At 67.9% G+C, this 57,368-nt stretch carries 54 protein-coding genes and 1 pseudogene (1 of these 55 running past the window's edge); 23 read left to right on the top strand and 32 right to left on the bottom strand.

Annotated features, from left to right (window positions below):
- The 6 genes from cobN to A5695_RS02960 form a co-directional block, all read right to left on the bottom strand.
- Positions 1-1,193: the start of a cobaltochelatase subunit CobN gene (gene cobN / locus A5695_RS02985; RefSeq protein ID WP_068077903.1), read on the bottom strand. It extends 2,383 nt beyond the left edge of the window; 1,193 of the gene's 3,576 nt are visible here — the first part of the coding sequence; its start codon is at positions 1,191-1,193; the stop codon falls past the left edge of the window.
- Between the two features lie 3 nt (positions 1,194-1,196).
- Complete coding sequence (locus A5695_RS02980) at positions 1,197-1,865, bottom strand: alpha/beta hydrolase (RefSeq protein ID WP_197515341.1); 669 nt, start codon at positions 1,863-1,865, stop codon at positions 1,197-1,199.
- Positions 1,866-2,118: 253 nt separating this feature from the next.
- On the bottom strand, positions 2,119-3,210 hold the full coding sequence (locus tag A5695_RS02975) for an LLM class flavin-dependent oxidoreductase (protein WP_068077899.1): 1,092 nt from the start codon (positions 3,208-3,210) through the stop codon (positions 2,119-2,121).
- A 13-nt stretch (positions 3,211-3,223) separates the two neighbouring features.
- The gene (locus tag A5695_RS02970) at positions 3,224-4,240 is read right to left on the bottom strand and encodes an ABC transporter substrate-binding protein (protein WP_068077896.1); all 1,017 of its coding nucleotides are present in this window, start codon (positions 4,238-4,240) and stop codon (positions 3,224-3,226) included.
- The gene (locus tag A5695_RS02965; protein ID WP_082945815.1) at positions 4,237-4,992 is read right to left on the bottom strand and encodes an ABC transporter ATP-binding protein; all 756 of its coding nucleotides are present in this window, start codon (positions 4,990-4,992) and stop codon (positions 4,237-4,239) included. Before A5695_RS02965 ends, A5695_RS02970 begins: the two co-directional genes overlap by 4 nt.
- Before the next feature lie 10 nt (positions 4,993-5,002).
- On the bottom strand, positions 5,003-5,830 hold the full coding sequence (locus A5695_RS02960; protein WP_082945814.1) for an ABC transporter permease: 828 nt from the start codon (positions 5,828-5,830) through the stop codon (positions 5,003-5,005).
- Positions 5,831-5,933: 103 nt separating this feature from the next.
- On the opposite strand from A5695_RS02960, the gene cobG reads away from it, so the two are divergent.
- From cobG to A5695_RS02945, 3 genes are read left to right on the top strand one after another with little or no spacing between them, the layout of a single operon-like run.
- The gene (gene cobG, locus A5695_RS02955) at positions 5,934-7,094 is read left to right on the top strand and encodes a precorrin-3B synthase (protein WP_068077891.1); all 1,161 of its coding nucleotides are present in this window, start codon (positions 5,934-5,936) and stop codon (positions 7,092-7,094) included.
- 9 nt (positions 7,095-7,103) lie between these two features.
- The gene (locus A5695_RS02950; RefSeq protein WP_068077889.1) at positions 7,104-7,730 is read left to right on the top strand and encodes a precorrin-8X methylmutase; all 627 of its coding nucleotides are present in this window, start codon (positions 7,104-7,106) and stop codon (positions 7,728-7,730) included.
- Positions 7,727-9,208, top strand: a complete 1,482-nt coding sequence (locus A5695_RS02945; RefSeq protein WP_068077887.1) for a precorrin-2 C(20)-methyltransferase — start codon at positions 7,727-7,729, stop codon at positions 9,206-9,208. Before A5695_RS02950 ends, A5695_RS02945 begins: the two co-directional genes overlap by 4 nt.
- On the opposite strand, the gene A5695_RS02940 is transcribed toward A5695_RS02945, so the two are convergent.
- Complete coding sequence (locus A5695_RS02940; RefSeq protein WP_068077882.1) at positions 9,205-10,791, bottom strand: PPE family protein; 1,587 nt, start codon at positions 10,789-10,791, stop codon at positions 9,205-9,207. The two genes, A5695_RS02945 and A5695_RS02940, sit on opposite strands and share 4 nt — an antisense overlap.
- 43 nt (positions 10,792-10,834) lie before the next feature.
- Between A5695_RS02940 and A5695_RS29995 the strand changes: the two are divergent.
- Together A5695_RS29995 and sigC are read left to right on the top strand one after the other, a co-directional pair.
- Positions 10,835-11,560 (top strand): annotated as a pseudogene (locus A5695_RS29995) (DUF2275 domain-containing protein); the annotation flags it as partial.
- A 180-nt stretch (positions 11,561-11,740) separates the two neighbouring features.
- Entirely contained in the window at positions 11,741-12,298 is a 558-nt protein-coding gene (gene sigC, locus A5695_RS29380; RefSeq protein ID WP_231974698.1) for an RNA polymerase sigma factor SigC, read from the top strand.
- A gap of 1 nt (position 12,299) precedes the next feature.
- On the opposite strand, the gene A5695_RS02930 is transcribed toward sigC, so the two are convergent.
- From A5695_RS02930 to A5695_RS02915, 4 genes are read right to left on the bottom strand one after another with little or no spacing between them, the layout of a single operon-like run.
- A complete protein-coding gene (locus A5695_RS02930) occupies positions 12,300-13,028 on the bottom strand; it encodes a cobalt-precorrin-6A reductase (RefSeq protein ID WP_156749432.1) in 729 nt (242 codons plus the stop codon).
- The gene (cobM, locus tag A5695_RS02925; RefSeq protein WP_068077878.1) at positions 13,025-13,780 is read right to left on the bottom strand and encodes a precorrin-4 C(11)-methyltransferase; all 756 of its coding nucleotides are present in this window, start codon (positions 13,778-13,780) and stop codon (positions 13,025-13,027) included. The genes A5695_RS02930 and cobM overlap by 4 nt, the downstream gene beginning before the upstream one ends.
- A complete protein-coding gene (locus A5695_RS02920) occupies positions 13,777-14,949 on the bottom strand; it encodes a bifunctional cobalt-precorrin-7 (C(5))-methyltransferase/cobalt-precorrin-6B (C(15))-methyltransferase (protein WP_068078139.1) in 1,173 nt (390 codons plus the stop codon). The genes cobM and A5695_RS02920 overlap by 4 nt, the downstream gene beginning before the upstream one ends.
- The gene (locus tag A5695_RS02915) at positions 14,946-15,695 is read right to left on the bottom strand and encodes an SDR family NAD(P)-dependent oxidoreductase (RefSeq protein WP_068077875.1); all 750 of its coding nucleotides are present in this window, start codon (positions 15,693-15,695) and stop codon (positions 14,946-14,948) included. Before A5695_RS02915 ends, A5695_RS02920 begins: the two co-directional genes overlap by 4 nt.
- 35 nt (positions 15,696-15,730) lie before the next feature.
- On the opposite strand from A5695_RS02915, the gene A5695_RS02910 reads away from it, so the two are divergent.
- Positions 15,731-16,144 (top strand): F420-dependent biliverdin reductase, encoded by a 414-nt coding sequence (locus A5695_RS02910; RefSeq protein ID WP_068077873.1) that lies wholly within the window; start codon positions 15,731-15,733, stop codon positions 16,142-16,144.
- A gap of 73 nt (positions 16,145-16,217) precedes the next feature.
- On the opposite strand, the gene A5695_RS27145 is transcribed toward A5695_RS02910, so the two are convergent.
- The 3 genes from A5695_RS27145 to A5695_RS02895 form a co-directional block, all read right to left on the bottom strand.
- Positions 16,218-16,436, bottom strand: coding sequence for a hypothetical protein (locus A5695_RS27145; protein ID WP_082945813.1), 219 nt, complete (start codon positions 16,434-16,436; stop codon positions 16,218-16,220).
- Between the two features lie 44 nt (positions 16,437-16,480).
- Positions 16,481-19,444, bottom strand: coding sequence for an ADP-ribosyltransferase (locus A5695_RS29375; RefSeq protein ID WP_082945812.1), 2,964 nt, complete (start codon positions 19,442-19,444; stop codon positions 16,481-16,483).
- Between the two features lie 184 nt (positions 19,445-19,628).
- The gene (locus A5695_RS02895; RefSeq protein ID WP_068077863.1) at positions 19,629-20,756 is read right to left on the bottom strand and encodes a Xaa-Pro peptidase family protein; all 1,128 of its coding nucleotides are present in this window, start codon (positions 20,754-20,756) and stop codon (positions 19,629-19,631) included.
- A gap of 101 nt (positions 20,757-20,857) precedes the next feature.
- Here A5695_RS02895 and A5695_RS02890 point away from each other — a divergent pair, with 101 nt between their 5' ends.
- Positions 20,858-21,868 carry a 5'-3' exonuclease gene (locus tag A5695_RS02890; protein WP_082945811.1) on the top strand — a complete coding sequence of 337 codons (1,011 nt, stop codon included), beginning with the start codon at positions 20,858-20,860 and terminating at the stop codon, positions 21,866-21,868.
- Positions 21,869-21,875: 7 nt separating this feature from the next.
- Here A5695_RS02890 and A5695_RS02885 read toward each other — a convergent pair whose 3' ends face one another.
- The 11 genes from A5695_RS02885 to dop form a co-directional block, all read right to left on the bottom strand.
- Complete coding sequence (locus A5695_RS02885; RefSeq protein WP_068077859.1) at positions 21,876-22,616, bottom strand: DUF4333 domain-containing protein; 741 nt, start codon at positions 22,614-22,616, stop codon at positions 21,876-21,878.
- Positions 22,617-22,696: 80 nt separating this feature from the next.
- Positions 22,697-25,498: an RNA helicase gene (locus A5695_RS02880; RefSeq protein WP_068078136.1), complete on the bottom strand. Its 2,802-nt coding sequence runs from the start codon at positions 25,496-25,498 to the stop codon at positions 22,697-22,699.
- Positions 25,488-26,456 (bottom strand): twin-arginine translocase subunit TatC, encoded by a 969-nt coding sequence (tatC, locus tag A5695_RS02875; RefSeq protein ID WP_156749431.1) that lies wholly within the window; start codon positions 26,454-26,456, stop codon positions 25,488-25,490. Before tatC ends, A5695_RS02880 begins: the two co-directional genes overlap by 11 nt.
- 45 nt (positions 26,457-26,501) lie before the next feature.
- Positions 26,502-26,777 carry a Sec-independent protein translocase subunit TatA gene (tatA, locus tag A5695_RS02870; RefSeq protein WP_068077856.1) on the bottom strand — a complete coding sequence of 92 codons (276 nt, stop codon included), beginning with the start codon at positions 26,775-26,777 and terminating at the stop codon, positions 26,502-26,504.
- A gap of 72 nt (positions 26,778-26,849) precedes the next feature.
- Complete coding sequence (locus A5695_RS02865) at positions 26,850-27,821, bottom strand: YafY family protein (protein WP_068077851.1); 972 nt, start codon at positions 27,819-27,821, stop codon at positions 26,850-26,852.
- Entirely contained in the window at positions 27,818-28,822 is a 1,005-nt protein-coding gene (locus tag A5695_RS02860; protein ID WP_068077847.1) for a YafY family protein, read from the bottom strand. Before A5695_RS02860 ends, A5695_RS02865 begins: the two co-directional genes overlap by 4 nt.
- Positions 28,823-28,998: 176 nt before the next feature.
- Complete coding sequence (gene pafA / locus A5695_RS02855) at positions 28,999-30,357, bottom strand: Pup--protein ligase (RefSeq protein ID WP_139272919.1); 1,359 nt, start codon at positions 30,355-30,357, stop codon at positions 28,999-29,001.
- A gap of 201 nt (positions 30,358-30,558) precedes the next feature.
- Positions 30,559-31,332, bottom strand: coding sequence for a proteasome subunit alpha (gene prcA / locus A5695_RS02850; RefSeq protein WP_068077838.1), 774 nt, complete (start codon positions 31,330-31,332; stop codon positions 30,559-30,561).
- Entirely contained in the window at positions 31,329-32,207 is an 879-nt protein-coding gene (gene prcB, locus A5695_RS02845; RefSeq protein WP_068077835.1) for a proteasome subunit beta, read from the bottom strand. The genes prcA and prcB overlap by 4 nt, the downstream gene beginning before the upstream one ends.
- Positions 32,204-32,398 carry a ubiquitin-like protein Pup gene (locus tag A5695_RS02840; protein ID WP_068077832.1) on the bottom strand — a complete coding sequence of 65 codons (195 nt, stop codon included), beginning with the start codon at positions 32,396-32,398 and terminating at the stop codon, positions 32,204-32,206. The genes prcB and A5695_RS02840 overlap by 4 nt, the downstream gene beginning before the upstream one ends.
- Before the next feature lie 115 nt (positions 32,399-32,513).
- Positions 32,514-34,022, bottom strand: a complete 1,509-nt coding sequence (dop, locus tag A5695_RS02835) for a pup deamidase/depupylase (protein ID WP_068077829.1) — start codon at positions 34,020-34,022, stop codon at positions 32,514-32,516.
- Positions 34,023-34,110: 88 nt separating this feature from the next.
- Here dop and A5695_RS02830 point away from each other — a divergent pair, with 88 nt between their 5' ends.
- Positions 34,111-35,295: a hypothetical protein gene (locus tag A5695_RS02830; protein WP_068077826.1), complete on the top strand. Its 1,185-nt coding sequence runs from the start codon at positions 34,111-34,113 to the stop codon at positions 35,293-35,295.
- Positions 35,296-35,304: 9 nt separating this feature from the next.
- Positions 35,305-35,949, top strand: coding sequence for a hypothetical protein (locus tag A5695_RS02825; protein WP_068077821.1), 645 nt, complete (start codon positions 35,305-35,307; stop codon positions 35,947-35,949).
- A gap of 73 nt (positions 35,950-36,022) precedes the next feature.
- Here A5695_RS02825 and arc read toward each other — a convergent pair whose 3' ends face one another.
- Positions 36,023-37,852: a proteasome ATPase gene (gene arc / locus A5695_RS02820; RefSeq protein WP_068078129.1), complete on the bottom strand. Its 1,830-nt coding sequence runs from the start codon at positions 37,850-37,852 to the stop codon at positions 36,023-36,025.
- 310 nt (positions 37,853-38,162) lie between these two features.
- Here arc and A5695_RS02815 point away from each other — a divergent pair, with 310 nt between their 5' ends.
- Entirely contained in the window at positions 38,163-38,759 is a 597-nt protein-coding gene (locus tag A5695_RS02815; protein WP_068077816.1) for a hypothetical protein, read from the top strand.
- An 8-nt stretch (positions 38,760-38,767) separates the two neighbouring features.
- Positions 38,768-39,061 carry a DUF503 domain-containing protein gene (locus A5695_RS02810; RefSeq protein ID WP_068077813.1) on the top strand — a complete coding sequence of 98 codons (294 nt, stop codon included), beginning with the start codon at positions 38,768-38,770 and terminating at the stop codon, positions 39,059-39,061.
- 129 nt (positions 39,062-39,190) lie between these two features.
- On the opposite strand, the gene trmI is transcribed toward A5695_RS02810, so the two are convergent.
- Entirely contained in the window at positions 39,191-40,033 is an 843-nt protein-coding gene (trmI, locus tag A5695_RS02805) for a tRNA (adenine(58)-N(1))-methyltransferase TrmI (protein ID WP_068077809.1), read from the bottom strand.
- A 73-nt stretch (positions 40,034-40,106) separates the two neighbouring features.
- Here trmI and A5695_RS02800 point away from each other — a divergent pair, with 73 nt between their 5' ends.
- The gene (locus A5695_RS02800) at positions 40,107-40,997 is read left to right on the top strand and encodes a RecB family exonuclease (RefSeq protein ID WP_068078126.1); all 891 of its coding nucleotides are present in this window, start codon (positions 40,107-40,109) and stop codon (positions 40,995-40,997) included.
- 268 nt (positions 40,998-41,265) lie between these two features.
- Positions 41,266-42,534, top strand: coding sequence for a DEAD/DEAH box helicase (locus A5695_RS02795; protein WP_068077807.1), 1,269 nt, complete (start codon positions 41,266-41,268; stop codon positions 42,532-42,534).
- A gap of 23 nt (positions 42,535-42,557) precedes the next feature.
- Here the strand turns inward: A5695_RS02795 and A5695_RS02790 are convergent, their stop codons facing one another.
- From A5695_RS02790 to A5695_RS02770, 5 genes are all read right to left on the bottom strand, one after another.
- Positions 42,558-43,940 (bottom strand): FAD-containing oxidoreductase, encoded by a 1,383-nt coding sequence (locus tag A5695_RS02790; protein ID WP_068077806.1) that lies wholly within the window; start codon positions 43,938-43,940, stop codon positions 42,558-42,560.
- Positions 43,937-44,446: a DUF4126 domain-containing protein gene (locus tag A5695_RS02785; protein WP_068077805.1), complete on the bottom strand. Its 510-nt coding sequence runs from the start codon at positions 44,444-44,446 to the stop codon at positions 43,937-43,939. The genes A5695_RS02790 and A5695_RS02785 overlap by 4 nt, the downstream gene beginning before the upstream one ends.
- Before the next feature lie 182 nt (positions 44,447-44,628).
- Positions 44,629-45,486 carry an ATP phosphoribosyltransferase gene (hisG, locus tag A5695_RS02780; protein ID WP_068077803.1) on the bottom strand — a complete coding sequence of 286 codons (858 nt, stop codon included), beginning with the start codon at positions 45,484-45,486 and terminating at the stop codon, positions 44,629-44,631.
- 2 nt (positions 45,487-45,488) lie between these two features.
- Entirely contained in the window at positions 45,489-45,770 is a 282-nt protein-coding gene (locus A5695_RS02775; RefSeq protein WP_046183102.1) for a phosphoribosyl-ATP diphosphatase, read from the bottom strand.
- Between the two features lie 126 nt (positions 45,771-45,896).
- Complete coding sequence (locus A5695_RS02770; protein WP_068077801.1) at positions 45,897-46,496, bottom strand: TetR family transcriptional regulator; 600 nt, start codon at positions 46,494-46,496, stop codon at positions 45,897-45,899.
- A gap of 269 nt (positions 46,497-46,765) precedes the next feature.
- On the opposite strand from A5695_RS02770, the gene A5695_RS02765 reads away from it, so the two are divergent.
- The 10 genes from A5695_RS02765 (at position 46,766) to A5695_RS02720 (ending at position 57,202) form a co-directional block, all read left to right on the top strand.
- The gene (locus tag A5695_RS02765; protein ID WP_068077797.1) at positions 46,766-47,605 is read left to right on the top strand and encodes an ABC transporter permease; all 840 of its coding nucleotides are present in this window, start codon (positions 46,766-46,768) and stop codon (positions 47,603-47,605) included.
- A gap of 1 nt (position 47,606) precedes the next feature.
- Entirely contained in the window at positions 47,607-48,470 is an 864-nt protein-coding gene (locus A5695_RS02760) for an ABC transporter permease (protein WP_068077795.1), read from the top strand.
- An 11-nt stretch (positions 48,471-48,481) separates the two neighbouring features.
- Positions 48,482-50,050 carry an MlaD family protein gene (locus A5695_RS02755; protein ID WP_068077793.1) on the top strand — a complete coding sequence of 523 codons (1,569 nt, stop codon included), beginning with the start codon at positions 48,482-48,484 and terminating at the stop codon, positions 50,048-50,050.
- On the top strand, positions 50,047-51,105 hold the full coding sequence (locus tag A5695_RS02750; RefSeq protein WP_068077791.1) for an MlaD family protein: 1,059 nt from the start codon (positions 50,047-50,049) through the stop codon (positions 51,103-51,105). The genes A5695_RS02755 and A5695_RS02750 overlap by 4 nt, the downstream gene beginning before the upstream one ends.
- Entirely contained in the window at positions 51,098-52,144 is a 1,047-nt protein-coding gene (locus tag A5695_RS02745) for an MCE family protein (protein WP_068077790.1), read from the top strand. Before A5695_RS02750 ends, A5695_RS02745 begins: the two co-directional genes overlap by 8 nt.
- A complete protein-coding gene (locus A5695_RS02740) occupies positions 52,141-53,256 on the top strand; it encodes an MCE family protein (protein ID WP_068077789.1) in 1,116 nt (371 codons plus the stop codon). The genes A5695_RS02745 and A5695_RS02740 overlap by 4 nt, the downstream gene beginning before the upstream one ends.
- The gene (locus A5695_RS02735) at positions 53,253-54,467 is read left to right on the top strand and encodes an MlaD family protein (protein WP_068077788.1); all 1,215 of its coding nucleotides are present in this window, start codon (positions 53,253-53,255) and stop codon (positions 54,465-54,467) included. The genes A5695_RS02740 and A5695_RS02735 overlap by 4 nt, the downstream gene beginning before the upstream one ends.
- Positions 54,464-55,723 (top strand): MlaD family protein, encoded by a 1,260-nt coding sequence (locus A5695_RS02730; RefSeq protein ID WP_068077785.1) that lies wholly within the window; start codon positions 54,464-54,466, stop codon positions 55,721-55,723. The genes A5695_RS02735 and A5695_RS02730 overlap by 4 nt, the downstream gene beginning before the upstream one ends.
- 96 nt (positions 55,724-55,819) lie before the next feature.
- The gene (locus A5695_RS02725; RefSeq protein ID WP_369830151.1) at positions 55,820-56,416 is read left to right on the top strand and encodes a tetratricopeptide repeat protein; all 597 of its coding nucleotides are present in this window, start codon (positions 55,820-55,822) and stop codon (positions 56,414-56,416) included.
- An 18-nt stretch (positions 56,417-56,434) separates the two neighbouring features.
- Positions 56,435-57,202, top strand: coding sequence for a mannan-binding family protein (locus tag A5695_RS02720; protein ID WP_068077781.1), 768 nt, complete (start codon positions 56,435-56,437; stop codon positions 57,200-57,202).
- Positions 57,203-57,368 lie beyond the last annotated feature (166 nt).

The following is a 57,368-nucleotide window of genomic DNA, read 5'->3' as shown; positions in this document are numbered from 1 at the left end:
TGACCGCCGCGTTCGATCAAGGCGTGGATCAGGGCGTCACCGTCGTTGGCGTCCAGCCCGGGGATGTCGCCCACCTGGTACCCGCGCTCGCGCATCGCGCGAAGCAGGGCGACGGCGCTGGCCGGTGTGTCCAGGCCCACCGCGTTGCCGATCCGGGCGTGCTTGGTCGGATAGGCCGAAAACACCAGGGCCACCCTCTTGTCGGGCGGGTTGACCTGGCGCAGCCGCGCGTGCCGGACCGCCAGGCCCGCGACCCGTGCGCACCGTTCCGGGTCGGCGACATAGGAGATCAGCCCGTCGTCGTCGATCTCCTTGAAGGAGAACGGGACCGTGATGATGCGGCCGTCGAACTCGGGCACCGCTACCTGCGTGGCCACGTCGAGCGGGCTGAGCCCGTCGTCGTTCTCGCTCCACTGAGCCCGAGAACTGGTCAGGCACAATCCCTGCAGGATCGGAATGTCAAGGGCAGCAAGGTGTTCGACGTTCCAGCTGTCGTCGTCGCCACCGGCGGACGCCGTGGCCGGCTTCAGTCCCCCGGCGGCCAGGACGGTGACCACCATGGCGTCGGCGTCGCCCAGCCGTTGCAGCAGTTCGGGCTCGGCGGTCCGCAGCGACGCACAATAGACCGGCAGCGGTCGCGCGCCGGCATCCTCGATGGCGCGGCAGAGCGCCTCGACGTAGCCGGTGTTGCCGGCCAGTTGCTGCGCGCGGTAGTACAGGACGGCGATTGTGGGGCCGTCAGTCTCGGCGGCGTTCGGCCGCTGGAGCTCGCCCCACGTCGGCGTCACGACAGGCGGGCTGAACCCGAAGCCCGTCATCAGCACGGTGTCGGATAGGAAGGCGTGCAGCTGGCGGAGGTTTTCGACGCCGCCGTGCGCTAAGTAGATGTGCGCCTGCACCGCGATGCCGGCGGCGAGCGTGGACAGGCCGGTCAGCTCGGCGTCGGCGGCCTGCTCGCCGCTGACCAACACCGTCGGTACACCGCTGGCGATCAGCGTGTCGATGCCGCTCTGCCAGGCGCGATACCCGCCGAGGATGCGGACCACGACGATCGAGGCATCTGCCAGCAGCTCGGGCAGCACGCTCTCATCCAGGCGGGAGGGGTTGGCCCACCGATAGTTTTTTCCGCTGGAGCGGGCGCTGATCAGGTCCGTGTCGGACGTCGACAGCAAAAGGATGGTCGGCTCAGCCACCCTTCATTCGTACCGTAGGGTCGCCGCGATCCGGGCGGCGACCTCCGCGGCGACCCGCAGCGCCTCGGCGCTCTTGCCTGGCTCGTAGCGATCCGCGACCGTGTCGTAGTCGGCGCCCGCGATGGACCCGTGGTCGGCCGCCAGCTCCACCAAGTCCACCGGCCAGCCGACCGCTCGCAGGGCTTTGGCGAAGTCCCTGCTGGCCGTCACGGGGACGACGTCGTCGGCCAGGCCGTGCAGCAACGTGAACGGCGTGCCGGTGCGCACCGCCGTCAACGCGTCGGTCGGCACCCGACCGGTCAGCGGGTCAGGCACCATGAAAGCCCCGGCTAGGCAGATGGTGTGCGCCAAGCGGACGTCGCCGCGCAGGGTCAGGCCGGCCGCGGCGCACCCACCCATGGACCACCCGACCAGCACGACGCCATCGGGGTCGCCGGCGCGTTCCCGGGTGAAGTCGAGCGACCGCGACAAATCCCCGCGCCCGCCGTCGTCGGCGTGGGAGTTCCAGTCCGGCGCCACCACCGCCGCGCCACGCTCGGCGAGCATGCCGGCGAGCGGACCGAAGGCCGCACGCGCATCGGTCTGCATGCCATGCCACAGCAGGACCACCGGCTGGGCCGGATCACCGTAAACGTCGGCCAACCGGCCCGGGGCGTATTCCATCGTTCTCACGGCCACGAGGATGCCCGGCGCAGCGGGGATTGAATCGCCAGACGACACATGGCCCACAGATCACTAAGTACGGCGACAACCCGATCGGCCGGCCCGGTGGCTCCACGACCGCGGACCCCGTCGAGCTGGGTGGTTGGCGGCGGAAACCGAGCTCCCACCCGGTGCCCGGCGGAAGTCACCGGCCCGGCATAGCGAGCCACCGGGAAGGATTCTGAGTCTCTTGCATAAGCGGGTCCCGTTGCTGCCTGCGAATTCAGGCCACGCCTTTTCGGCGTAGGACCGGCAGCACGCCCTCGGCGAACCAGTACGCCTCTTCCAGGTGGGGGTAGCCCGACAAGATGAATTCGTCGAAGCCCAGCGAGTGGTATTCGACGATCAAATTCGCGACCTCCTCGTGACTGCCTACCAGCGCCGTACCTGCGCCGCCGCGCACCAGTCCGACCCCGGCCCACAGATTGGGGTAGATCTCCAGCTGGTCGAGGCGACCGCCATGCAGCGCCGTCATCCGCCGCTGGCCTTCGGATTCCGAATGGGCATGCAGCTCAGTCGCATTCGCGATCTGTTCGGCGCTGAGCTCGTTGACCAGTTCCTCGGCGACGGCCCACGCGGCGGCCGAGGTGTCGCGGCTGATCGTGTGCAGCCTGATGCCGAACCGCAGGCTGCGGCCATGTTCGTGCGCCAACGCTTGCGCCTTTTGGATCTTCTCGGCTGCCGCATGCGGTGGCTCCCCCCAAGTGAGATACACATCGACGAACTCGGCGGCGATCGCAAGGGCGGGCGGTGACGAACCACCGAAGTAGATCTGCGGCAACGGGTCCGGGGGCGCCGACACGCGCGCGTCTTCGACGTGGAAGTACCTGCCGGTGAAGTTGACGGCGTCGCGGCGCCACACCGAATTGACGATCTGCAGGAACTCGCCGGTACGGGCGTAGCGCTCGTCGTGGTCGAGCCAGTCGCCGAAGCGGCGCTGCTCACGATCGTCGCTGCCGCTGACGATGTTCAGCAGCGCGCGACCGTCCGAAAACCGTTGCAGCGTCGCGGCCTGCTGCGCCGCAAGAGTCGGGGGCACCAGCCCGGGGCGGAAGGCCACCAAGAACTTCAACCGCTCCGTTTCGGCCAGCAGCGCCGCCGCGGTCAACCACGCGTCCTCACACCATGTTCCGGTGGGCGTGAGCACGCCCTCGTAGCCGAGGCGATCGGCGGCCCGGGCCACCTCTGCCAGGTATCGCCGGCTGGGCGCGCGATGGCCGGCCGGGACTACATGGTGCGAAGACGCATGCGACCCCCCGACTATGGACCGGCTGTCGCCGGTGGTGGGCAGGAACCAGAAGAACTTCGCCGACATGCATCCCCTCCAATCAGCTGGCGAGGCTCGGCCGCAGCGCCTCATTGAATCGACGATCGACCCAGTCGGCGAACTCGGGTGACGACTGCAACTGACCCGCCGCCGCGAACAGGTCGGCCAGGCGCTGCTCCGAGGCGATCACGTCATCGCCGAGTTCTGTCGGCAGGCGCAGGCTGCGACCCTGCGCCACCGCCGAGACCTGTGGATCCAACCCGACTGCGGCGGCGTAGTCCTGGGCCCATTCCTGCGGGTGAGCCCTCGCCCACTGCACCGCCCTATCGAAACGCACCAACAGATCCGATAACGCGGTGTTGCGTTTCGGGTCGGCCAGCGCCTGATCCGACGCGACCCCGAGCCAATCGCCGTTGGTGACGCCCTGCGCCTCGGCGATGCTGCGCACGGGGCTCTGCTGCTCGGCCTGTGCCGTGTAGGGATCCCAGATGGCCCACGCGTCGGCCCGGCGTTGACTGAACGCCGAAAGCGCGTCGGCGGGTTGCAGGTAAACGGGTTTGATGTCCGACGCCTTGAGCCCGGCCTTGTCCAGCTGAGCCAGCAGGTTCGCGTGCGACGAGCTGCCTTTGGCCACCGCGACGGCCTTACCGCGCAGGTCAGCCACCGCCTTGATCGGTGAATCAGCATGGACCAGAATGCGATTGCCCGCGCCGCCACCACCGTAGGCGGAGACCACCTTGATCTTGGCATTGCTGGCCGCCCCGAAGATCGGCGGCGTGTTTCCGGTGATCGCGAAGTCGATCTTGCCGGCCGTCGCCGCCTCCACCTGCGGCGGCCCAGAGGTGAAGGTCGAGAACGCCACGCGGTACGGCAGGTTGTCCAGCTGGCCGGCGGCGCGCAGTAGCGATTCCGTGCCGCCCTTCTGGTCGCCCACCTGCAGCGTGAGACCCGACAGCTCCGACAACGGCACGGCCGCCGGTGCGGTCGACAGTCCCGAATTCGATTTGCGTGCAACGCATCCCGGCAGCAGCAAGCTGGTAGCCGCGGCCAGCGCTATGACTGCTAGCCACCGGGTCAAAGCCGCACCCCCAGCCGGTGTAGCAGCTCCGCTCGGTGCTGCTCGGTGTGTGGACCGGGATCCCCCGGGGCGCGGCGGGGCTCGTCGATGGCCAAGGTGTGCACGACGCGGCCTTCCTCGAGCACCAACACCCGATCGGCCAGCCCGACCGCTTCGTCGACGTCGTGGGTGATCAACAGCACACCGAACCCGTGTTGACGCCACAGATTGAGCAACAGCGCGTGCATGGTCAGTCGGGTCAGCGCATCCAACGCCCCAAAAGGCTCGTCGAGCAGCAATAGCTGCGGTTCGGCGACGAGGGCACGCGCGAGCGAAACGCGTTGCGCCTGACCGCCCGACAATGTCAGCGGCCACGCATCGGCGCGGTCGGCGAGCCCGACGTCGGCCAGCGCCCGCTCGGTGCGGCGCCTCACCTGCTCCTTCGGTAACCCGCTGCGGGTGAGGCCGTAGCCGACGTTGGTCCGCACATCGCGCCAGGGAAAAAGCCGTGGCTCCTGGAAAGCCAGCGTCGGCGCGCCCGCCACCACCCGGTCGCCGTCGTGGTCGCGCGAGAGCCCGGCCAGCACCCGCAGCACGGTCGACTTGCCCGAGCCGCTCCGGCCCAGGAGGGCGACAATCTCGCCGGAGGCCACGCGCAGCGAAACGTCTTTGAGCACTTGCCTGCTGCCGTACCACTTGTCGACGTGGCGCAGCTCGCCGGCGATCCGAGGGCGCGCGTGCGCCATCGCCCCGGGTTCCGCGGTGAGTGTCAAACCTGCCCTTTCAGTTCCGGTACCGCGAAGCGCGGCGTTCAATGAGGCGGACGATCGCGTCGGTGGCGATGCCAAGCAGCGCGTAGACGGTCAGCCCGAAGATGATCACGTCGATCCGCAGGAAATCGCGAGCGTTGTTGATGAGGAAGCCGATTCCCTTGTCCGCGTTGATTTGTTCGGCCACGATCAATGTCAGCCACGCGATCGCCAACGACTGCCGGAAACCTACCAGCACCTGTGGCGCGGCGCTGGGCACGATGATGCGGGTCAACCGCTGAAGGAACGAAAAGCCAAGCACGTCAGCCGTTTCGAACAACTTCGGGTCGACCTGTCGGATCGCCGAGAAGGTGTTGAGATACAGCGGGAAAACCACACCCAGCGCCACCAGCAAGACTTTTGGCAGTTCACCGATTCCGAACCACAGGATGAACAGCGGAATCAGGCCCAAGTGCGGCAAGGCGCGGATCATCTGCATCGGGGGGTCCACCGTCGATTCCAGCCAGCGGGACAGGCCGACGGCCGCGCCCGCCGCCACGCCGATTGCACCGCCCAGGGCGAGTCCCTCGAGGACCCGGATGCCGGAGATGTGCAGCGCACTCGCGAGTTGGCCGCTGCGGGTCAGCTCCAGGCCCGCATCGACGATCAGGGACGGGGCCGGGAGAACGTCCTGCGGGATCACGTTGAGAGCGCTGCCCAGCTGCCACAACGCGAGCAAGGCGAGCGGGGACGCGATGCGCACGAATTCCCATTTGCGGCGGCCCCACAAGCCGGTCTGACCGGACGCCGGAGCGCTACGTGTGTCGGCCGACGAAGCAGCGAGCGTGGTGGTGATGCTCACTATGTCGACGCTAAGGCCGGCCGAGCCGGTCGCGTAAGGGTTTTCATCTGCCTGACGACAACCTCGACCACCACGGGAGCGGGTGTAGCCGTACCGTGGATGGGTGGCCAGGATGCGCGACACCGACGCATGCCCGGGTGCGCTGCAGGTGCACCGGGCCGCCGACGGCGCCTTGGCGCGGATCCGGCTGCCCGGCGGCATGCTGACCGCGGCCCAGTTGGGGGCGCTCGCGCGGGTGTCGAGCGAACACGGCTCGGGGACGCTGGAGCTCACCGCGCGCGGCAACGTGCAGCTACGCGGGATCACCGAGGTGAGCGCGGCGGCCGAGGCGATCGCCAACGCGGGCCTGTTGCCCTCCGCGACGCACGAGCGGGTACGCAACATAGTGTCGTCGCCCCTGGCTGGCCGGGCCGGCGGGGCTGTCGACGTGCGGCCGTGGGTCGCCGACCTGGACGCGGCGATCTGCGCCGAGCCGAGCCTCGTCGAGCTGGGCGGCCGATTTTGGTTCAGCTTCGATGACGGGCGCGCGGACGTCTCGGGCCTGTGCGCCGATGTCGGGGTGCACGCACTCTGTGACGGCTGGGCGTTGCTGCTTGCCGGACGCGACACCGGCCTGCGGCTGACGGCCGGCGAGGTGATCGAGACGCTGCTCAGCATCGCGACACGTTTTGCGACGACGCGTGGAAGCGCTTGGCGTGTCAACGAATTGGACGATGTCGAGAGTCTGCTGCCCGGCGCGGAACTCGGCGCCGTCGCATACCCCGCGATCACCAGGCCGCCGGTGGGCTGGATCGACCAGGACTGGCCCGGCCAAGAAGGCAGGGTGGCGCTCGGCGCCGCGGTGCCACTGGGGGTGCTGTCGGCGAGCGTCGCGGAATACCTGGCGGCGATCGAGGCGCCGCTGGTGATCACGCCCTGGCGCTCGGTGCTGGTGTGCGATCTCGACGAGGGCCTCGCCGACGTCGCGCTGCGGGTGCTGGCCCCGTTGGGTCTGGTCTTCGACGAGAACTCGCCCTGGCTCGATGTCAGCGCCTGCACCGGCAGCCCCGGGTGCGCGCATTCGCTCGCCGATGTCCGGGCCGACGCGGCCGCGGCAGTGGGCGCGGATGCGGGAAGGCATCGCCACTTCGTCGGCTGCGACCGCGCGTGCGGCAGCCCACTTATCGGTGAGGTGCTGCTGGCGACCGGCCACGGATACCGCCAGCTTCGCGGCGATCGCCAGCGCGGCGAAGCCGGGCGCAGCGGGTCGCCGCCAGAACCTTAGGGTAATCGGGTGCTCGACTACATCCGCGACGCAGCTGAGATCTATCGCCAGTCGTTCGCGGCCATTCGGGCCGAAGCCGACCTGACCCGCTTCCCCGACGACATCGCGCGGGTGGTGGTGCGCTTGATCCATACCTGCGGGCAGGTCGACGTCGCCGAGCACATCGCCTACACCGACGACGTCGCGGCGCGCGTCGGCGCCGCCTTGCGCGGCGGCGCCCCGGTGCTGTGCGATTCGTCGATGGTGGCCGCCGGGATCACCGGCGCGCGGCTGCCGGCCGGCAACGAGGTGGTGTCGCTGGTGGCCGACCCGCGCGCCGCGGAGCTGGCCGCTCGCCGGCACACGACTCGTTCGGCCGCGGGGGTGGAGCTGTGGGCCGACCGGCTGCCCGGCGCCGTGCTTGCCATCGGCAACGCGCCCACCGCCCTGTTCCGGTTGCTCGAACTGATCGACGAAGGGGTCTCCCCACCGGCCGGGGTCCTGGGCGGGCCGGTCGGATTCGTCGGGTCGGCCCAGTCCAAGCAAGAGCTCATCGACCGCCCGCGCGGGATGTCGTATCTGGTGGTGCGGGGCCGCCGCGGTGGCAGCGCCATGGCCGCCGCCGCCGTCAATGCGATAGCGAGCGACCGCGAATGACGCCGCGGGGCACGCTCTGGGGCGTCGGGCTGGGGCCCGGGGACCCGGAACTGGTGACCGTCAAGGCCGCGCGGGTGATTGGCGAGGCCGACGTGGTGGCCTACCACAGCGCCCGGCACGGCCGCAGCATCGCGCGTGGCATCGCCGAACCATATCTACGGCCCGACCAGATCGAGGAGCACTTGATCTACCCGGTGACCACCGAGGTGACCGACCATCCCGGCGGCTACGCCGGCGCGCTCGAGGACTTCTATGTGGAAGCCAGCGCGCGCATCGCCGCTCACCTCGACGCTGGCCGCAATGTCGCGCTGCTCGCCGAAGGTGACCCGCTGTTCTATAGCTCGTACATGCATTTGCACACCCGGTTGACGCAGCGGTTCAACGCCGTCATCGTGCCGGGGGTGACGTCGGTCAGCGCCGCCTCGGCGGCCATCGCGAGCCCGTTGGTGGCCGGCGACGAGGTGCTCTCGGTGCTGCCGGGCACCCTGCCGGTCGCTGAGCTCACCCGCCGCCTCGCCGACGCGGACGCCGCGGTGGTGCTCAAGCTCGGCCGCTCGTATCACGCTGTGCGCGAAGCGCTTTCGGAGTCAGGACGGCTCGAGGACGCCTACTACGTGGAGCGGGCCAGCACCGCCGGGCAGCGGATCCTGCCCGCCGCCGACGTCGACGAGGCCGGCGTGCCCTACTTCTCGCTGGCGATGCTGCCGGGCGGGCGCCGCGGACGGCAGTCACCGGTCGCCGGCACCGTCGCGGTGGTCGGCCTGGGGCCCGGCGATCGCGAGTGGATGACCCCCCAGAGCCGGCGCGAGCTGGCCGGCGCCACCGACCTGATCGGCTACGCCGGCTATCTGGACCGCGTGCCGGTGCGCGACGGCCAACGCCGGCACCCGAGCGACAACACGGACGAACCCGCGCGCGCCCGATTGGCCTGCGCGCTGGCCGAGGAAGGGCGGGCCGTCGCGGTGGTGTCGTCGGGGGATCCGGGGGTGTTCGCGATGGCCACCGCGGTGCTGGAAGAGGCCAAAGAATGGCCGGGAGTGAGGATCCGGGTGATTCCGGCGATGACGGCCGCCCAAGCCGTCGCCAGCCGGGTCGGCGCTCCGTTGGGCCACGACTATGCGGTGATCTCGCTGTCCGACCGGCTCAAGCCGTGGAACATCATCGCCGAGCGGCTGGCCGCCGCGGCCGCCGCCGACCTGGTGCTGGCCATCTACAACCCGGCGTCCAAGTCGCGAACGTGGCAAGTCGGCGCGATGCGCGACCTGCTGCTGGAACACCGCGAACCCGGGACGCCGGTGGTGATCGGGCGCAATGTCTCCGGACCCGACGAGAATGTCCGCGTGGTGCGGCTGGCCGATCTCGACCCCGCCGAGGTGGACATGCGTTGCCTGCTGATCGTCGGGTCTTCCCAAACCCAGTGGCATGCAAGCGATTCCGGCGACCGGGTGTTCACTCCCCGGCGCTACCCGCCCGGTTAATCGTCACCGCCCCAGCTGCTGGGCATCATCGGCGCGGTGGGGCCGTCACCGAAGCCTTCGCGGGTCAGCGTCGCCAACCCGCTCGGCCTCCTGAGACCGGATCTCGCTGCGGCACCGGCGAATCCGAGCGGTCCCCCGCCCTGATCGGCGGCGCGCACGGCGTCGTCCGGAGTTTCGTCGTCCACGCTCGAATCGTGATCGAGGTCCATGAATTCGTAGCGGTAGGCGCGGTCGGTAGCCGTTCCGGGGCGGCGCCGCCGGGCCCGCGCCTTCCTCTTAGCTGCGGCCGCCGCGGCGGCCGCGGCGGGTGCGTCGACGTCATCGGGCGCCGGCTCCTCCGACTTGCGGCGCGCCCGGCCGCCGGCGCTGCCGCGCGCCGCCAGCCCGGACAGTCCCACGGCGTATAGGGCGTCGGACATGCCCGCGCCGATACCGTCCGTGGCCGTGGGACTGAAGCCGGCGCTCGGGCCGCCACCGGCCGGTCCGCCACCGGCCGGGCTGGCCACCGTCGATGCTGGGGCGCTGGACATCGTCGGGGCGCTGCTCGCGCTGGCCGGGGCGGTGCCGATCGCCGGCGCCGTCGCGGTCGCCATTGGTGCCGGCGCGGCCGCGGGGGCCGGCAGCGGCGCGGCGGCCGACAGCGGGGCCGCGACACTGATCGCGGTGACCGCGGCCGCCACTCCCCCGGCCGCGGCGGCGCCCAGGACGGAAACCACCATCGGCGCCAGCACCACCGCCATCTGGATGGCGACCTGCATGAAGGGCCAGAAGATCATCAGGGTGTGGAAAATCGCCCAGCCCAGGGCGCTGGACAGCGCCGGCGAGAAGCCCAACTGACCGAAGAACGAAGCGAGGCCGTTGACGAACGGCACCGGCGGAAACGGCCAGCCACCGGGGTTGAGGTCTTTGGAAACCGGCCACGCGAAATTCCTGGTGTACTGCTGCAGCCACGCGGTCAGCTGATCCTGCCAGGACGGGTAGGTCTGTGCGGCCTGCTGCTGGGTGTCGGCGGCTTGCACCGTCGCGACGGTCGCCTCCGCGGCCGGGGCCACGATCGTGGGCGCGGGTGTGGTGGTGGGGACCGCCGCGAGCGCGGATTCGGCGGCCACTTGGTAGGCGGTCATCGTCGTGGCGGCTTGCACCCACATGCGCGCGTAGTCCGCCTCGTTCACGGCAATCGGAATGGTGTTGATGCCGAAGAAATTCGTCGCCACCAGCGCCCCATGCGTCGCGTGGTTGGCCGCGAGCTCCGGCATCGTCGGCATCGCGGCCAGCGCCGCGGTGTATGCCCCCGCCGCCGCCTCGTGCAACGCCGCGGCCGTCGCGCTTTTGGCGGATTCCTCGAGCAGCCAGGCCAGATACGGGGCATGGGCCGCGACGTACTGCTCGGCGCTGGCTCCCTCCCATGCGCCGCCCTGCACGGCGCCCAGGAGCCCGGTGAGTTCCTCTGCGGCCTCGGCGTATTGGCTGCTCATCGATGACCACGTCACGGCGGCGGCGAGCATCGGCCCGGGTCCGGGACCGCTGCTGAGCAGGGTCGAGTGCACCTCGGGCGGAAAAGCGATCCAGATCGGGGCGGTCATCGTCGGGGGTTTCCGGGCAGCAACGCGAATACCTCTTCGGTGAATGTCGGGGCTGTTGACATCCAGTGGTCGGTTCGCCGGACCGATTAGTTCCCGCCGTTTGATTTCGATGCTCTTTGCGCGCGGACCGGGCATGCGCAACGATGCAGGGATGCGGTGTGACGCGGCACGTGAGGCGCTTTCGGCTCGATTGGACGGCGAGCGTCCCCAGGCGCTCGCGCAGCAGGTGGATGCCCATCTCGAATCGTGCCGGCGATGCCGGTCCTGGCTCATCGGCGCCGCCGCGCAGACCCGTCGGCTCGCCTCGATGGAGCCGGTTGACGGGCCCGACCTGGTCTCGCGAATCATGGCGAACATCGGCGAAGAGTCCTCCGGGCACCAGCGCAGGATGCGTTGGCTGCGTTCGCACTACCGGCGGTGGGGCCTGATCGCGGTCGGGCTATTTCAGGTGGCGATCGCCGCCGCGCAGATCAGCGGTATCGATTTCGGCATGGTGTCGAGCCACATGCACGGCGCAATGTCGGGGGAGCATCTGCTGCACGAGTCGACCGCCTGGCTGCTGGCATTGGGCCTGGCGATGGTCGCCGCCGGTGTCTGGCCGGTCGCCGCCATCGGCGTGGCCGCGATCACGGGCGTCTATTCGGTCGCGCTCCTCGGTTACGTGATCGTCGACGCGTTCGCCGGCGAGGTCACGGCGACGCGCATCGCCAGCCACATGCCGTTGTTGTTGGGCCTTGCGTTCGCGTTGTTGGTGGCGCGGGAACGAGTGAGGTCGGATCGGATGGGGTCCTCTGATGTCGGGTACGACCCGGCTTGGCCAGCCGAGAACCCCACCGAGCGGCGCCGCGCTCACTTGTGGCCCATCAACAGGTCCGCCCTTGACCCCGCCGCGGCCGCTACGACAGGCCGTCGTAGACTCACGGAGCCCGCGAGACAAAGGTGGTTCGCCATGATCGCGTCCAGCGATGACGAGGCCGTTACCGAGCTCGCATTGGCCGCCGCGCGTGGGAACGACCGGGCACTCGAGGCATTCATCAAGGCCACCCAGCAGGACGTGTGGCGGTTCGTCACCTATCTGTCCGATGCGGGTAGCGCGGACGACCTGACTCAGGAGACTTTTCTGCGCGCGATCGGCGCCATCGAACGGTTCTCCGGACGGTCGAGTGCCCGAACGTGGTTGCTTTCCATAGCGCGCCGCGTGGTGGCCGACCACATCCGCCACGTCCAGTCACGCCCGCGCGCCGCCCTGGGCGCCGACCCGGAACGCGTGATGCGCGGCGATCGTCACGCCCGCGGGTTCGAAGACTTGGTCGAGGTCACGACGATGATCGCGGGCCTCGCCCCCGAGCAGCGGGAAGCCCTGTTGCTCACCCAGTTGTTGGGCCTGCCCTACGCCGACGCCGCGGCGGTGTGCGGCTGCCCGGTGGGCACCATCCGATCCCGCGTCGCACGCGCTCGCGACGCGCTGCTGGCCGCAGACGTCGAACGCGACGACCTGACGGGCTAATTCAATTCAGCCGCGTCACCCATGCGACGGCCTCTTCGACGCTGCCCACCGCCGTCACTCCAGGCGGTAGCGGTGGCCGCCCGACCATCACCACCGGAATGCCCAGCGCCACAGCCGCATCCAGCTTCGCCCGCGTCATCTCCCCGCCGCTGTTCTTGGTAACCAGGGCGTCGATGCGATGTTCCCTCATCAGCGCAACCTCGCCGTCGTAGCGATACGGGCCGCGGGACAGCACCAGCTGGTGGCGGCGCGGCAGCGCGGTAGGGTCGGGTTCGGTGACCGCGCGGATCAGAAACCACGCGTCGCTGTCGGCGAAGGCCCTGATCCCCGATCGCCCGGTGGTGAGAAAAACCCGCGAAAATGCCTGCTCAGCAACGGTTTCCGCCGCCCGTGAGTCGGATTCCACGACGATAGCGGAGCCCGGGTCCCAGGCCGGACGGGCCAGCACGAGATGCGGCATCCGAAGGTCACGGCAGGCTTGCGCGGCGTGCGCTGTCATGGTCGCCGCGAAGGGGTGGGTCGCATCGATGACCGCGTCGATGCGTTCGTCGAGCAGCCAGCGCCGAAGCCCGTCGACGCCGCCGAAGCCGCCGATGCGGACGGGACCGACCGGCAGCGCGGGGTCGGGCACCCGCCCCGCCAGGGAGCTGACGATGTCGATGTCCGGGTGCATCGCCTTCGCCAGCGCGCGGCCTTCGCCGGTGCCGCCGAGCAGCAGCACTCGCATCAGTGCCCGCTCCCCCGTGTCCGGCCGGTCGAATAGAGGTAGCTGTCGGTGAACCCCTCGGCGGCCAGCACGTCTCCGACGATGATTACCGCGGTCTTGGTGATGCCGGCCCGGTGCATCTGGCCGGCGAGGTCGCCGAGGGTGCCCCGCAGCACCGCCTCTTGCGGCCAGCTCGCGAAAGCCACGACGGCGGCGGGTGTTTCGGATCGATAGCCGCCGTCGAGAAGCTGCGGGACGATGGCGTCGATCTGGGCGGCCGCCAGGTGCAGGACCAGAGTCGCGCCGGACCGGGCGAGGCTGGCGAGCTCTTCACCGGGCGGCATGGCGGTGGACAGGGTGGCCACCCGGCTCAGCGTCACCGTCTGCGCGACGCCGGGAACCGTGAGCTCACGCTTGAGCGCGGCCGCCGCTGCGGCGAAAGCCGGCACTCCGGGCACGATTTCGTAGTCGATGCCGAGCGCGTCGAGCCGGCGGCATTGTTCGGCCAGCGCGCTGTAGAGGGACGGGTCACCCGAATGCAGCCGCGCCACGTCGTGACCGCACGCGTGGGCGTCGGCGAGTTCGCCGATGATCTGCTCCAGCGTCAGCGGCCCCGTGTCAACGACTCTCGCGCCGGGCGGGCACAGCGCCAGCAGGTCGTCAGGCATGATCGACCCCGCGTACAGGCATACCGGGCAGGCCTCGAGCAGCCGCTGGCCGCGGACGGTGATCAGGTCGGCGGCGCCCGGCCCCGCCCCGATGAAATAGACGGTCATTTCGTCATCGCCCACTGCGTGACCGGCATCTGCGGCCGCCATCCGGTGAAGCCGCCGAGCGGCTCGCCGTGATAGTGCTGGAACCGCCGCAATTCGCCTCCCAGACGCGAATATGACTGTGCCAGGACGGCTTCGGACTCCGCGGTGACCGCGTTGACGACAAGACGACCGCCGGCCGGCAGCGCGTCGAGGCAGGCGTCCAGCAGGCCGGGTTGGGTGAGGCCGCCACCGATGAAGATCGCCGACGGCGGCTCGAGCCCGCCGAACGCGTCCGGCGCCGCACCGCGTACGTCGATCGGGACGCCGAAGGCCGCGGCGTTGACTCCGATGTTGTGGCGGCGTCGTTCGTCACTTTCGAATGTTACTGCACTGCAACTGATTCCGATGAGGCACCATTCGACGCTGATGCTGCCCGAGCCCGCGCCGACGTCCCAGAGGCGTTCACCCGGGCGCGGGGCCAGTGCCGCGAGTGTCATCGCGCGGATTCCGTGTTTGGTGATCTGTCCGTCGTGGACGAACGCGTCGTCGGGCAGCGGCGACAGTCGCTTGTCGGGCAGGTAGCGGATGGCGATGACGTTGAGGTCGTCGACATCCGTCGCCGCGCCGTTAGCCCACTGGTGTGCGGTGCCGTCGTGGCGGTGTTCGGCTGGGCCGCCGAGGTTTTCCAGAACGGTGTACTCGGAGTCGCCGCGGCCGTGCGCGTCGAGGAGTGCGGCGAGTTCTTTCGGTGTGGCGGCGTTCTTCGATAGCACGATTGCTTGGCCGCCGCGGCGTACCGCGCTGTGCGTTGGCGCGGTGACCAGGCTGATCACCTCCGTTTCGTGCAGGCTCCAGCCCATTCGAGCGCACGCCAGCGCCACCGAGGACACGTGCGGCAGCACCCGGACGTGGTCGGGGCCGTAGAGCCGGATCAGCGTGCCCCCGATGCCGTGCAGTAGCGGGTCGCCGCTGGCCACCACGTGCACGTCGCCGGTGTGTTCGTCGAGCAACCTGTGCAGCGCAGGCAGCATCGGCGAGGGCCACTGCCGGCGGGGCGCCGGCGCGGTGTCGTCGAGCAGGTCGAGTTGCCGCTTCGAGCCGTAGATTATTGTCGCCCTTTGCAATTCATCGCGGGACCGTTGAGTGAGCCCTACCATGCCGTCGGCGCCGATGCCCACCACGATGATCATCGCGGCATCCTGCGCCATAAGGACGGCGGCAGCAGGCGCATCACGGCGGCAGCGGGTCCCAGCGCCCACGGGATCCACACGGTGCGCCGGCCCTTCGTCAGCGCGCGGGCCGTCGCTTTGGCCACCTGCGCGGGCGTGCTGGACAGCGGCGCGGGATCCATGCCTTGCGTCATGCGTCCGATCACGAAACCCGGCCGGGCGATCAGCACTTTCACGCCGGTGCCGTGCAGGGCGTCGGCCAGCCCGCTCGCGAAGCCGTCCAGGCCGGCCTTGGCCGAACCGTAGACATAGTTGGCGCGACGCACCCGTGCGCCGGCGATCGACGAGAACACCACCAGTTGGCCTCTGCCGGCTTCCCGCATCGCCGCGGCCAGGTGAGTGAGCATGCTGACCTGGGCGACGTAGTCGGTGTGCACGACGGCGACCGCGTGGGCGGCCTCGGCCTCGGCCCGGGCCTGATCGCCGAGGATTCCAAAGGCCAGTATCGCTGTGGCGATGGGTCCCTGATCGGCGACGACCGCGGCGACCAATGGACCGTGGGAATCCAGGTCGTCGGCGTCGAACTCCCTGGTGTGCACCGTTTTGGCCCCGGCGGCTTTCAACGCGGCGACCTGCTCGCCGAGTTGGTCGGCCCTGCGCGCGGCCAGTACCACCGTCGCCCCGGGCGCCAGGAGCCGTGCCAGCTCGACGCCGATCTCGCTGCGCCCGCCCAGGATCAGTACTGGCCCTGCGCCCGTGTCGTCCACGGCTGCGATTATGTCCTGCGCTAGCGTGGGCGGTGATGGCGAATACCACTACCCGGCTCACCGACGATGCTTTGGCGTTTCTGTCCGAACGGCATCTGGCCATGCTGACCACGTTGCGAGCCGACAATTCGCCGCACGTGGTGGCGGTGGGGTTCACCTTCGATCCGAAGACGCACATCGCGCGGGTCATCACCACCGGCGGATCGCAGAAGGCGGTGAACGCCGACCGCGGCGGGGTGGCGGTGCTCAGTCAGGTCGACGGCGCGCGGTGGCTGTCGCTGGAGGGCCGGTCCAAGGTCAACAGCGACGTCGACGCCGTGCGTGACGCCGAACTGCGGTACGCGCAGCGCTATCGCACCCCGCGGCCAAACCCGCGGCGGGTGGTCATCGAGGTGCACGTGGAGCGGGTGCTCGGGTCGTCGGGCTTGCTGGACCGGGGCGAGGCGTAGTCCTGGCATATTCATCGAAGGTATCGGTCAAGCGACCCGGCCAGCCACGGCGACCAGCGTCAGCATCGTGCCTTTAATGGTCTTTCCGGCGTGGGTCAAATTCCGTACCTGAAATGTCATCCCAAAATTTGGGAGATACATCTGCCACTCGATCTTCCGGAGCCACAGCGTTAATCTTCTCTTCGAACTCGTCAAAGATCCTTTCCGCCTCTGCCAGCTCCTCTTTTGTCGGCGGAGTCACGCCCGCCTCTTCGGGTGTAGAGAACGTCTTGCCAGCAATCCTCTCGCTCACTTCACACCTCCTATCTTGTTGCTTTGGTTAGACACGTCCCGGATCTAGCGTTCAACCATTCGAATGACCGTTCGGCCAGTCAGGGCATCAATCACCTTACTGACTATGAAAAATTTGGTTCCCGCGGAAAACAGAACTTCCCGTTCACCCGGGAACATCGAAAATGACGAGATGTCTCGTCCAGTCTTGGAAAGAATTCGGAACTCGACATTCCCTGCGAACGTTGGCGACCGTGCCACCCCTAAATCCATTGAAGTACTCAGGAACGCGTCTTCTGTAATAACTTCGCCCGGCCGATACCGAGCAAGCACCTCCGGCGGCAAGTTTGTCCCTCGAATTACTGGGCCCTGATAAGGAGGCAGCTTAGCTAATGCGTTCTTTAGTGCCTGCACGCGAGCCTGTTGCGACGCGTCCATTAAACGGCTCCTTAACGCGCTATTCAGGTCTTGGTAGCCCGGCCCAGTGTAGTCGGCGAGTGCCCCAAGATCATGTGGGCCCAAATGGCCACTGGGGTTTCCAGGATCGGCGTCGCCGCCCGGCATGGAATGACCGTCGTCCGGCGGACCACCTTTGCCAGTCGTTTGAGCGTTGGCATCGAGCGGGGGGCTTGACCGACCGCCAGTAGGACCACTTTCCCGCGGCCCTGTTGGACCGGATGCTGATTCTGGCAAGTCGATCTCACGACCTGCTAACGCAGGCGCCCGCGGAGTGGACTTAACGGCGAACGCAGCTTGCGGTGAGTTCGCGACGATGGGCACAGGTTCAGCCGGAGGGCGGCCGATCGGTTCCGGCCCACGCGGCGGAGCATGTTCAACCAGTAGGGGAAGCGTCGACGGCGTTCTGTCACCCAACGCAGCGCCAGGAGCCACAGGTGTGCCGGTTACGGGAGGAGCAGAAACCGGTTCTTCTGTCGGTAGCCGGGACAAGTCGCGCGGACTAAATTCAGGTGTTGGCCCATGTGGACCCGCTGACGGCGCCGAAGCAGGCCCAGGCGGATGGTCTATCGGCGACAGCGAGGGCGCATGTGGAGCGGCTGGCGGCATGGATGCTGGCTCATGCGGACCGCTCCCAGACGCTGGCTGATGGGGGGCCTCTACCGGCGCCGAGACGGGCTGATGCGAGACCGAACCCTCCGGGGTCTCTGCCTGGGCTGACACTGGATCACGCGGACCGCTCATCGGAAGAGGTGGTTGTGATGGCTCTTCGGGCGCAACCCCACGTTCATGCGGAGCTGAAGCAGCCGGAGCCTCCGCGGGCACCGCGAGTCGCGGGTCATGAGATCCACCGCTATCCGTTGGAGCCCTCGGAGCCGTCGAACGCTCTGAGACTGCATCGTGCGGACCACCGTCGGCCGCGGGCGTCGGCACTGGCTCATGTGGTCCACCGCCTGCTCCAGGCGACGAAGCCTCCGGCGGCGTTGGCCCCGGAGCAGTCGGCCCGTCATGCGGAGCACCCGGCGCGGCGTCGGGCGGGTGTGGTGTCACCTCGACAGGCGCCTCGAGCGGCTTGCCGGGCGGCAAACCCACGGGAGCACCAGGAGCTTTGATTTCCGGCAGATCCCCGGTGGCACGTTCGAGGTTCTTGGTCACGTCGCCGCCGGCCTTGGTGATGTCGGTCAGCGCGCCACGCGCTCCCGCTGGGCCTCCCTCACCGGCACGCCCAGCAGCCCGACCCGCGGCCTCCGCCTCTTCCTCTGTGCCACGCGCAGCTGCTCGCGCACCATCGGCCGCCGCACCTGCCTCACCGAGGCCCGGGGCGACCAGCGTGGCACCGTCGAATGCGACTTCACCGGCGCCCAATCCCGGCCGGGCCGTGCTCCAATCCTTGGCGTGCACAAGGCCTTTCAGCTCCTGCAGCCTCGCTTCGGAAAATTCTTTGGGATTGACCGCAGCATTGATCAGACTTTCTTTCCAAGCGTTCTTCACCACGCCCGTCCAGGTGGCAGCCGCACCCTCGGGGTCGGCGGCGATCCAGTGCGGGCTCAGGTCGACGAGGCCCAGCCCCATGCCGACAGCCCCTTTGAGAACGCCCTCATAAGCATTGATCCAGGTGTCGGCTACGGTCGCGACGGCGTTACCGACGTCGTCTCCGAGGAACTGGACGAGCCCGCGGCGTGCGTACTTCTCGCATGTGACGACCTCACGATCGGCCGCTTGCATGAGGAACTTGATTGCCTCCTCGCAAGCCCTGGCTTCCTGCCCAAGATGCTGCAGTACGGCGTTGATGTCCTTGACGATCTGTTTGATCTCATCCCACGCGTCACCGTCGACGATGAGCATGACGTCGTGACCGAGGTCGCCCAAAGACTCGATCCGGCGCAACAGGTCGCGGATCGCGGTTTGGGCGTGGTCGACCTTGCTCGCGAACGTGTCGATGGTGCGAGCCAGCGTGCCGCACAGCTCGCCGATAATCGCTGCGGAGGAGCCGATCTCAGTCAAAGCTTTGTCGATCTTCTCGCCTTCGGGAATGTGTTGGCCGTCGAAGAGCGTCTTCGATGCGTTGAGAGTTCCTCTCACGCCGTTGGCTGCCGCACCGAAGGCACGCCAACGAGACGCGGCCGCACGCAGACTCGCCACATCACCATCGGGCCATGTCTCGAGGACAAACGATTGCACGAGCGACCACAGCGGTGGGGGTGGCTGGCCGGGCCCCCACGTGCCAGGCGGCCCCGGTGCGGCGAGGTCGGCCGGCGGGGACGGTGGCTTCAAAGCTCCGCTTCTGCCGCCCAGCGTCGAAGCCGCATCGACGTTGGAGTAGTTCGATGCGCCTTGCTGGATGATGGCCGCGCTCTTGCGGCACGCGTTGACGGCGGCCGCTGCCGCCCTCAACACCGACTCGGCCTTCTCTTGATACGCCAAGCCGAACATCTCGCCGGCTCGGTCAACACCGGTGTGGGCGGAAAAGCCGGCCGTCAATATCGTCAGATTTGCGGCCAGCCCCTCGCCGGCGGCCTGCACCGCGCTGCCCGCGGCGTACAACGCCTCGGGATCAACCACCAACGGAGCCACGCGCAAAATTCTTGTCGAGACCGCGCGCAGCCGCTATTCACCCAATGATGGCTTTGCCAAGCTAGCCGCCGCCACGTCGCAGCCACAACTCATTCATCAACAGCCCGCGGCCAGCGTTCGGAAGGAGAGTCAAATCCAGAAGTGACATCAAGCCCCAACGTACGCGCCGGTGGGGCCTCGGCTGCTACGACACGGGCACCACGATGAGCTCGTGGGGCCGGTTGTTGACGGACATTGCCCCGTCTTCGGTTACGACGACGATGTCCTCGATGCGGGCACCCCAGCGGCCCGGAAAGTAGATGCCCGGCTCGATCGAGAAGGCCATGCCAGCGGCGAGCGGCAGGCCGTTGCCCGCGACGATGTAGGGTTCCTCGTGCACGGATAGCCCGATGCCGTGGCCGGTGCGGTGCACGAACACGTCCGCTAGGCCGGCGTCGGCCAGCACATCGCGCGCGGCGGCGTCGACCTGTTCGGCCGTCACGCCCGGCCGCACCGCATCCACTGCCGCCCGTTGCGCCCGTTGCAGCACAGAATACTGTTGCGCTACTTCGGTTTTGGGATCGCCAATGCTGTAGGTGCGCGTCGAGTCGGAATGGTACCCGGGCTCGTAGGCGCCGCCGATGTCGACGACGACGATGTCACCCACCTGCAGTTCCCGGTCCGAATAGCCGTGGTGCGGGTCGGCGCTGTGCGGCCCGGAGCCGACGATGATGAATGCCACCTCCGAATGCCCTTCAGCCACAATCGCTTCCGCGATATCGGCGGCCACGTCGGCCTCGGTCCGGCCGGGGACCAGAAACTCCGGCACCCGGGCGTGCACGCGATCGATGGCCGCGCCGGCCTTGCGCAGCGCGTCGATCTCGCATTCCTCCTTGACCATCCGCAGCTCCCGCATCACGTCGGTCGCCAGGATCGGCAGTATGCCGAGGACATCCGCCAGCGGCAGCAGGTGCAGGGCCGGCATGGAGTCGGTGACGGCGGTCGCGGACTCAGCACCGCGCAACGCGGCGCCCACCAATTGGTAGGGGTCGTCACCGTCGACCCAATCCCGCACCGCCAGTCCCAGTTCCGCAATCGCCGACCCCTTGAGGGAGGGCAGCTCCAGCCGCGGCACCACCACCGTCGGGTCGCCGGACGCCGGCAGCACCAGGGCGGTGAACCGCTCGAGCGTCTGGGCGCGCGACCCGACGAGGTAGCGCAGGTCGTACCCGGGGGTGATGACCAGCCCGGCCAATCCCGCGCCGGCGGTCGCGGCGGCGGCCTCCGCCAGCCGCCGGGCATACACCCCGCTGTCGAACCGATGAGATTCCATGGCAGCCAGGCTAACCGCTGCGCCGAGCGTCGAGTCGGTGCGGCAATTCCCGCGCTGCGTCGACAACACGTCGACGTTCGGCGCCGTGAGACGATACCGGCATGCCCGCGGCCCCAGGTACCGGCGGCGACCCGCTACGCGCGGCTTCGCCGCGCTCGCGATCGCCGCTATTGCTGCTCGACGGGGCCAGTATGTGGTTCCGGTCGTATTTCGGGGTGCCGTCGTCGATCACCTCCCCCGACGGCCGGCCGGTCAACGCCGTCCGGGGGTTCATCGACTCGATGGCCGTCGTGATCAGCCAGCAGCGTCCCAGCAGGCTGGTGGTCTGCCTGGACCTGGATTGGCGGCCCCAGTTCCGGGTGGACCTCGTGCCGTCCTATAAGGCGCATCGCGTCGCGGAACCGGAACCCGAGGGCGAGCCGGACATCGAAGAGGTGCCCGACGACCTGACGCCGCAGATCGACATGATCATGGAGCTGCTGGACGCCTTCGGGATCCCGACGGCGGGCGCCGAGGGTTTCGAGGCCGACGACGTGCTGGGCACGCTGGCCGCGCGCGAACGCCGTGACCCTGTGGTGGTGGTCAGCGGAGACCGCGACCTGCTGCAGGTGGTGGCCGACGATCCGGTGCCGGTCCGAGTGCTCTACTTGGGCCGCGGGCTGACCAAAGCCACGCTCTTCGGGCCGGCGGAGGTCGCCGAGCACTACGGCGTGCCCAAACACCGGGCGGGCGCGGCCTACGCCGAGTTCGCGCTGATGCGCGGCGATCCGTCTGATGGCCTGCCGGGCGTCCCGGGTGTCGGCGAGAAGACGGCTGCCACCCTGCTGGCCCAGCACGGGTCGCTCGAGCAGATCCTGGCGGCCGCCCACGACCCGAAATCGAAGATGGCCAAGGGTCTGCGCTCGAAACTGCTGGGCGCGACGGACTACATCGACGCCGCGGAACAAGTCGTGCGGGTGGCCACCGACGCACCGGTCAGGCTGTCGACCCCGACCGACGCGCTGCCGCTGGCGGCCGACGACCCGCACCGCACCGCGAAGCTGGCGACCGAACTGGGCGTGGGGTCGTCGATAGGGCGGTTGCAGAAGGCGCTCGACGCGCTGCCGCAGTGACCGACTACTACTGCGGGCGGCCTACCTCGTAGGTGCCTTTGCTGTCCTGGAAGGTCACCGTCACGTGCTTCGGGGCGCCGTCGATGCTGACGTCGCAGTCGAACGTGGCGCCCTTCTTGACGGTCGGGTTCTGACCGTGGTTGCACTTGACGTTTTGGACGTTCTTGGCGCCGTAGCCGTTGGTCTCGTCGGACAGGACCTGTTGCACACCGGCCTGCGCCTTATTGACGTCCAGCTTGGTGGTGACGAAGAACCCGGGCTGCCAGAAGCCGAGCACCAGCACGACGGCGATGAGCAGAAAGGCGATCACCCCGCCCACGCCGGCGATCAGGGCGACCGACCGCTTCTTGGCCGGCTGCTGCTCGTAGGGCGGGTACTGCTGCGGGTACTGGCCCGGCTGGCCGTACTGACCCGGCTGGCCATACTGGCCCGGCTGACCGTACTGCCCGGGCTGGCCGTACTGGGCGGGCTGCGAGTACTGCCCCGGCTGACCGTACTGGCCCGGCTGACCATACTGCCCAGGCTGCCCATAGCCGGGCTGTTGCGGGTATTGCTGCGGATAGGCCTGCTCGGCCGGCTGCTGATACTGGGGATATTCGGCGGACGGCGTGTAGGCCGGGGCTTGCCACGTCGCCTCCTGTCCCGGCTGCTGCTGCCACGGCGAACCGACCTGGGTCGGTTCGGAGGACTGATCGCTACCTTGGCCGGGCGGTTGCCACTGCTGCTCCGGTCCCTGCGGTCCGCTCATCGTCTCTCCTCAGCCCCTTAGTGTCTTGGCACGCACTCTCGGCGTTGTGATTGATGGATCTACGGTAGCTTCGGCACAGCCTACCCGGCGTCAACAGCCACGACGCCGCGCCGAACATCATTGATGGCGCGCTTGGCCGTGGCCCGCAACTCAGCATCCGGTGCGGCGTTGCGGACCTGGTCCAACAGATCCAGTACCTGGCGGCACCAGCGTACGAAATCCCCCGCCAGCAGCGGCGAGCCGGCGCCGGCCGGATCGACGGCGGCCAGGGCGGCGGCCAGGTCTCCGCTCTTGGCCCAGCGATAGATGACGTTGACGAAGCCGTCGTCGGGTTCGCGGCTCGGTGCGAGGCGGTGGCTCTGCTCGTCGGCGCGCAACGCATCCGACAGCCGCGACGTTTGCTGTAGCGCCTGTCGGACGTGCTGGGTGGGCGCCTCGGCGGCGAACGCCGCGCGCGGGCTTTCTCCACCCCGGCTTTCGTACAGGACCGCCGAGACCACCGCCGCCAACTCGGGCGGCTTCAGATCGGCCCACGCGCCGGTGCGCAGGCACTCCGCGACCAGCAGGTCGCTCTCGCTGTAGATGCGGGCCAGCAGGCGGCCGTCGTCGGTGACCCGGGGATCCGTGTCCGGGCCCCGGATGAAGCCACGCTCGGTGAGCAGGCCGACTATTCGGTCGAACGTGCGCGCCAGCGAATTGGTCGCGGCGGCAACCTTTTTCTCCAGTTGCGCGTTGTCGCGTTCGATGCGCAGGTAGCGCTCGGCCTGCCGGACTTTCGCCTCCAGCCCGGCGCTGTTGTGCGACGGGTGCCGACGCAGCTCCTCCCGCAATGACGCCAGCTCGGGGTCCTGATAACCGTCGTGGTCCCCACGGCCGCCGCGGCGCCTGGCCGGAATGGCCAACCCGGCCGCCGCCGACCGCAGCGCGGATGCCAGGTCACGCCGGACCCGCGGCTGACGGTGCTCGACGCGCTTGGGCAACGGCATCGATCCGACCGGAGCCGACGCGCCCGAGTAGTCGGCCGTGGAAATGCGCCCCGCCCATCGGTTTTCGGTGAGCACCAGCGGGCGCGGGTCGTCGCCGTCGCGGGCCGATTCCAGCACGACTGCCAGCCCACCGCGCCGGCCGTGGGTGATGTTGATGATGTCGCCGCGGCGCAGGGCGGCCAGCGCGTCGCTGGCCGCCTGGCGGCGTTGCAGCCGCGACGCGCGGGACTGCGCACGCTCCATTTCCGAAATGCGGGCGCGCAGCCGCGCGTAGTCGAGGATGGGCGCCTGCGGGCCGCCCAGCTCGGCGGCGATCTCGGCGAGCATCGCGGTGCCGCGCTCGATCCCGCGGACCAGGCCGACGACGGAGCGGTCGGCCTGATATTGGGCGAACGAATGCTCCAGCAACCGGTGCGCCTGCTCGGGACCCATCTGCTGCACCAGGTTGATCGTCATGTTGTACGACGGGGCGAACGAGCTGCGCAGCGGGAAGGTGCGGGTGGAGGCCAGGCCCGCGACGGCGGCCGGTTCGGTGTTCTCGTCGGTGGGATTCCACAGCACCACCGCGTGGCCCTCGACGTCGATGCCGCGCCGCCCGGCGCGGCCCGTCAGCTGCGTGTACTCCCCCGGCGTCAGCGGCATGTGTTGCTCGCCGTTGAACTTGACCAGCCGCTCGAGCACCACCGTGCGGGCGGGCATGTTGATGCCCAGCGCCAGGGTCTCGGTCGCGAACACGGCCTTGACCAGACCTGCGGTGAACAGCTCCTCGACGGTGTGCCGGAACACCGGCAACATCCCGGCGTGGTGGGCGGCCAGGCCGCGCATCAGCCCCTCCCGCCACTCGTAATACCCAAGCACCGCCAGGTCGGTGTCGGCCAGATCGCCGCAGCGGTGTTCGATCACCTCGGCGATCTGCGCCCGCTCCTCCTCGGTGGTCAACCGGAGCGGCGAGCGCAGGCACTGCTGCACGGCGGCGTCGCAGCCGGCGCGGGAGAACACGAACGTGATCGCCGGCAGCAGCCCCTCGGAGTCCAGCGTCGCGATCACATCCGCCCGTCCGGGCGGCCGGTAGAACCGCGGACGACCGGAGGCGCCGCGGCCGCCCCGCGCTCTGCGCGGCTGCCAGTCCGACATCCGGTCCGCCTCCCGGCGATGCGCGATGTGGCGCACCAGGTCCGGGCTGACGCGCGACTCCTGGCCGGCGACCGGCTGTCCGCCGGCTTCCGAGCTGCGGTAGTCGAACAGGTCGAAGAGCCGCTTGCCCACCAGGACGTGCTGCCACAACGGGACCGGCCGGTGCTCGTCGACCACCACGGTGGTGTCGCCCCGCACCGTCTGGATCCAGCCGCCGAATTCCTCGGCGTTGCTCACGGTGGCCGACAGGCTGACCACCCGCACCTCGTCGGGCAGGTGCAGGATCACCTCCTCCCACACCGGGCCGCGCATCCGGTCGGCCAGGAAATGCACCTCATCCATCACGACAAAGGAAAGCCCTTGCAGCGCAGGCGAACCGGCGTACAGCATGTTGCGCAGCACCTCGGTAGTCATCACCACCACGGGGGCGTCGGCGTTCACCGACATGTCACCGGTCAGCAGGCCGATCCGGTCGCGGCCGTAGCGCGCCGTCAGATCGGTGTGCTTCTGGTTGCTCAGCGCCTTGAGCGGCGTTGTGTAAAAGCACTTGCCGCCGGCGGCGAGCGCCAGGTGCACAGCGAATTCGCCCACCACCGTCTTGCCGGCGCCGGTCGGCGCGCAGACCAGCACTCCGTGGCCTCGTTCCAGCGCCGCGCAGGCGCGCTGCTGGAAACCGTCGAGCGCGAAGGGCAGTTCGGCGGTGAACCGGGTCAGCTCGACGAGCTCCGTCGCGTCCTGCGGCACCGACGGTTTAGGTGACATCGTCATGCTGGCCGGCGGTGAACGACGGCTCACGCGCGGGCTCGTGTATCGGTGCGGGCGCCTCGATGACCGAGGCCTCGTCGTCCGGGATCGCGGTCTGCGCTTCGCGCTTGGCCTTCCGCCTGTCGTGCAGGTGGGCGATCTGGATGGCGAACTCGAGGAGCACCGACAACGCCACGCCCAACGCGGTCATCGAGAACGGGTCGGACCCGGGGGTGAAAACCGCGGCGAACACGAACATCCCGAAGATCAGGCCGCGCCGCCAGGACTTGAGCCGCTCGTAGGTCAGCACGCCCGTCATGTTGAGCATGACGATGAGCAACGGAAATTCGAAGCTGACGCCGAACACCACCAACAGGTTGATCAGAAACCCGAAGTACCGGTCCCCCGACAACGCGGTCACCTGCACGTCGCTGCCGACCGTCAGCAAGAAGCCCAGCGCCTTGGACAGCACGAAGTAGGCCAGGATCGCGCCCGTGACGAACAGCACCGCCGCGGGGATCACGAATCCGACCGCGAAGCGACGCTCCTTTTGGTACAGCCCCGGCGTGATGAACGCCCAGAGTTCGTAGAACCACACCGGGCAGGCCAGCACGACCCCGGCGGTCAGCCCGACCTTGAGCCGCAGCATGAACTGGTCGAACGGCGCCGTGGCCAGCAGCCGGCATTGGCCGTCGGCGCTGATGCTGGCGCGGGCCGATTGGGGCAGGGAGCAGTACGGGTGGCGCAGCCACTCGCCGAGGCTTTCCAGTCCGAAGATCGAGTGCGAATACCAGAAGAACCCGAAGATCGTGGTGAGCAGGATGGCGGCCAGGGAGAGCAACAACCGGGTGCGCAGCTCGGTCAGGTGATCGACGAGCGACATCGTCGCGTCGGGATTGGTTTGGCTGCGCCTGTTACGCGGATTGAGGCGCTTCAGCACGCCGGCAGTGCGCGCTGAAACATTGAAAACTTTCACGACGCTCGTTCAGTAGCGCTCGGGCCCCGCGACGATGACGGCGGGCTACGCCGGGCGAGCTTCGGAGTGCCCCTGCTCGGCCGCCGGAGCGTCGACACGCTGCGACTGCACGGGAGTGGGGTTCGCCGCGGCGGGGGCGCTGTTGGACCCCAGGGCTGATGACTCCGCTTTGTTCTCCGTCTGCATTTCGCGCAGCTCAGACTTGAAGATACGCATCGACTTGCCCAACGAACGTGCTGCATCGGGGAGCTTCTTGGCACCGAAGAGCAGAATCACCACCACAGCGAGGATCGCCCAGTGCCACGGACTAAGACTGCCCACTTTGATTACCTCCAGACGTCTACCCGATGCTACCGCAGCGCGGCGATACACCGGACCGACCGCGCCGTGGCCTCAGGCGATGAGCGCCCGGTAGGTCTCGAGGGCCGCCGCCGCCGCATCCCGGACACGTACCGCCAGGGACTCCGGTTCAAGCACCCGCACCGCCGCCCCGAAGCCCAGCACCAGGCGGGTCATCCAGTCCTCGGAGGCATAGGTCATCACCGCCTCGCAGGACCCGTCCGGCAGCTCGCGCATCTCGCGCATCGGGTAGTACTCGAACATCCACGACGCCGACGGCGCGATCCGCAGCTTGGCCGACGGCAGCGACGGGTCGCCGTCGAACAGGGATGTGTCCGGTGGCGCCTGCAGCGCCAGCTCTGGGGGCGCCGCGGGTTCGTCCAACTCGGTGGCGTCGACGATCCGGTCGAAGCGGAACAACCGCACCCCTTCGGCCTCCCGCGACCAGGCCTCCAGGTAGCTGTGACCGCCGATCAGCAGCACGCGGATGGGGTCGACGATCCGGCTGGTCAGGGTGTCGTGCGACGCGGAGTAATAGTCGATGGCCAGCGCGTGTTTGGACTGCACCGCCGTGCGCACCGCGGCCGCGGCGGGGCTTTCCGCGGGCGCCTGCTCGTCGACCGCTGCCGCCGACCCGGCGGTGTCCTGCCCGACAGCGCCGGCCGCGGCCTCGATCTTGGCGATCGCGCTGCGCGCCGCCTCCGGGTCGACGACGCCGGGAATATCGGCGAGCGCGCGCAGGGCCACGAGCAGGCCGGTCGCCTCCGGCGAGGTGAGCTTGAGCGGCCGGTCGATGCCCGCGGAGAAGGTGACCTCGATGGTGTCACCGGCGAACTGGAAGTCGATCAAATCGCCCGGGTAGTAGCCGGGCAGCCCGCACATCCAGAGCTGGTTGAGGTCCTCTTCCAGCTGCTTGGCGGACACCCCGAGGTCGGCGGCCGCCTTGGCCCGGGTGACCCGCGGGTTGGCCTGAAAGTACGGCACCATGTTGAGCAGCCGGATCAGGCGCGTGGATATCGCGGTCACGAGAGCCCCCTGTCGTCCAGGTGGGAGCGCAGCCGCGCCAGGACGTCCTCGCGCAGCTGCTGCGGTTCGAGTACGACGGCGTCGGCGCCGTAACCGGCGATGTCCCTCGCCAACCGATCGCTGGACCCGATGTCCAATTCGATCACCTCCCCGTCGCGGTCACCCAGTTCACGCACGCCGGTCGACCTCCCGGCGCGCCGCAGCGCGGTGGCCCGCCCGTCGGCGACCCAGACCCTCGCCTGCCCACCGGTCGGGGTCTCGGCGATGGTCCGGGCCACGATCTGGCGCAAGTCCACATCCGCGGGCACCACCACCGCCCCGGGCGCCCCGATCGGCCGGACCTCGGCGCCGATCCGCGACAGCCGGAAGGTGCGGGTGGCCTCGCGGTCGCGGTCGTGCCCCACCAGGTACCAGCGGCCCTTCTGGGTCACGACGCCCCACGGCTCAACGGTGCGCACGCTGTACGGCTCGGCACGCGACGGCCGGTGCGGGAACTGCACCGCCTGCCGGGAATCGATGGCCGACAGCAGGATTCCGAGTACGTCTTCCGAACCGCGCAGCCCGGGGACCCCGGCCGGTGAGGCGATGGCCACCGGCGCCCCTATCTCCACGGGGTCGACGTCCACGCCTGCGGCGCGCAGCTTGAGCAGCGCGCCCTGGGTGGCGGTGATTAATTCGGGCGACTCCCATAGTTGGGTCGCGACGGCCACCGCGGCCGCCTCGTCGGGAGTCAGCTCGACCGCCGGCAGCGCGTAGGCGTCCCGGTTGATCCGGTACCCCTCGGTGGGCTCCATCGCCGACGCCCGGCCGACCTCGAGCGGGATGCCCAAGTCGCGCAGCTCGTTCTTGTCCCGCTCGAACATCCGCGAGAAGGCCTCGGCGCTCGGGCTGTCCGCGTAACCGGCCACGCTGGACCTGATCTTCTCCGCGCTGATGTAGCCGCGGGTGGACAGCAGGGCGATGACGAGATTGACCAACCGCTCGACTTTCGAGGTCGCCATTCGCACCAGGTTATAACCGGTACGCTCCGCGCGCCTGCACCGGCTGGTGAGTCGCAGTTTTCACAATCGGCACACAAGTCACGAGTTCCGAGGCACGACCGGCGCCGGAATTTGATAGCGCCCGCGATATCAGGTTGCGGATCGAGCGGCCGAGCTGAAGGACTGATTTGACCGGACTACATGCTGGCGATCAGCCGCTTGACCCGCTCGTCGACAGCCCGGAAGGGGTCCTTGCACAACACGGTCCGCTGGGCCTGGTCGTTGAGCTTGAGGTGTACCCAGTCGACGGTGAAGTCGCGGCCCGCGGCCTGGGCGGCACTGATGAATTCGCCGCGCAGCCGCGCCCGGGTGGTCTGTGGCGGGTGGTCGACGGCCTCCGCGATCTCCTCGTCGGTGGTGACGCGGGCCGCCAGCCCCTTGCGCTGCAGCAGGTCGAACACGCCGCGCCCACGCTTGATGTCGTGGTAGGCCAGGTCGAGCTGGGCGATCTTGGGGTCGGACAGCTCCATGTTGTAGCGGTCCTGGTAGCGCTGGAACAGCTTGCGCTTGATCACCCAGTCGATTTCCGTGTCCACCTTGGCGAAGTCCTGGCTCTCGACGGCGTCGAGCTGGCGCCCCCACAGGTCGACGACCTGCTCGATCTGGGCGTTGGGCTCGCGGGTCTGCAGGTGTTCGACGGCGCGGGTGTAGTACTCGCGCTGGATGTCCAGGGCGCTGGCCTGCCGCCCGCCGGCCAGCCGCACGGGCCGCCGGCCGGTGACGTCGTGGCTGACCTCGCGGATGGCGCGGATCGGGTTGTCCAGCGAGAAGTCACGGAAGGGGACGCCGGCCTCGATCATCTCCAGCACCAGCGCGGCGGTGCCGACCTTGAGCATGGTGGTGGTCTCGCACATGTTGGAGTCACCGACGATCACGTGCAGCCGCCGGTACTTTTCGGCGTCGGCGTGCGGCTCATCGCGGGTGTTGATGATCGGCCGGCTGCGGGTGGTGGCCGAGGAGACGCCCTCCCAGATGTGCTCGGCGCGTTGCGACAGGCAGAACGTCGCCGCCTTGGGGGTCTGCAGCACCTTGCCGGCCCCACAGATCAGCTGGCGCGTGACCAGGAACGGCAGCAGCACGTCGGAGATCCTGGAGAACTCACCGGCACGCACGATCAGGTAGTTCTCGTGGCAGCCGTAGGAGTTGCCCGCCGAGTCGGTGTTGTTCTTGAACAGGTAGATGTCGCCGCCGATGCCCTCGTCGGCCAGGCGCTGTTCGGCATCGATCAGCAGGTCTTCCAGCACCCATTCGCCGGCCCGGTCATGAGTGACCAGCTGCACCAGGCTGTCGCACTCGGCCGTCGCGTACTCGGGGTGGCTGCCCACGTCGAGGTAGAGGCGCGCACCGTTGCGAAGAAAAACGTTGGAGCTGCGCCCCCACGACACGACTCGCCGGAACAGATACCGGGCGACCTCGTCCGGGGACAGGCGGCGATGACCGTGGAAGGTGCAGGTGACACCGAACTCGGTCTCGATGCCCATAATTCGTCGCTGCACCTAATCGAGGGTACTGGTTGTCCGACCGGGACGGTGCGGAAGCCGCGCCTACGGCCCGGACGAGTTTCGTGAGGCCCCCCAACGCACGCGGCGAACCACCCGAGGTGACCGTCGCGGGACGTCGACGGCACCGTGGCACCAGCGCGCAGAACCGCCGGTTTCGGCCCAAGCGCACACCAGCCGCGGGTGACGCGGCCCGAGTCAGCCCGCGGAGTCGCCGTTGGATTCCGGCGCTTCGCCGTTGGTTCCAGGCTGGTTCGAATCGCCCTCTTGCAGCAGACCTTCCAACGTCGCCCGGTTGATGCGCCGGAACGCCCGTCGGGGCCGGTTGACGTCCAGGATGGCGACCTCCAGGCTGCCCACGTCCGGGGACGGCTGATCACCGCCGGAACCGTCGGCGCTGCCGGCCCGCAGCGCCTTGACGGCGATCTTGGTCGCGTCGCGCAGGTCGGCGTTCTCGGCGTAGGACTCCTTGAGCGCGTTGGCGATCGGCTCGGTGGTGCCGCCCATCACCACGAAATGCGGCTCATCGGCGATCGACCCGTCGTAGGTGATCCGATACAGCTCGGGCGGTTTCGTCTCCCCGTAATGCGCGACCTCGGCAACGCACAACTCGACCTCATACGGCTTGGCCTGCTCGGTGAAGATGGTGCCCAGGGTCTGCGCGTAGACGTTGGCCAGCTGACGTCCCGTGACATCGCGGCGGTCATAGGCATAGCCCCGGGTGTCGGCGAACTGGATTCCGCCGCGGCGCAGGTTGTCGAACTCGTTGAACTTGCCCGCGGCCGCAAACCCCACACGGTCGTAGAGCTCACTGATCTTCTGCAGGGACCGCGACGGGTTCTCCGCCACGAACAGCACACCACCGGCGTAGACCAACGCGACCACGCTCTTGCCGCGCGCGATGCCCTTGCGTGCGAGCTCGCTGCGCTCGCGCATCGCCTGCTCGGGCGATATGAAATACGGGAAGCTCACTTCTCACCGCCATCGGGGCCGAAAGTGTCTGCGCGTGAGCGGCTTTCGATCACCTCGCGAGCCAGCTCGGCGATCCGGCTCTCGGGCACCTCGGCCGCCCCCTCGGCGCCAATGGTGACCGCCGTCGGGTAGATGCCGCGGACCAAGTCGGGCCCGCCGGTCGCGGAGTCGTCATCGGCCGCGTCGTAGAGCGCCTCGACGGCCACCCGCACCGCGGAATCGGCGTCGACGACACGCGAGTACAACTTCTTGATGGAGGACTTGGCGAAGATCGAGCCCGACCCCACCGACTGATAGCCCTCTTCCTCTAGATTCCAGCCGCCGGCGGCGTCGAACGAGACGATCCGGCCGGCGCCCTCGGGGTCCGGCGAGTGGATGTCGTAGCCCGCCAGCAACGGCAGAGCCACCAGCCCCTGCATCGCGGCGGCCAGGTTTCCGCGCACCATGATCGCCAGCCGGTTCACCTTGCCGGCAAACGTCAGCGGCACCCCCTCGAGCTTCTCGTAGTGCTCGAGTTCCACGGCGTAGAGGCGGGCGAACTCGACGGCGATGGCCGCGGTGCCCGCGATGCCCGTCGCGGTGTAGTCGTCGGTGACGTAGACCTTTTTCACGTCGCGCCCGGCGATCATGTTGCCCTGGGTGGAGCGGCGGTCCCCGGCGATGACGACGCCGCCCGGATATTTCAGGGCGACGATTGTGGTGCCGTGCGGCAGCTGCGAGCCCACCCCATCGGAGCGGGCGCCGCCACCGAGGCTCGCCGGCAGCAGCTCCGGCGCTTGCCGGCGCAGGAAGTCGGCAAACGACGACAGGTCGATAGCGGGATTTCCCGGGAGTGCGGAGTTAGTGGACAGGCGATCGGAGAAAGGCCAGGTCACTGTCCGCCCTTTTGGACGTATGCCCGGACGAAGTCTTCGGCGTTCTCCTCGAGAACGTCGTCGATCTCGTCGAGCAGATCGTCGGTGTCCCCGGCTAGCTTCTCGCGGCGCTCTTGGCCCGCGGCCGTGCTGTCGGCGAGATCGTCGTCGTCGCCACCACCACCGCCACGCTTGGTCTGCTCTTGAGCCATCGCCGGCCTCCTGCTTCATCTGAACTTGTTCAGCGGCTTGCTTGCCTTTAAGCCACACTGCTCGCTGGTATATCTACCCTACCGGTCAACCCCGACGTTCCCCGGTTTAACCGGCTCAGCTGGTGAGTTGTTCAACCAGTTCGGCGGCGCTATCCACCGAGTCCAGCAGCGCCCCGACGTGCGCCTTGCTGCCCCGCAGCGGCTCCAGCGTCGGAATGCGCACCAACGAATCGCCGCCGAGGTCGAAAATCACCGAGTCCCAGCTGGCCGCGGCGATGTCGGCGCCGAACCTGCGCAGGCACTCACCGCGGAAGTACGCGCGCGTGTCGGTCGGCGGGTTGTCCACCGCCTCGAGCACCTGGTGCTCGCTGACCAACCGCTTCATCGAGCCGCGGGCGACGAGCCGGTTGTACAGGCCCTTGTCCAGCCGGACATCGGAATACTGCAGGTCGACCAGGTGCAGCCGCGGCGCCGACCAGCTCAGGTTCTCCCGTTGGCGGAAACCCTCGAGCAAACGCAGCTTGGCGGGCCAGTCGAGCACCTCGGCGCATTCCATCGGGTCCCGCTCGAGTTGATCGAGCACGTGAGCCCAGGTTTCCACGATGTCGGCCGCGCGGGGATCGGGGTCACGGCTGTCGACGAGCTTCGCCACCCGGTCCAGGTAAATCCGTTGCAACGCAAGGCCGGTCAATTCACGTCCGTCGGCCAGCGCCACGGCGACCCGCAGCGAGGGATCGCGGCTGATCGCATGGACCGCGTGCACCGGCCGGGCCAGGACCAGGTCGCTCAGGTCGATGCCGTGCTCCGGGCCGACTTCGATCAGGTCCAGGACCAGCGCCGTCGTTCCCAGCTTCAGGTAGGTCGACGTCTCGGCGAGGTTGGCGTCGCCAATGATGACGTGCAGCCTGCGGTACCGGTCGGCGTCGGCGTGCGGTTCGTCGCGCGTGTTGATGATGCCGCGCTTGAGGGTGGTCTCGAGTCCGACCTCGACCTCGATGTAGTCGGAGCGCTGGGACAGCTGGAAGCCGGGCTCGTCACCCGAGGGCCCGATGCCGACCCGGCCGGAGCCGGTCACCACCTGACGGGACACCAGGAAAGGGGTCAGTCCCGCGATGATCGACGAAAACGGCGTCTGCCGCGACATCAGGTAGTTCTCGTGCGAGCCGTAGGAGGCACCCTTGCCGTCGACGTTGTTCTTGTAGAGCTGCAACTTGGCGGCCCCGGGCACGCTGGCGACGTGCCGGGCGGCAGCCTCCATCACGCGTTCGCCGGCTTTGTCCCAGATCACCGCGTCCAGCGGGTCGGTGCACTCGGGGGCCGAGTACTCAGGGTGGGCGTGGTCGACGTAGAGCCGAGCGCCGTTGGTCAGGATCATGTTGGCCGCACCGACCTCGTCGGCGTCGACGATGGGTGGCGGCCCGGCCGAGCGGCTCAGGTCGAAGCCGCGGGCGTCCCGCAGCGGCGACTCCACCTCGTAGTCCCAGCGGGTGCGCTTGGCGCGCTGAATGCCGGCGGCCGCCGCGTAGGCCAGCACCGCCTGGGTCGAGGTGAGGATCGGGTTGGCGGTCGGGTCCGACGGCGACGAGATGCCGTACTCGACCTCCGTCCCGATAATCCGTTGCATGCGTTCAGCGTAGGCCGGGCGACCAGCTGCCCTCGCGCAGGGGGAAATCCGCCAGCACGAGGTTCCCGCGCCACTAGGGTGACCGGATGTGAACGCAACTCGGCGTCGCGCGCCGGACCGCAGGCAGGCAGCCGCGGCTGAACAGTGGTTCTTAGAGCGCGGGTTACCGTCGGTGCTGACCCGGCGGGGCCGGTGGCGACGGTTGTGGCCGCGGTGCGCGCCCGCGCTGGCGGCCTGGGCGGGGGTGGAGGTCTGCCTGCTGGGCGTCTATTTCGTCAGCGACGGCAACGACGTCTTCATCAGCGGAACCCCGACGGCCCATCAGTGGGTGATTCTGACGCTGCTCGCGGTCGCTCTCCCACTGGCCGCGCTGGCCGGCTGGCTGGTGTCGCGGACGTCGAGCGGGCGCAGCCGCGCGATCGTCGCGACCGCGGCACTGACCGTCGCGGTCACGTGCGGTGTGATCGAATCCGGCCCCGTCCAGTTGACCCGGGACGCCGTCATCCTGGTCCTGGTGCTGGTGCTGACGGGCACCGGCGTCGGGTCGGTGGTCGCCTGGGCGGTGCGCATGACGATGGAGCACCTGTCCACGGTCGGCACGCTGGCGGTCCGCGCCTTGCCGATCGTGCTGCTGACCGCGTTGGTGTTCTTCAACACCTACGTCTGGTTGATGGCGGCGAACATCAACGGTGAAAGGCTCTCGCTCGCAATCATTTTCCTCCTCGGCATCGCTGGAACATTCGTCGTGTCCAAGACCGTGGAACGGGTCCGGCCGCTGTTGAAGTCGACGGCATCGCTGCCCCAAGGCAGCGAGAACCTTGTCGGCACCCCCTTCGCGGGGATGCATGATCCCGCTGCCGGCGCCCCGCTGAAACGAGCGGAACGCCTCAACGTGGTGTTCCTGCTGGCGACCTCACAACTCATCGAGATCCTGGTGGTGGCCGCCGTCGGCGCGACGATGTACCTGATCCTCGGCCTGATCATCTTGACGCCACCGCTGCTCAAGGAATGGGCGCACAACACCGCCACCACCTCCACGGTGTTCGGGTTCACGTTCCCGGCGCCGGATTCGTTGATCCACATGTGCCTATTCCTGGGCGCGCTGACGTTCATGTACATCAGCGCCCGAGCGGTCGACGACGCCGAGTACCGAGGCATGTTCCTCGATCCGCTGATCGACGACCTGCACACGGCCCTGGCGGCTCGCAACCGCTACCGTGGCACCGTCGCGCCGACGGCGCGTGCTGTTGACGGCACCGACGGTAGTGACTAACTTCACCGTGTGTCCGCCCCTGAGTCCGACCGCGCCGTCGGCAAACACGCGCTCGACCTAGCTGGGAAACGCTACGGCGAAGTGCTTCTGGTAACCGCTGGGGAGGCCGGGCCGCAGGCAACGGTCTACAACAGCTTCCCGCTCAACGACTGCCCCGCCGAACTGTGGTCCGCGCTCGACCCGCACACCATCGCAGCCGAAAACGGCGTGGCGGCAGCCCTGCTCAACGGTCCGCGGTACTGGCTGATGAACGACATCGAAAAGGAAGCCCAGGGTCCCCAGATCACGAAGACCTTCGGTGGGATCGAGATGATTCAGCAGGCCACGGTGCTGCTCTCGTCGATGAACCCCGCGCCCTTTATCCCCAATAAGGTCAATCGCCATACGGTCTTCGTGTTCAACGCCGGCCAACAGGTTTATGAGCTGATCGACCCTCACGGGCAGCACTGGGTGATGCAGACCTTGAGCCAGGTCGCCGACCCCAACCTGTCGCAAGCGGATCTGCCGGGCCTCGCCGAGCGGCTCGACCTCCCGGCGGGTTGGACCTATCAGCCACGCGTCCTCACCGACGAGTTGCGCATCGATACGCGGACCCGGGCGGCCCAGGTGTTGCAGGACAACCTGACCAACAGCTATTCGCTGGTGACCGACTGACCCTGAGCGGCACCGCGCCGCGCTCAAACCACGACGTGTGCGTGGCCCCTGAAGCGCGGCGCGGCTCAGAGGCCTACAGGTACTGACCCAGGTTGGATTCGGTGTCGATGGCCCGCGATGCGCTCGAGCTCTTGCCGGTGACCAGGGTGCGGATGTAGACGATCCGCTCGCCCTTCTTGCCCGAAATCCGCGCCCAGTCATCGGGGTTGGTGGTGTTGGGCAGGTCCTCGTTCTCGGCGAACTCGTCGACGATCGAGTCGAGCAGGTGCTGGATGCGCAGACCCGGCTGCCCGGTCTCCAGCACCGACTTGATCGCGTTCTTCTTCGCCCGGTCGACGACGTTCTGGATCATCGCGCCGGAGTTGAAGTCCTTGAAGTACATGACTTCCTTGTCACCGTTGGCGTAGGTGACCTCCAGGAACCGGTTGTCGTCGATCTCGGCGTACATCCGCTCGACCACCTTCTCGATCATCGCATGGATGCAGGCCGACCGGTCGCCCCCGAACTCGGCGAGGTCGTCGGCGTGCACCGGCAGCGTCTCGACCAGGTACTTCGAGAAGATGTCTTGCGCCGCTTCGGCATCCGGGCGTTCGATCTTGATCTTCACGTCCAGACGGCCGGGCCGCAGGATCGCGGGGTCGATCATGTCCTCACGGTTGGAGGCGCCGATCACGATGACGTTCTCGAGGCCCTCGACGCCGTCGATCTCGCTCAGCAACTGCGGGACGACGGTGGTCTCGACGTCCGACGAGACGCCGGTGCCACGGGTGCGGAAGATCGAGTCCATCTCGTCGAAGAACACGATGACCGGCGTTCCTTCGGACGCCTTCTCCCGTGCCCGCTGGAAGATCAGCCGGATGTGACGCTCGGTCTCACCAACGAACTTGTTCAGCAGCTCGGGACCCTTGATATTGAGGAAGTACGACTTCGCCTCGCGGGCGTCGTCACCCCGGACCTCGGCCATTTTCTTGGCCAAAGAATTTGCCACCGCCTTGGCGATGAGCGTCTTCCCGCAGCCGGGCGGGCCGTACAGCAGCACACCCTTCGGCGGGCGCAGCGCGTACTCGCGGTACAGCTCCTTGTGCAGGAACGGCAGCTCCACGGCGTCGCGGATCTGCTCGATCTGGCGCGTCAGACCACCGATGTCGGAGTAGCTGACGTCCGGCACCTCTTCCAACACCAGGTCTTCGACCTCGGCCTTGGGAATGCGCTCGAACGCGTAACCGGCCTTGGTGTCCACCAGCAACGAGTCGCCCGGCCGCAGCTTGCGCGGTCTGGTGTCGTCGTTGAGCGCGTCGGGATGCCCATCCGGCAGGTCCTCGGCCACCAGCGGCTCGGCGAGCCACACGATGCGTTCTTCGTCGGCATGACCGACGACCAACGCCCGGTGTCCGTCGGCCAACAGCTCGCGCAACGTCGAGATCTCGCCGACCGATTCATAGGTGCCGGCTTCGACGACCGTCAGCGCCTCATTGAGGCGCACCGTCTGGCCCTTCCGTAGCGACCCGACGTCGATGTTGGGCGAGCACGTCAAGCGCATCTTGCGGCCGGAGGTGAACACGTCGACGGTGTCGTCCTCGTGGGAGCCCAGCAACACGCCGTATCCACTTGGCGGCTGCCCGAGCCGGTCCACTTCCTCACGCAACGCGAGTAGTTGCTGGCGCGCCTCTTTGAGCGTCTCCATCAACTTCGAGTTGCGGGCCGCAAGCGAGTCGATCCGGGCTTCGAGCTGATGCACATCGCGCGCAGAGCGGGCGCCGCCTTGCGCCCCAGCTGCATGCTCGAGTTGCTCGCGCAGCAACGCCGCCTCGCGGCGTAGTTCTTCCAATTCGGCAGCATCGTTGCTGGACATGCCTGACTCGCGGGGGGTACCGAATGATTCAGAACGCTCTGAGCCACCCATGTTGCGCTCCTTTCCCACACCGAATTGGCGCGGTGGATACTTCAACGCTACCGGCGATTGACCAATGATGCGCGGAGTCAAATACCCACGAAAAGTTAAGATTTTCGTCTCGCTGGTATTCTCGGCCACTAATCTCGCTGATCGAAAGGGCCGCCGTGACCGCAAAAAGCCTCGCCACAGGCTTTCTGGGCACGGCCGACGTCGGCGTGGCGACCGCGGGTGTGAGTTCAGTTGCACCCGTTGGCTCGACCGCGCGGCGGGCGGCCGCTTCGGGAAGCGTCCCAACCCACACGCCGTCCTGATCGACTGGATGCGCCGGCACCTGTCCGCAGCCGTGAGCGCCGCCACCGTCTTGGCGGCGGTTGGGATATCGGGGTGTTCGTCGCATCAGCAACCGCGCATCGCCTCCTCCATGCCCGCGGCGGCCCCGGCCACGTCGAGCACGGTTGTCGTCCCTCCGACTACCCCGCTGCCGACGCCTGAAGCCCTTACCGACATCTTGACCCGGCTCGCCGACCCGAACGTACCCGGTATCAACAAGGTGAGTTTGGTCGAAGGCGCCGCCCCGGAGAGCGCGGACACCTTGGACAAATTCACCAATGCGTTGCGCGACAACGGCTACCTGCCCATGACGTTCGTCGCGCACGACATCGCTTGGTCGGACAAGACCCCCGCCAACGTGGTGGCGAACATCGACGTCACGACCGCCCAGCGGGCCAACGCCAGCTTCCACTTCCCGATGGAATTCACGCCCTTCCAAGGCGGTTGGCAGCTGTCCCGGCGAACCGCCGAGATGCTTTTGGCACTGGGTAAGCCTCCCGCGGCGACACCGGCGCCCGAGCCCACCCCGGCACCGCAACCCGCCCCCGCTCCCGCGCCCGGCCCGACTCCGACTCCGCCCGGTTGACCCGCGGCATGTGGATCGGCTGGCTCGAGTTCGACGTCCTGCTCGGCGATGTCCGCTCCCTCAAACAGAAGCGGTCGGTGATCCGCCCCGTCGTCGCCGAGCTGCAACGCAAGTTCAGTGTGTCGGCTGCCGAGACCGGTTCGCACGAGCTGTATCGACGCGCCGGCATCGGCGTAGCCATGGCGTCCGGAGATCGCAGCCATGCGGTCGACGTCCTGGATGCGGCCGAACGACTGGTGGCCGCGCACCCCGAGTTCGAGCTGCTGTCGGTGCGACGGGGCCTGCAGCGTAGCGACGATTGAGGCGCGCTCGCGATCGCCACTAATCCCACGGTGGCGACCCGCAGCGCCCGGCCACGCCGCGCTCGCGATCGCCACTAATCCCACGGTGGCGACCCGCAGCGCCCGGCTTCGTCGCGCTTGCGATCGCCACTAGCCGTCGCGGCCCTCGCGTTTGCGCCCCAACGGCGCAGGAGCGATGACGCCGGGCGCGAGCCGCCGCGTGAAGACCAGGAACGCGGTGTGCCCGCGCATGGAGTGCTGCGGCCTAACGGCCAGGCCGACAACGTTCCAGCCGCGTTGCAGCGTCTCCCACGAGCGGGGCTCAGTCCAGCACTGCTGGGCCCGCAGGGCCTCGACGACCCGCGAGAGTTGGGTCACCGTGGCGACGTAGACCATCAGAACGCCGCCGGGGATCAGCAGTCGGGCGACCGCGTCGAGGACCTCCCACGGCGCGAGCATGTCGAGCACGGCCCGATCAAACGAGGCGTCGGGCCAATCGGAGTCGGCGACATCGCTGACGATCAGCTCCCAGTTATCCGGCAGCCGTTCATAGAACACCGAGACGTTGCGGCGAGCGTGCTCGGCATGGTCGGCGCGCTGCTCGTAGGAGACCACCCGCCCTTCGGGCCCGACCGCGCGCAGCAGCGAGCAGGTGAGCGCCCCCGACCCGGCCCCGGCCTCGAGCACGCGCGCGCCCGGGAAGATGTCGCCCTCGTGCACGATCTGCGCGGCGTCCTTGGGATAGATGACCTGCGGCCCCCGCGGCATCGACATGATGTAGTCGACCAGCAGCGGCCGCAGCACCAAGAAGGGCGCGCCGTTGCTGGACTTGACGACAGTGCCCTGCTGCAGCCCGATCAACGCGTCATGGGCGATCGAGCCGCGATGGGTGTGGAACTCCGCGCCGGGCGTGAGCGCCATCGTGTAGTGCCGGCCTTTGGCGTCGGTGAGTTGGACGCGTTCCCCGACGGTGAACGGGCCGGTTGCAGACACGCCGTCTAGCGTGCCAGCCGACTCGCCGCGGGCGGTGCTCGGGGTTGTCGGCGCCCGGATCTACGCTGCGGACATGACCGACCAGCCGCTGGCACTCGCGCGGCCGGCCGCACGACCGGCTTCGAAACCGGCGCTGTCCCCGTCGCGGGCGGCGGACTTCAAGCAATGCCCGCTGCTGTACCGGTTCCGGGCGATCGACCGGCTACCCGAGGCACCCTCGGCCGCACAGCTGCGCGGCTCGGTAGTGCACGCCGCCCTGCAGCAGCTCTACGGGCTGCCCGCCGCGCAGCGCGGTCCCGAAACCGCGCTGTCACTGGTCGAGCCGGCCTGGGACCAGGCGATCGCCGCGGCGCCCGACCTGGCCGGCGGCTTCGATTCCGAGCAGCGCGGCCAACTGATCGCCGAGGCCCGGGCGCTGCTCTCCGGCTACTACCGCCTCGAGGACCCGACGCGCTTCGATCCGCAGTGCTGCGAGGAACGCGTCGAGGTCGAACTCGCCGACGGCACCCTGCTGCGGGGATTCATCGACCGGATCGACGTCGCGGCCACCGGAGAACTGCGGGTGGTCGACTACAAGACCGGCAAGGCGCCGCCGGCGGCACGGGCCCTGGCCGAGTTCAAGGCGATGTTCCAGATGAAGTTCTACGCGGTGGCATTGCTGCGCACGCGCGGCGTCCTACCCGCCCGGCTGCGGCTCATCTACCTCGCCGACGGGCAGGTGCTGGACTATTCGCCCGACCACGACGAGTTGCTGCGCTTCGAGAAGACCCTGATGGCGATCTGGCGTGCGATCCAATCCGCCGGCCAAACGGGCGATTTCCGCCCCAGCCAGTCGCGGTTGTGTGACTGGTGCCCCCACCAGCAACACTGCCCGCTGTTCGGCGGAACCCCACCTACCTACCCCGGCTGGCCGGATATCGCTGTGGCGCAAGGCTTTTCGGAGCCGACCGAGCCGGCGGCGTGACCGCGGGCGGGTCCACCGGTGTGACCAGGGTCATTGTGGCTTGAGCGCCCTAACGCAATAGCTCAGCGGCGAGTGCGGTAGGCTCATGTCAACGCTGGCGCCAAATGGCTTGCCAGCGCGTCGTGATCGATTCGTTATTTCCTCTCAGATCCCCGCGGGGCGCCGAGTCCGAGATGACTAGGTGCGCTCCGCACAGCCTCGAGTCGCGGCGATCGATGTTGCCAGCAGGGCAATCTCGCTACCACCGACGCTTTAGGGACATTGAAACATGCTTGAAGACACAACATTTGCTCACCTCGGGGTGAGCCCACCGCTGGTTGACGCGCTCGCCAAGGGCGGCGCGCACCGGCCATTCCCAATTCAGATCGAGACCCTGCCGGACACGCTTGCCGGCCGTGATGTGTTGGGCCGCGGCAAGACCGGCAGCGGCAAGACGCTCGCCTTCTCGATCCCGCTGGTGAGCCGGCTCGACGCGGGTAACCGCCGGCCTGGCAAGCCGACCGGGCTGGTGCTGGCGCCCACCCGCGAACTCGCGACACAGATCGCCGCAACCATCGCGCCGCTCGCCGCGGTTCGGGGCCTGCGCGTGACCACCGTCTTCGGCGGGGTGCCGCAGCACAAGCAGGCCGCGGCGCTGAAATCCGGCGTCGACATCGTCGTCGCCTGTCCGGGCCGGCTGGAAGACCTGATGAAGCAGGGCATCGTCAAGCTGAATGCGGTACGGGTCACGGTCATCGATGAGGCCGACCACCTCGCCGATCTGGGCTTCCTGCCCACGGTCACCCGCATTTTGGCGGCCACGCCCACCGCCGGCCAGCGGATGCTGTTCTCGGCCACGCTCGACGCCGCCGTCGACACCCTGGTGAAGCGATTCCTCTCCGACCCGGTGACGCGATCGGTCGCCGAACCGGTCTCCGTGACTCCCGCGATGACACATCACCTGTTCTGTGTCGACGGGCCGCAGTCAAAGAGGGAGCTGGTGCACCGGCTGGCCGCTGGGGAGTCCCGGCGAATCCTGTTTATGCGGACCAAGCATCAGGCCCGTAAGTTGGCCCGCCAGCTCACGCAGTCGGGCATCGCGTCGGTCGAGTTGCACGGCAACCTCTCCCAGAATGTGCGCGACCGAAACCTGGCGGCGTTCGCGGCCGGTCACGCGCGCGTTCTCGTCGCGACGGACATCGCCGCGCGCGGCGTGCACGTCGACAACATCGAGCTGGTGGTCCACGTCGACCCGCCGCCGGAGCACAAGGCCTACCTGCATCGCTCCGGCCGCACCGCCCGGGCCGGCGCGTCCGGCGACGTGGTCACCATCGTGCTGCCCGAGCAACGCCGGGACGCCGAATCGATGATGCGCAAGGCGGCCATCCGCGCCGTTCCCCAGCAGGTGACGGCGGCCTCCCCCGTCATCCACGCCTTGGCTGGGCCGCCCGCGCCGCGCGAGGTCATCGCGCCGACGCCGGTGGCGGCTCGTCCGCCCCGGCCGAGCGCGCCGCGCAACAGGCGCCGCTCGCGTCGCCCCGCCACGGCGTTGCGGTAGGCGAACCCCGGCGGCGATCGCCACTAGTCGAGCGGTGTCAGTTCCTGCAGCATCGTGGGGATGAGTTCGCTGACGGTGGGGTGGATGTGCATGGTGCGAGCCAGCGTCGTATAGGGCGCTTTGGCGGACATGACGTCGAGGATCTCGTGTACGGCCTCGTCGCCGCCGACGCCGAAGATGGCCGCTCCCAGGATCTCCCGGGTGTCGGCATCCACCACCACCTTCATAAAGCCTTGCGTCTCACCCTTTTCCACCGCCCGACCGACCCGCGTCATCGGCCGCTTACCGACCAGCGCCTTGCGTCCCGACGCACGGACCTGGTCGACGGTCATCCCGGCCCGCCCCAACGGGGGGTCGATGTAAAGCGCGTAGGCGGTGATGCGGTCGCTGACCCGGCGCGGGTCGTCATCGAGCAGGTTGGCGGCGACGATCTCGAAATCGTTGTAAGAGGTGTGGGTGAAGGCGCCTTTGCCGTTGCAGTCCCCCATCGCCCAGATGTGGTCCACGTTGGTCCTGAGCTGGTCGTCGACGACGATGTAGCCGCGGGCGTCGGTCTGCACGCCGGCCGTCTCGAGCCCGAGGTCGTCGGTGTTGGGCCGCCGGCCCACGGCCAGCAGCAGGTGGCTGCCGGCGATCGGGGCAGCGCCGGCGCTGGGGGTCAGGTCAAAGCCGTTGCCGGTCTTAGTGATTCGCACGTCATCCGCACCGACGACGACATCGACGCCCTCGTCCTCCAGGATGTCGCGGACGGTGGCGGACACGTCCTCGTCCTCGCGGGACGCCAACCGCGAACCCCGCTCGACGACGGTCACCCGCGCGCCGAAGCGCCGGTACATCTGCGCGAACTCCAGCGCTATGTAACTGCCACCCAAGACGACGAGATGGCTTGGCAGCGTGTCGAGTTCGAGGATCGAAACGTTGGTCAGGAACTCGACGTCGGAAAGCCCCGGGATTTCCGGCACCACCGCACGACCACCGACGTTGAGGAAGATCCGGTCGGCGTGCAGCACGTCATGCCCATTTTGGGAGTCGACACGCAACGTGTGCGGATCCTCGAACCGGGCGTGCCCGCGAAAGACGGTGCAACCCTGCATCCCCGCCAACCAGTCCTCGACGCCCTTGCGGTCGCCCAGCATGATTTCGTCCTTGCGCGCCTTGACCTTCGCCATGTCCACGCTTACCGGTCCGGTCGCCACGCCGTAATCCGCGCCGCGGCGCGCGAGGTGAGCGGCGTACGCGCTGGCCACCAGGGTCTTGGTGGGGATGCATCCGGTGTTCACGCAGGTGCCCCCGATCAGTTTGCGCTCCACCAGCGCAACCCGCTGTCCCGCCGCCGTCAGCCGCCCCGCCAGCGGTGGGCCGGCCTGCCCGGCCCCGACGATGATCGCGTCGAAATGCTGTGTCACTTCACTGCCGTCAGCAGGTATTCCGTCAGCACGTGGCCCGTCACCGCGGCGATGGCGAACCCGCCCAAGATCGCTACCGCGTCCTCCAGCAGCGCGATGGGCAGGTCCCTGCCGGCCACGGCGGCCAGCCGCTTGCGCGCCTGATAGCCGCCGAGGGTGCCGAGCACCGCGCCGATGACGCCGGCCCCGAGCGCGGTGAAGGTCCAGTGCGGCCAGGCGCCAAGCGCCGCGCCGGACAGTCCGCCCATGACGATCCGGGCGGCGAAGATCGGCGGCGCCGTGCGGGCCGGCGTCTTAGGCAGCTTGTCGTTGACCAGTTCGCCGATCGCGAGAACGGTGAAGACGATGACCGTGATGATGTTGGCCAGCCACGACGCCCACGTGCCATGCAGGTCGAGCCAGCCAAGATAGGCGGCCCAGGCGACGACGGCGGGGGCCGTCAGCGAACGCAGCCCGGCGACGGCGCCAATCAGTAAAGCCAGCAGCAGAATGAGCGCGTGTGTCACGAAGACCCTCCTGGGGATCGAACAGCCCGGCAATCGTTAGGGATGACGGCCCATCGGATGACACGGGCAAACAGCCCTAGGCGGGACGCTAACACAGCCGCGGTCGCGACACCCGCCCCGAGCGTCACGCCAGCGTGACGGCCGGCGTCGAGCGCCACGCTGGCGCGACGCCCGAGGTTCGATCAGAACCGGCAGAACCGGATATCTGAAGCCAGAATTGCTTTGGCCCCGATGGCGGCCAGCTCGTCCATGATCTCGTTCACGCCGCGGCGGGGCACCAGCGCGCGGATCGCAACCCAGTCCGGATCGGCGAGCGGCGCGATGGTCGGTGACTCCAAACCCGGCGTGATCGCCGTGGCCTGGTCCAGGGCGGAACGCGGGCAGTCATAGTCGAGCATCAGATATTGCTGCCCGAACACCACACCCTGGATCCGCGCCACCAGCTGATCGCGCGCCGCCTGCGTCCCGTTCGGACCGTCGGGGCCTGCGCCCTCGATCAGCACCGCCTCCGAATCGCACAGCGGATCGCCGAACGCCACCAGGTCGTGCAAGCTCAGGGTGCGCCCGGACCCGACCACGTCGGCGATGGCGTCCGCCACGCCGAGCTGCACCGAAATCTCCACCGCCCCGTCGAGCCGGATGACGGTCGCTTCAATACCGCGCTCTGCCAAATCTTTTCGGACGAGATTGGGGTAGGCCGTCGCGATCCGCTTCCCGGCCAGATCCGACGTCGTCCACTCCCGCCCGGCCGGGCCGGCATAGCGAAAGCTCGACGATCCGAAACCCAAGGCCAGCCGCTCGCGCACCGGCGCGTCCGAGTCGCGGACCAGATCGCGTCCGGTGATACCGAAATCGAGCTGCCCCGACCCCACATAGATCGCAATATCTTTGGGGCGCAGGAAGAAGAACTCGACCTGGTTGACCGGGTCGATGACGGTGAGGTCTTTGGAATCGGTGCGACGGCGGTAGCCCGCCTCCGCGAGAATCTCGCTGGCCGGCTCGCTCAGCGTGCCCTTGTTCGGAACGGCGACCCGCAGCATCGTCACAGCTTCCGGTAGACGTCGTCGAGCGACAGGCCACGCGCGATCATCAACACCTGCGTCCAATAGAGCAACTGGCTGATCTCCTCGGCGAGCGCCTCGTCGGGTTCGTGCTCGGCGGCCAGCCACACCTCACCGGCCTCCTCGAGGATCTTCTTGCCCAACCCGTGGACGCCACCATCCAGCGCGGCAACCGTCGCGCTGCCGGCCGGCCTGGTGCGGGCGCGCTCGCCCAATTCGGCGAACAGATCCTCAAACGTCTTCACGGCCAGCGATTGTTTCATGCGCCGGCTTGCAAAGTCACGGCGGTTTAGCCCGGCTAGCCCGGTGCCGCGGCCCACGGCGCGGACGCTCCCGGTCCTGCCGTGCCTGACATTCCGGAAAGACCTGCGCCACAGGCATTTCGCGTGTCAGCCGAATCCGGCGAGCGTCATGCGCAACGCCTCTTCGAACTGAACGTGAAACTCCACGCCGTCGGGGGGCTGGGTGAGCCAGCGATCGATGAGGAATTTTGCCGTGGCCAAGCTGGTGTGCACCAACAGCGCGGGCCGGATGTCTGCCGCTGCGTCGACGCCCATCCGGCACGCCACTTGCTCGACGAATTCGCGATGTTCGCTCTCGGTGACCAGCACCGATTGGCTCAACAGGTGCGGGGCGCTGGCAACGGCCTGGCGCCAGGTGTCCAGCGTCTGGACTTCGATGGCCTCTTGGGCGCGCGCGACGAACAACTGGATCAACGCCTCGACCGGTGACTCGTCCGGTGGTCTCGCGCTGTAGGACTCGATGAAATCGGCGCTGGCCTCCCGGACCGGACCGACCAGCAGGCTCTCCTTGGTGGGTGCGTACCGGAAATACGTGCTGATCGATATGCCGGCCGCCGCGGCGATGTCCTCGGTCGTCACCGCGTCGAAGCCGCGTTCGGCGAAAAGCCGCTGGGCGGTCTGCTGGATCTGCGAAACTAGCTCAGCACGACGGCGGTCTCGCAACGAGCCCGTGTTTGCTGAGGGCATGCCTTCACCTTCGTCAATCCGACATTTCAGCCCATGGGGCCGCTCAGCGGCGATCCAGATGAGTGACTCTACACTATTGAAAGTGCCTATCAAGTAGGTTAGTCTGGCTCAGCACACGCCCATGAGCTGCAAAACTATGGAACCGCCAAGGCTATTTTTGTGAAGTTAGGCTCCAAGGGCTCCGATCCCCTCTGCTCGGCGGTCAAGATGTACTGGTTCGCAATGACGGGTGCCGTGAGTTTGCTAGACACACGACAAATAGCCGCGCGATGACGGCCGGGCATGACGGCGTAACCGCCATTCAGGAATGGTCCATCGGATACGTCAAGCGTCATCCCGTCGCGTCACTGACCACGGTCGGCGAACAATTCGTCCTCGGCGTGCGCACCGCCCAATACTTCTTCTTCGACCTGATGACAGGACGATTCCAATGGCAGGAATTCGTCCGGCAGGGCGCGTTCATGGCCGGCACCGCCGTGTTGCCGACGATCCTGGTGTCGCTGCCGATCAGCGTCACGCTGTCCATCCAGTTCGCCCTGCTCGCCGGCCAGGTCGGTGCCACCTCGCTGGCCGGCGCGGCCAGCGGGCTCGCCGTCATCCGGCAGGGAGCATCGCTGGTGGCCGCGGTGCTGCTGGCGTCAGCTGTGGGGTCGGCGATCACCGCCGACCTGGGCTCGCGGACGATGCGTGAAGAGACCGACGCGATGGAGGTGATGGGCGTCTCGGTGATCCGCCGTCTGGTCGTCCCTCGCTTCGCCGCCGCGGTGATGATCGGTGTGGCCCTCACCGGCGTCGTGTGCTTCGCGGGATTCTTCGCCAGCTACATGTTCAACGTGTACTTCCAGAACGGGGCCCCGGGCAGCTTCGTGTCGACGTTCGCGTCGTTCGCGACGACCGATGACATGATCCTGGCGCTGGTGAAGGCGGTCGTGTTCGGCGCCATCGTGGCCATCGTGTCGAGCCAAAAAGGCTTGTCCACCAAGGGCGGACCGACGGGCGTCGCGAACTCGGTGAACGCGGCGGTGGTCGAGGCCATCCTGCTGCTGATGATCGTCAACGTCGCCATCAGCCAGCTCTACATCATGTTGTCGCCTAGGACGGGGCTGTGAGGTGACGGTGTCCGCTGATCAATCGTCCGCACCGATTTCGGTCCCCCTCGTCCGGCTCTACCGCCGCGGCAAAGTGCCGATCATCCGGCTCGGGCACCTGCTGGTCTTCTTCGTTCGGGCGCTCGTCGCGGTGCCGCTCGCCCTGCGCCAGTACCGGGGCGAGTTCTTGCGGCTGCTGTCAAACATCACCTGGGGCAACGGCTCGATCGTGGTGGGCGGCGGAACCGCCGGCGTGGCGGTCGTGCTCGGCATGACGGTCGGGGCGCTGGTCGGAATTGAGGGCTACAACTTCCTGGATCTGCTCGGCCTGGGGCCCGCCACCGGCTTCGTCTCGTCGTTGGTCAACACCCGCGAGCTGGCGCCCCTGATGGCGTCGCTGGCCTTCGCCATGCAGGGCGGCTGCCGCTTCACCGCACAGCTGGGCTCCATGCGCATCGCCGAGGAGATCGATGCGATGGAATCGATTGCGATCCGGCCGATCCCGTACCTGGTCACCACCCGGCTGATCGCCTCGGTGGTTGCGATCGTCCCGCTGTACGCCGCGTGCCTGGCGATCGGCTACCTGAGCACACAAATGGTGGTGGGTTTGGGCAGCGGCGGCTCGACCGGTTCCTACCTGCATTACTTCACGCTGATGCTGGCCGGGCAGGACATCGTCTACTCGTTGATCAAGGCCGTCATCTTCGTCTGGATCGCCTCCACGATCCAGTGCTACTACGGCTATTACGCGGTCGGCGGACCGGAAGGCGTCGGGGTCGCCGCGGGCCACGGAATGCGGGCCAGCATCACCGTCGTGATCATCGTGAACATGTTGCTCACCATGGCGCTGTGGGGCGTCGACTCCGGCGCACGGTTTGGCGGGTAGGTCGCTGGAACATGCCCAACTCCTTTGAGCAGGACGGGCGCGGCCCCTCCGACCGGCAGCTGTTCGGCATAGGTATCGCTGTCGTGGTGGTCAGCGCGCTGCTGACCACCGCCATGTTGGTCAAATCCACTGGCAGGCTCGACAATTACGTCCGCGTCGTCGCCGATCTGGTGAACGTGGGCGATGGCCTGCCGCAGAGGTCGGACGTCAAATATCACGGCGTGCTGGTCGGCATGGTCAACGGCGTCGTGCCCGCGGCGCACGGCAGCCCCAACTACGTCCACATCGACCTCAAGGAAGAATTCGCCGGCTCGATCCCGGCCAACGTGACCGCGCGCGTGGTGCCCAGCAATGTCTTCGCCGTGTCGTCGGTTCAGTTGGTGGGCTCCCCGAACCAGGAGGGCCGCGGTGCGACGATCCGCGACGGCGCGCATATTCCGGAGGACAAGCGGCTTCCGACCGTGTTGTTCGAGACAACCGTGACCAAGTTGCGCGACCTGCTCGCCGCGGCGGGCCGCGACCGGGACGACCGATCGATCGGAATTCTGGCTGCGCTGGGCGCCGCCACCGACCACCGTCGCGTCCGCCTGCTGAACGCCGGCGCCCAATTGAATCGCCTTCTCGACCAACTCAATTCGATTGTCGGCACGGACACCGGGCCCTCGACGGTGTCGGCGCTGCTGGATGCGACTCGCGGGCTGGCGCGGACCGCCCCCGATCTTCTCGACGCACTGCACCAGGCCGTGGAACCGATGCGGACCTTCGCCGAGACCCGCGGGCAGCTGGCCGCGCTGCTGTCGGGCGCCGACTACACGGTCGGCACCACCCGCCAGTCGTTGAGCAATCACATCGACCAACTCATCGGCATCACAACCGATTTCACGCCCGTGCTCGGCGTGCTGGCGCAGAAGTCCAACAACTTCGTGCCCGCGGTCGCCAAACTGGACAACCTGGCAAACCAGTTCATGGAGCAGGTTTGGAATCCGGAGACCAACCTCGGCAACATGCGCGCGATGCTGACGTTCACCCCCAGTTCCACCTACACCCGCGCGGACTGCCCCCATTACGGCGAGCTGAAGGGACCCAGCTGTTTCACCGCACCGCTGGTCCCGGTGCGGCCCGATCTGCCCGACGTCCTGCTGCCGCAGAACTATCAGCCGCCCAAGGATCTTGCCCCACCCCCGGGCACGGTGATCGGCCCGGACGGAAATCTAGTCGCCGTAGGTCCGCCGCTGATCAACCCGAACCCTAACCTGTCCGACCCCAATCCCCCGCTGCCCGCGGGGATCACGCCGTCGCCACCCGTGCCCGGTAGTGCGAACCCCGACAACCCGTCGCCGGGGGCACCCGCCACGCCGCAGCCGCACGAACCGTGGGTCGCCCCGGTGGCGCCCAAGGCACCGTGGATCCCGCAGGCCTCGTTCGGCGGGAACGTGGGACCCGTCGGGAGTCAGTACGAACGGGACATGTTGGGTGTGATCACCGGTGCACCCGCCACCGCGGCCACCGAGTTGCTGCTGGGCCCGGTTGCGCGTGGCACCACGGTGTCGCTGACTCATCGACCCGGGGAGGCCAAATGAGGTTTCGAGGCCCGCTCGTCGCGTTGACCCTGTTCATGGTCGTCTCGTTGACGCTGACGTGGCTGGTGTATGTCAGCCTGCGTCGTGACGTGGCGGGCAACACGGCCAAGTATTCGGCGGTGTTCAGCGACGTGTACGGACTGCGCGAAGGCGACGACGTCCGGATGGCCGGGGTGCGCGTCGGCCGAGTCGAAAAGATCGAGCTCGACGGAAATCTTGCGAGGGTCTCGTTCGTGGTGCAGCAGGAACAACGGCTGTTCGGAAACACCCAAGCGTCGGTCACTTACCAGAACATCGTCGGCCAGCGTTACCTCGGACTGTCGCTGGGCAAGGAAGGCAGCCCGCAACTGCTGCTCCCACCGGGCAGCACGATTCCGCTGGAACGCACCGAACCCTCCTTCGACGTCACCACGCTGCTGAACGGCTACGAACCGTTGTTCAGCCTGCTGAACCCCCACGACGCGGACAACCTCACCAAGGGCATCATCGCCTCGCTGCAAGGCGACAGGTCATCGCTGACCACACTGGTAGGCCAGACCTCCACGCTCACAGAGACATTCGCGGGCCGCGACCAGGCCCTCGGCGCCGTGATCACCAATCTGAACAAGGTGATGGCCAACCTCGCCCAGCAGAACGACAACCTCGACGGGGTCATCACCCAGACCCGCAGCGTCGTGGGCGAGCTCGACATCCGGCGTCCGGACCTGGTCGCCTCAGCGGGTTCACTGGCCCGGGTGACCGGCCGGCTGTCGGCCGCCGCGACGGACGTGTACCCGGCGCTGCGCGAATTCATCGACCGCCAGCCCGGGGTCACCAAACACATCATGGAGGTCGAGCCGCAGGTCGCGTTCTTCGGTGACAACATCCCACTGCTGCTGAAGGGGCTCGTCCGGGTCGGCAACCAGGGCGCCTACGGCAATGCCTACGTGTGCGACGTGAACTTCCTGGGATTCTTTCCCGGCCTCAACGATGTGGTGCCGATCATCGTCAATGCCGCCACGCCGGGCAACAAGGCGTGGCACAGCCCGAGATGCAGGAGCACGGCCGATGGCTGACGCCTCCGTGTGGCAGCGGATCAGGAAACGCACGCTGGAAAGCTACAACAAGACCTGGCTCGGGTTCATCGCGGTCGCGGTGGTCGCGGTGATCATCGCCGTCATGCTGCTCGTGCACGCGCTCGGCGCCGGATACCGGCACTACACGGCCGAGTTCCTGCAAGCCGCCTCGCTGCGGGCCGGCAACCCGATCGTGGTCGCCGGCATCCCGGTGGGCAACGTCACCAGCATGAAACTCGTCGGCGACCACGTCGAGGCGGGGCTGAAGGTTCGGGACAACATCGCGCTCGGCAGGGATTCCCGGGCGCAGATCAAGGTCGCCACCATCCTGGGCTCGCGGTACCTCGCGCTGGAACCCGGCGGTCCTTCGCACCTGCCCAACAACACGTTCGACCTCGCACACACCGAGGTGCCCTACGACCTGCAAGCCGCGCTGCAGGACGCCACCACCACGTTCGAGCAGGTCGACTCCGACCGGTTCGCGCAATCGCTCGCCGTGCTCGGCAGGCAGCTCGACGGGCTGCCGACGGTTGTGCCGCAAGCCATTTCGAACATCCACACGCTGTCGTCGATCATCGCGGTGCGACGTGACCAGCTGGGCCAGCTCCTGCGCAGCACCGAGCAGGTGACCAACACGCTGCGGCGCCAGCAGGCCGACGTGGGCACCCTGGTCAACCAGGGCCAAGACCTGTTGGGTCAATTCGTCGCGCGGCGGGCCGTTTTCCACGCGATGATGCAATCCCTGTCGAGCCTCGTCGACACGATGAGCCAGGTCGTGGTCAACGACCGGCCGGCGCTGGACGCGCTGGTCAAGGACATGCGGGACTTCACCAACCTGATGTCCGCCCACGACGACTTGCTGCACAGCATGCTGCAAACGAGCCCGATCTTCTTCCGCGAGGCCGCCAACCTCACGGGCGACGGTAACGCGATCAACTTCAACGCCCCCAACGTCCCGCTGATCGACTCGTGGATGTGCGCAATCAGCGGCCGTGCCAAGCAGTTCGGCATGATCCAGTATTTCAAGGACTGCAAATGAAAAGGCTCGCGTCGAAATCGGTGGCCGTCATCGCGGCCCTCGCGGCGCTCGCCGCGGTCGCCGGCATCGGCTGGTGGTGTCTCGGTTCCGACGAGGACTCGATCACCGTGACCGCCCAGTTCGACAGCGCCGCAGGCCTCTACGAGGGCAACGAGGTGGCGGTGCTGGGCATGCCGGTCGGCAAGATCACCAAGATCACGGCCAAGGGCGGCTACGTCGAAGTCGAATTCACCGTCGACGGCCACGTCAAGGTTCCCGCCACCGCGCAGGCCGTCACGGTGTCAACCTCGATCCTCACCGATCGGCAGATCGAACTTACGCCGCCGTACAAGGGCGGACCGACGCTGGAAAACCACGACACCATCGGGCTGCCTCGGACCAAAACGCCCGTCGAATTCAGCAGCGTCCTCAACGTTTTGGACAAGGTGACCAAGTCGCTCGAGGGCGACGGCCGCGGCGGGGGGCCGGTTGCCGACGTGCTGAACGGCGGCACCCAGGTCGTCAACGGCAACGGGGAACGGATCAAAGCGGCGCTCGGCGAACTGTCCAAGGCGCTGCGCCTGTCCGGCGACGGCGGCGCGGCGACCCGCGAGCAGATCACCACGATCGTCAGAAACATCAGCTCCCTGTTCGACGCCGTGGCCGCCAACGACACCAAGCTGCGCGAATTCGCCTCCACCATCCACCAAGTCAGCCAGATCATGGCCGACGAGAACCTCGGCAGCGGCACCACGGGACGCAAACTCGACGAACTGATCCAGCGGGCCGGCGACCTCCTCGACGCCAACCGCGACAACATCAAGCAGACCGCGCGCAACGGCAAGGCCACGCTGCAGACGGTGACCGACCAGCGGCGGGACCTGGCCGAGCTCCTTGACCTGGCTCCGCTGGTGGCCGACAACGCCTACAACATGATCGACCGGGCGAACGGCAGCGTGCGCGCACGATTCCTGACGGATCGGTTGCTCTTCGACAGCCAGTTCACCAAAGAGATCTGCAACCTGATGGGGCTTCGGCAACTGGGCTGCAGCACCGGGACGATACAGGACTTCGGACCCGATTTCGGATTGACCTATGTGCTGGACGGCATGGCAGCGATGGGGCAGAAATGATGACCCCCTGCCCGCGGGGCGTGCTGGCGGCGGTGGCCGCGGCGATGGTGACCGCCGGATGCGCCACGAACGGCCTTGCCAGCCTGCCCCTTCCGGCCCCGAGCCTGGGTTCAGCAGGTTACTCGCTGAACGCCGTGTTCTCCAACGCGCTCAACCTGCCGATGAACGCCAAGGTGAAACTCGCCGGCGCCGATGTGGGGCAGCTCGAGTCGATGGTCGCGCGCAACTACACCGCGGTCACCCGGCTGCGCATCAGGGATGGGGTGCAACTGCCCCGGGGCAGCACCGCCGAATTGCGAACCGCGACGCCGCTGGGCGATGTGTTCGTCGCCCTGAAGCCCCCGGCCGCCGGTGACCCGGACGCGCCACCGTTGACCGACGGCGACACCATCGGCCTGGACTCGACGGCGGCCGCCGCGACCGTCGAGTCGGTGTTGAGCTCGGCGGCGATTCTGGTGAACGGCGGGGCGGTGCGCAATTTCACCAACATCATCAACGGCTTCGGCAAGGCGACCGGCGACCAGGGCCAGGCATTCGGGGACATGATCCGCAAGTCCAACGAGCTGCTCGGAACGCTGGATGCGCGGTCCGGTCAGATCTCGACCGCGTTGACCGAATTATCGCGGCTGGCCGATGAACTCGATGCCAAGAACCAAACCATCAGCGACCTGATGGCGGCCGCCGCGCCCGCTACTTCGGCCCTGGCCGACAACACCGCCCAGCTCTCCACCCTGGCCATCGGAGTGGGCGACACCTCCCGGCTGCTGGCCCGGTTCCCGTCGATCGGCGGGACCGACACCAGCGGCCGCAGCATCATCCGCGACCTGAACACGGTCGCCGGGGCCGCCAATGACGTTGCGGTGAGCCCCGACACCAGCTGGCTGGCGCTGAACCGGTTGATTCCCCCGTTGGTCAAATCGACCGCCGGGAATTCGATTTCGGTGCACGTGGGCGTGGACAAGATCATGCTCGGATCACTTCCCGACATCGGATTCCCCGGCGACATCGGGCTGCACGGGCCGCACCACTACAACGTGAACCTGCTCGTCGGCACCCTCAAGTACACCCTGTGGCGCCTGCAGGAACGCGTGGTCGGCCGCGGGCCGAATTCGCCGCAGGTTCCGGTAGTTCCGGACCCCGACATCCCCGGCCAAATCGACGTCGCTCCCGGACCGCCGACACCCCCACCACCGCCGGGACCGCGACCATGACCCGCGCCGTCGACAACGCCGCGAACCTCATCGTCCGGGCGGTGCGCACCGGTCACCGGCAACAGGTCTGGCTGTCGGTGGCCGGATTGGCGCTCATTCTGGTCGTCGCCACCTCCTACCTGCTCATCGGCGCGTTGCGGGTGAAACCTTTCGCCTCGACCTACCGCGTCACCGTGCAATTGCCGGAATCCGGCGGCTTGCTGCCCAACCAGGACGTCGCGCTGCGAGGCGTGCGCGTCGGCCGGGTCGAGTCGCTGCGCATTACCGACAACGGCGTGAACGCCATCGCCAGCATCACGTCGAACGCGCGGATACCGGCGAACAGCTTGGTGCATGTCTCCGCGCTGTCACCGGCCGGCGAGCAATACATCAACTTCGAGGCCACCACCGACGCCGGGCCGTACTTGCACGACGGCAGCCTCATCACCTCCGACCGCACCACCGTCCCGATCAGCCTGGCCCAGCTGCTCGGCGACGCCGACGGGCTGCTGGCCCAGGTCGACCCCCACAAGGTCGAGTTGATCAAGAAGGAACTGAGCATGAGCAAGGAGGGCCCGGCGAAGCTGACCGCCATCGTCGACGGCGGTACGTTCCTGCTTTCCACGCTCGATTCGGTGCTGCCCCAAACCACCAGCATCATCAAGACGAGCCGGGTGGTGCTCACCCTGGCCAGCGACAAGAACGCCGGATTGGGCGCTGCCGCAACCGAACTCGACCGAACGCTGACCGGCCTGGCCAGGATGCAGGCCGGCTATCGCCGCTTGACGGAGCAAACCCCGCACACGCTTTCAGCGGTCGACAACCTGTTCGCCGACAATTCCGATACGATGGTGCAGCTGCTGGGCAGCATGGCGACCATGTCGCAGCTGCTCTATCTACGGGTTCCGGCGCTCAACGCGCTGTTTCCCGACTACCGTGGGTCCGTGCTGGACGCGGTGGCGAGCGCATTTCACGATCACGGGGTCTGGGCGACGGCCGACCTCTACCCGCGCTATGTGTGCGACTACGGGACGCCGTCACACGCCTCCTCCGCCGCCGACTACTACGAGCCGTTCATGTACACCTACTGCCGCGACGACGATCCCGCGGTCTCGATCCGGGGGGCCAAGAACGCCCCGCGGCCGGGGGGCGACGACACCGCCGGTCCCCCGCCGGGTGCGGACCTGGGCCGTCGAACCGATCCGACGCCGCGTGGTCGCTACACCATTCCCACCCCCTACGGCGGTCCGGCTCTGCCGATCGAACCGCCGCACTAAGCCGTCAATCCGCATCTCGAGGAGCTGATCGTGATCGTGACCACCAAGAAGAATCCGAAGGCGGAGGCGCGCGCCGACGTGGCACCTGATGACGAAATGCCCTCAACGGCAACTGAAGACGCCGAGGAGCTGCGGGTAGACACCGAACAACCCGACGACGAAGACGGCGTACTGCTGACCGGCAAACGTCGCGAGGCCGAGCACCGCAGGCGCCCCTGGAAGCGCTACCTACGTCGCAGCGCGCTGCCGGCGCTGCTGGTCGCCTCACTTGCCGTTTCGGGATTCCTCGGCTGGCGGCAGTGGCAGGAGCACCAGGTGAAACTCGCCGGTGAACAAGCCCAACAGGCCGCCATCGCCTATGCGCAGGTGCTGACGAGCATCGATTCGAACAAGGTCGATGACAACTTCAGGCAGGTTCTCGACGGCGCGACGGGCGAATTCAAGGACATGTACACCCAGTCCAGCGTGAAGCTTCGGCAGCTGCTGATCGACAACAAGGCGACCGCGCACGGCGTGGTGGTGGACTCGGCGATCCAGTCGGAGTCGGCGAACAAGGTTGTGGTGCTGGTCTTTATCGACCAGACAGTCACCAACACGGCCGCGCCCGACCCGCGGATCGACCGCAGCCGGATCAAGATGACCATGGAGAAGGTCGACGGTCGCTGGCGGGCCAGCAAGGTCCAATTACTCTGAGCCGGGCGGAGGCATCTGATGCGCGAGAACTTCTGGGCCGCGGTCGTATTCGCGCTAGCTGCAACGGTTCCCACTGCCGCCACCGCCCACGCGTCCGCGCCGTCGTTCTGCGGCGAGCTGGGCGGTGACTGGGACGGCCAGTACTGCCACACCTCGGTGACGTCGGAACGCAAGGCCGTGCGGGACATCAAGGTCGCCGTGCCCGACGACCTGGTCGACAATCCGATCACGGGTCCGGCGATCCGCGATTACCTACACACCCTGGTCAACAATTGGAAAACCGCTAACGGCAGCATGGCGGCCGACAGCTACGGCGAGGAGAACTTCGAAGTATTCCGGCACGCAAACCTGCTCAGCGCCGTGTTCCACGAGGACTACCACGCCGACGGGCCGAAGTTCAACAACGCCTACCGGACCTTCACCTTCGACATGGCAAGCGGCCGGCGGGTGCAACTGGCGGACCTGACGACGTCGAACCCGCTGACCGCCATTCCCCCACTGGCCCAACCATTTATCGAAACCGCGCTCAATCAGGCGGCGCCGCCCCACGACCCGGGCACCTACCCGTTCGTGATCGACCGCTGGATGCCGGACAGGGTCTATTCCGGGGGCTACAAGGCATGGGCGGTGACGCCCGACGAGTTGATCCTGTACATGCCTGACTACCCGGTGGGCCACGACGAGCCGATCAACTTCACCCCCGGCGTCATGCAGTGGTACATGGACGGCGGCAGCGTGCAAGCGCACATCCCGCTGTCCGCGTTGGCGGCCGTGCTGCGCATTTAGGGCTGGACGTTGCAGGACGCGGAGCGCTGGCTCGCCCCCAACCTCGGCTACAACCCGGAGGACTGAGCCGCTGCTCGCGGAGCCGTGGGCAGCCCTAAATGCGCAGCACGGCCGCCAACGCGGACAGCGGGATGTGCGCTTGCACGCTGCCGCCGTCCATGTACCA

Source organism: Mycobacterium sp. E1747 (assembly GCF_001667775.1).
Taxonomy (GTDB): domain Bacteria; phylum Actinomycetota; class Actinomycetes; order Mycobacteriales; family Mycobacteriaceae; genus Mycobacterium.
This window is presented reverse-complemented; position numbering and strand designations above follow the sequence as displayed.

What these genes read in the sequence shown, in the direction of transcription:
- A5695_RS02800 (WP_068078126.1), top strand. Translation starts at nt 40,107, where the DNA reads ATGACCGACCAGCCGCTGGCACTCGCGCGGCCGGCCGCACGACCGGCT.
- A5695_RS02745 (WP_068077790.1), top strand. Translation starts at nt 51,098, where the DNA reads ATGGCTGACGCCTCCGTGTGGCAGCGGATCAGGAAACGCACGCTGGAA.
- A5695_RS02890 (WP_082945811.1), top strand. Translation starts at nt 20,858, where the DNA reads ATGCCCGCGGCCCCAGGTACCGGCGGCGACCCGCTACGCGCGGCTTCG.
- A5695_RS02860 (WP_068077847.1), bottom strand. Translation starts at nt 28,822, where the DNA reads ATGGCGACCTCGAAAGTCGAGCGGTTGGTCAATCTCGTCATCGCCCTG.
- hisG (WP_068077803.1), bottom strand. Translation starts at nt 45,486, where the DNA reads ATGCTGCGGGTCGCCGTTCCGAACAAGGGCACGCTGAGCGAGCCGGCC.
- A5695_RS02940 (WP_068077882.1), bottom strand. Translation starts at nt 10,791, where the DNA reads ATGACCGCCCCGATCTGGATCGCTTTTCCGCCCGAGGTGCACTCGACC.
- A5695_RS02895 (WP_068077863.1), bottom strand. Translation starts at nt 20,756, where the DNA reads ATGGAATCTCATCGGTTCGACAGCGGGGTGTATGCCCGGCGGCTGGCG.
- A5695_RS02815 (WP_068077816.1), top strand. Translation starts at nt 38,163, where the DNA reads ATGCGCCGGCACCTGTCCGCAGCCGTGAGCGCCGCCACCGTCTTGGCG.
- A5695_RS02945 (WP_068077887.1), top strand. Translation starts at nt 7,727, where the DNA reads ATGACGCCGCGGGGCACGCTCTGGGGCGTCGGGCTGGGGCCCGGGGAC.
- A5695_RS02730 (WP_068077785.1), top strand. Translation starts at nt 54,464, where the DNA reads ATGACCCGCGCCGTCGACAACGCCGCGAACCTCATCGTCCGGGCGGTG.
- A5695_RS02720 (WP_068077781.1), top strand. Translation starts at nt 56,435, where the DNA reads ATGCGCGAGAACTTCTGGGCCGCGGTCGTATTCGCGCTAGCTGCAACG.
- A5695_RS02775 (WP_046183102.1), bottom strand. Translation starts at nt 45,770, where the DNA reads ATGAAACAATCGCTGGCCGTGAAGACGTTTGAGGATCTGTTCGCCGAA.
- A5695_RS02880 (WP_068078136.1), bottom strand. Translation starts at nt 25,498, where the DNA reads ATGTCACCTAAACCGTCGGTGCCGCAGGACGCGACGGAGCTCGTCGAG.
- A5695_RS02770 (WP_068077801.1), bottom strand. Translation starts at nt 46,496, where the DNA reads ATGCCCTCAGCAAACACGGGCTCGTTGCGAGACCGCCGTCGTGCTGAG.
- A5695_RS02765 (WP_068077797.1), top strand. Translation starts at nt 46,766, where the DNA reads ATGACGGCCGGGCATGACGGCGTAACCGCCATTCAGGAATGGTCCATC.
- A5695_RS02750 (WP_068077791.1), top strand. Translation starts at nt 50,047, where the DNA reads ATGAGGTTTCGAGGCCCGCTCGTCGCGTTGACCCTGTTCATGGTCGTC.
- A5695_RS02975 (WP_068077899.1), bottom strand. Translation starts at nt 3,210, where the DNA reads ATGTCGGCGAAGTTCTTCTGGTTCCTGCCCACCACCGGCGACAGCCGG.
- dop (WP_068077829.1), bottom strand. Translation starts at nt 34,022, where the DNA reads ATGCAACGGATTATCGGGACGGAGGTCGAGTACGGCATCTCGTCGCCG.
- cobM (WP_068077878.1), bottom strand. Translation starts at nt 13,780, where the DNA reads ATGACCGTCTATTTCATCGGGGCGGGGCCGGGCGCCGCCGACCTGATC.
- A5695_RS02755 (WP_068077793.1), top strand. Translation starts at nt 48,482, where the DNA reads ATGCCCAACTCCTTTGAGCAGGACGGGCGCGGCCCCTCCGACCGGCAG.
- A5695_RS02885 (WP_068077859.1), bottom strand. Translation starts at nt 22,616, where the DNA reads ATGAGCGGACCGCAGGGACCGGAGCAGCAGTGGCAACCGCCCGGCCAA.
- A5695_RS02725 (WP_369830151.1), top strand. Translation starts at nt 55,820, where the DNA reads ATGCCCTCAACGGCAACTGAAGACGCCGAGGAGCTGCGGGTAGACACC.
- A5695_RS02735 (WP_068077788.1), top strand. Translation starts at nt 53,253, where the DNA reads ATGATGACCCCCTGCCCGCGGGGCGTGCTGGCGGCGGTGGCCGCGGCG.
- A5695_RS02810 (WP_068077813.1), top strand. Translation starts at nt 38,768, where the DNA reads ATGTGGATCGGCTGGCTCGAGTTCGACGTCCTGCTCGGCGATGTCCGC.
- A5695_RS02920 (WP_068078139.1), bottom strand. Translation starts at nt 14,949, where the DNA reads ATGATCATCGTGGTGGGCATCGGCGCCGACGGCATGGTAGGGCTCACT.
- A5695_RS02840 (WP_068077832.1), bottom strand. Translation starts at nt 32,398, where the DNA reads ATGGCTCAAGAGCAGACCAAGCGTGGCGGTGGTGGTGGCGACGACGAC.
- A5695_RS02740 (WP_068077789.1), top strand. Translation starts at nt 52,141, where the DNA reads ATGAAAAGGCTCGCGTCGAAATCGGTGGCCGTCATCGCGGCCCTCGCG.
- A5695_RS02795 (WP_068077807.1), top strand. Translation starts at nt 41,266, where the DNA reads ATGCTTGAAGACACAACATTTGCTCACCTCGGGGTGAGCCCACCGCTG.
- A5695_RS02910 (WP_068077873.1), top strand. Translation starts at nt 15,731, where the DNA reads ATGGCGAATACCACTACCCGGCTCACCGACGATGCTTTGGCGTTTCTG.
- arc (WP_068078129.1), bottom strand. Translation starts at nt 37,852, where the DNA reads ATGGGTGGCTCAGAGCGTTCTGAATCATTCGGTACCCCCCGCGAGTCA.
- sigC (WP_231974698.1), top strand. Translation starts at nt 11,741, where the DNA reads ATGATCGCGTCCAGCGATGACGAGGCCGTTACCGAGCTCGCATTGGCC.